The organism is Ideonella aquatica, from assembly GCF_018069755.1.
GTDB classification, from domain to species: domain Bacteria; phylum Pseudomonadota; class Gammaproteobacteria; order Burkholderiales; family Burkholderiaceae_C; genus Ideonella; species Ideonella aquatica.
Map to the genome: position 1 here is coordinate 278566 of NZ_JAGQDE010000001.1, position 56356 is coordinate 334921.

Genomic DNA, 56356 nt, shown 5'->3' on the forward strand with positions numbered 1-56356 from the left:
GCCGATCAGCGCCGCGATGGCAAACGCATAGGCCACCGAGAAACCCACGTAGCCCATGTAGAGCATCGGCGGGTGGAACACCATGCCCGGGTCCTGCAGCAGCGGGTTCAGGTCGCGGCCATCGGGCGCCGCCGGGATCAGGCGATCAAAGGGGTTGGAGGTGAACAGCGTGAAGGCCAGAAAGCCCACGCCGATCCAGCCCATCACCGCCAGCACCCGCGCCACCACCGGCTCGGGCAGCGCGCGCGAAAAGGCGGCCACCGCCAGTGACCACACCGACAGCATGCCCACCCACAGCAGCAGCGAGCCCTCGTGGCCGCCCCAGACGCCGGCCAGCCGGTAGGCCAGCGGCAGGGCCGAGTTGGAGTTGGTGGCCACGTACAGCACCGAGAAGTCGTGCCGCACGAACGACGCCGCCAGACAGCCCAGCGCGATGAACACCAGCAGCGCCTGCCAGGCCGCCAGTGGACGGCCCAGGGCCATCCAGTCGGCGCGGCCGCGCTGCGCGCCCATCAGCGGCATCACGCCTTGCAGCAGGGCCACGCCCAGCGCCAGGATCAGGGCCAGGTGGCCGAGTTCAGGGATCACTTCGCGCCTCCTTGGGGCACCACCAGCGTCTCGCTGGGGGGCGGCGCTTGGCCGGCCTTCTTCAGGGCTTCAGCCGCCTCGGGCGGCATGTAGTTCTCATCGTGCTTGGCCAGCACTTCCTTGGCCATGAAGCCGCCGTCCGGGCCCAGCGTGCCCTGCGCGACCACACCCTTGCCCTCCTTGAAGAGGTCGGGCAGCGTGCCGTCGAAGCGCACCGGCACCTCGCGCACCGTGTCGGTGACGACGAACTGGGCGGTGATGCCCTCGCGGCTGACGCTGCCGGTCTTGACCAGGCCGCCCAGGCGGAAAGTGCGCTCCTTCGGGGCCTCGCCGGCGGCGATCTGGCTGGGGGTGTAGAAAAACACCATGTTGCTGCGGAAGGCATTGAGCACCAGCGCGGCAATGCCCGCCAGTGCCAGCAGCACCACGCCAATGATCGTGAATCGCTTCTGGCGCGGCGTCATGCGTCGGCCCCTTCGCGCGCGGCGGCCCGGGCGCGCGCCAGGCGGCGCCGCGAGGTGATCGCATCCACCGCCATCACCAGCACGGTGAAGGCATAGGCGCCCCAGACAAAGCGGCCATGACCGCCCATCGCCAGGAAGGCGTCCAGTGAGTCCCACTGCATTCTCAGGATTCCTCGGTGTGTCGGTAGCGCTGGGCCACCCAGTCGGATTCGGATTCAAGCTCCAGCACCAGCGCGCGGGCGCGGCTGAAGATCACGGCAAAGGCAAAGGCCCAGAAGGCGATCGTCATCAGGCCCATGGCCTGCAGCATCGTCTGCGCCATCTTGGGGGCCGCCGTCATGCTGATGGAGGCGCCCTGGTGCAGCGTGTTCCACCAGCGTACCGAAAAATAGATGATCGGCACATTAAGAGCCCCTACCAGCGACAGCAGCGCGCCGGCCTGGGCCGAGCGGCGCGGGTCGTCGATGGCCTCGACCAGGGCGATGTAGCCCAGGTAGAGCAGCAGCAGGATCAGCTCCGAGGTCAGCCGCGCATCCCACACCCACCAGGTGCCCCAGGTGGGCTGGCCCCACAGCGCGCCGGTGACCAATGCCACCGCGGTGAACATTGCGCCGGTGGGCGCGATGGCGCGCGCCAGCGTGCTGCCCATGCGGGCGTTCAGGCCCCAGCCCAGCGCGCTCCAGAAGGCAATGGCCAGGTACAGCAGCATGCTCATCCAGGCGGCGGGGACGTGGATGAAGATGATGCGGTAGGCCTCGCCCTGCTGGAAATCGGTGGGGGCGACGAAGAAGCCCATCCACAGCCCGGCCAGGCCGGTGAGCAGGGCCACCGCCCAGCACCAGGGGGTGGCGGCGGCGGCCAGCGCGTCGAAGCGCGACGGGGCGGCAAAGGTGGTCCAGCGCAGGCGAGCGTTCATGGGGTCATTCAACAGCAATGCGCAAGGCAGCGGCGGCGGCCGGCGGCGCCACCAGGGTGGTCAGGATCAGCAGCGCGCCCAGCAGCGACAGCGGCGCCTGCGCCGACTCGCCATGCTGCGCCGCCACCACCGCGCCACTGCCGAAGATCAGCGCCGGCACTGCCAGCGGCAGCACCAGCAGGAAGACCAGCGTGGCGCCGTTGCGCAGGCCCAGCGTCAGCGCGCCGCCCAGCGCGCCCAGCAGGCTCAGCACCGGCGTGCCCAGCAGCAGCGCCAGCGCCAGCATGCCCGAGGTGGCAGCGTCCAGGTTGAACAGCAGCCCGGCCAGCGGCGACAGCAGCACCAGCGGCGCGCCACCCTGCAGCCAGTGCGCCAGCACGCGCACGGCGACCAGGCCGGGCAGCCAGTGGCGGCCGATCAGCATCTGCTCAAGGGTGCCATCCTGCCAGTCGCCGCTGAACAGCGTGCCCACCGACAGCATCATCGCCAGCAGCGCACACACCCACACCACGCCCGGCGCGATGCGCGCCAGCAGCGTGGCATCGGCGCCCACGCCCAGCGGGAACAGCGCCAGCGCGGCGATGAAGAAGGCCAGCGGCAGCAGCCACTGCCCGGGCGAACGGGCGGCCAGCAGCAGGTCGCGGCGCAGCAGATCGATCATGGCGCAGCGACCGCGGACAGGTCCAGGGTGTCCAGACCGGGCAGGTGCACGGCCTGGTGGCTGGTCAGCACCAGCGCACCGCCGGCTGCACGGTGGGCCTGCAGCACCTCGTCAAGCAGGGCGCAGGCCTGGCGGTCCAGCGCGTCATAGGGCTCGTCGAGCAGCCACACCCGCGCCTCGCCCAGCCACAGGCGCGCCAGCGCCAGCTTGCGCCGCTGGCCCTGCGAGAGCTTGCGCACCGGGAAGTCCATGCGCCGGCCCAGGCCGACGCGCTCGAGCACGGCGCGCAGCCGCGTGTCGTCGGGCACCGGCCCATGCAGGCTGCACAGGAAGCGCAGCGCCTCGCCCACGGTCAACTCGTCCTTCAGCGCGTTGGTGTGGCCCAGGTAGGCCACCGGTGCGTGGCGATCGATGCGGCCTGCCGCCGCCGGCGCCAGCCCGGCCAGCAGGCGCAGCAGGCTGGTCTTGCCGCTGCCATTGGCGCCCTGGAGCCACAGCGCCTGGCCGGCGCGCAGCTGCAGGCCCAGGCCGCTGAAGACGCGCCGGCCGCCGCGGCGGCAGCCGAGGTCGGTGGCGGTCAGCAGGTCTGCATCGTCAGAGGTCAAGCCGGTAACCCAGGTAATAGAACACGCGCGTGGAGTTGTCGTTGAGCGTCGGGCTGGTGGTCTTGCTGGATTCGGCGCTGACCTCGCCCTCGATGACCCATTTCTCGCCGCCGCGCCAGGCCAGGCGCAGGCCCGGGCTCCAGCGCAGGGTCTTCACGCTGCCGGTGCCATTGTCACCGTAGACGCGCAGCGACGGTTCCAGCTGCAGCCTGGCCGTGGGCGCCGACATGTTGTTGTAGCTGAGTTGCCAGCCGTTGTGGCCCGGCTGCTTGAACAGCGTCAGGCTGGCCACGTGGGTGTCGCGCTCGGAGTAGAGGTTGGTGCCGATCAGCTGCAGGCTGCCGGACCAGATGTTGCCCGAGGCCGGGCTGCCGGGGTAGTTGATCGAGGGCACCGGCGCGATCGCGCCGACGCTGGTCAGGCGGATGTCGGCGCCCACCTGCCACTGCGGCGTGACCGGGTGCGTGACGCCGACCAGCCCCTGTTTGGAGTAGGCGGTGGTGGCCGCCACCGACTGGCGCAGATCGCTCAGGCTGCGGTAGGCCAGCAGGTCGGACAGACGGCGCGGCAGAGCCCGGTTCGGATCGGCGAAGAACAGCGCATTGCCCAGCATCAGCAGCGGCACGGCGCGGTAGTCGGCCAGCACGTTCACTGTGGTGCCGCCCGACAGCGTGGTCGTGCCCTGCAGCGAGGCCACGTTGGTGCCGCGCAGCGTCAGGTCGTACTCGTACTGGCTGAAGACCGAGGTCGAGCCTTCGAACCAGCGCATGTCCAGGCCCAGGGCCTGGCGATCGACCTGGCCGTCGATCTGCTGCTGCATCAGGTAGAGGCTGGCGCCCAGGTTCTCGGTCAGCGCCTCGGCGTCCAGCGAGAGACCGCCGAAGTAGCGACGGGTGTCGAGCAGCTCATCGGTGGGCTGGCCGGCCACCGCGCCGATCTTCCACTTGGGCTTGAAGGTCCAGCTGCCCTGGACACCGTCGAAGCGGCCCAGGACGCCGCCGCCCAGGCCGCTCTGCCGGCCCACGCGGGCCTGCAGGCCGGGGCCGGTCTCCTTCCAGTCGACATAGGCCGCGGTCAGGCGATTGCGCGAGGGCCGGCCAAGCATCATCTCGTAGGTATGGTTGTCGCGAAAAGCGGCGCGCAGGTCGCGTTCGGTGTCGCGCTGGCGCCAGTTCAGGTCGATCGAGGACGAGAGCTGCTTCTGGTCGGTGCCCGACAGCGTGGTGTCCGAGATGATCTTGGGCAACTGGCCCTCAAGCGGTGTGTCCTTCAGCACCGTCTGGGTTTGCGAGGCGCCGCCGTAGAAGTACTGCGACCACGAGCCGGTCAGCTGGCTGGTGGCGGCGCGGCGCGCGGCGTCGGTCGGCTCGGCCTGCGCCACGGTGGGGGCCGGCGCACTGCCGCCGCCCAGCTCGGCCAACAGGCTGCGCATGCGCGGCGCACCGTTGCCCGACGGGTAGAGCTGCAGGTACAGGTCGGCCTCGCGCTGCGCGCCAGCGCGGTCGCCCTTGGCCAGGCGGGCCGCGGCGATGGCCTCCTGGGCCTCCGGCGTGCGGGCGTTGGGCGGCAGGTTCAGGGCCTCGTTGAGCTGCTCGATCGCCAGGTCGGGCTCGCCGCGGGTGAGCGATTCCCGCGCCAGCCCGATCAGCTGGCCGGCCCGGGCGGTGACCTCGGCGTCGCTGGGCGTGCCGATCACCGGTGCCGGCTCGATCAGCGCCGACGGGGCGCTGCTGAGCGCTTCGCCCTGGCCTTCAAGCACCACATCGATCGAGCGGTTGTCGCGGCCGGCGCGGGCGCGCATGCGCACGCCCTTGTCGATGCGCACCACCAGCTTGCGGTTGGTCAGCTCGCGTGCCGTGCCGTCCTCGGTGACCACGACGCGCGGCAGCGCGGCGGTCTGCAGTTGGCGTCGCTCGCCGTCGATGAAGTTGGGTTGCTCGCGGCTGGTCACCACGTCGTAGTAGACCTGGAGGAGGTCGTCGGCGCCTGAGGCCACGCTGCGGCGCAGCTGCACCTGCACGGTCATGCGGATCGTCATCACCGCGTCCTTGCCTTCGCGGCGCAGCGCCAGGTCGTCGATGACCTGGGCCTGCACCGCGGACGCGGACAGGGCGATCGCGGCCGCCAGGGCCAGCGGATGGGAGCGCAGACGGGTGGGTTGGTGGTGGGTCATGGTCGGGCCTCCTCAGTCCCATTCGGTGTAGGTGCTGCCCTTGCCGCCCAGGGGCTTGTGGCAACCGGATTCGGAGCAGTCGAGCGGGGTCTTGCCCTTGGCCTCGTGGGTCAGCGACTTGCGCTCCATATTGCCCAGGTAGCTGGTGCCGCTGGCATGGCAGGCCTTGCACCAGCCGGCGCCGCCGCCCAGGCTGCCGTTGTGGTTCATGCGCATCGTTCCCCAGCTGCTGGTGCTGCTGTGGCAGGCCTTGCAGTCCATCGCTGCACCGTTGAGCAGCTGGGTCTCGGGGATGTGGTTGGTCGGCTTGGCCTGCAGGCCCTGGCTGACGTAGTTGCTGATGTGGCAGCCCTTGCAGGTCTGGCTGGCCACGGCCGAGTGGTTCATCGTCACCGAGGTGGCGAAACTGACCTGCGAGCGGTGGCAGGCATCGCACTTGGCGGTGGGCACGGTCACGGGGATATGCGTGGCCGGCTTGCCGCGGGCCGTGGTGCCGTTGTGGCAGTTGTCGCAGGTGCCCGAGCCGATCTGGTCATTGGCCGAGTGCCGGTACTGCACGTTGTTCCAGCTGGCGGTGGAGCGGTGGCAGTCCTCGCACACCGTCACACCGTTGTGGACCGGCGTGGCCGGCTTGCCCACCGCGCCCAGGTAGCTGCCGGTGTGGCAGACCGCGCACTGGGTGCTGAGGCTGTAGTACGCATGGATGCGACCAGGGTTCCAGCTGGCGTAGCCGCTCTTGTGGCAGGCGTCGCAGTTGGCCGAGGCCATCACGGCAATCTGCTGGTAGGGCACGTGGTTGGCCGGCTTGCCGTCGGCCGGCGGGTAGCGGCCGGTGTGGCAGCTTGCGCATTGCGCGGTGACCACCACCTGCGTGTGGTTCCATTTGCTGGGTTTGAAGGCCGTGACCGTGTGGCAGGCCCAGCAGTTGGTGTTTCCGACCGGGATATGGTTGGCGCCCTTGCCGGTGGCCTGGCTGCCATTGTGGCAGCCCGCGCAATTGGTGTTGGCGCCAAAGCTGCCGTGGTCAGGCTTGCCGGTGGTGGCCCAGCTGCCGGTGTTGTGGCAATCCTCGCAGCGCGTCACGCCGTTGTGCACCGGGGTGGCCGGCTTGCCCACCGCGCCCAGGTAGCTGCCGGTGTGGCAGGTCGAGCACAGCGTGCTGACGCTGAAGTACAGGTGGAAGCGACCGGGGTTCCAACTGGCGTAGCCCGCCTTGTGGCAGGCATCGCAGTTGGCGCTGGCCGAGGGCGGAACCAGTTGGTAGGGCACATGGTTGCTCGGCTTGCCTTCTGCGGGCGGATAGCCGCCGGTGTGGCAACTGGCGCACTGGGCAGTGACCACCACCTGGCTGTGGTTCCACTTGCTGGGCTTGAAGGCGGTGACCGTGTGGCAGGCGTAGCAGTTGGTCAGGCCCACCGGGATGTGCCGGGCCGGCTTGCCCGTGGCCTGGCTGCCGTTGTGGCAGCTGGCGCAATTGGTGTTGCTGCCGTAGCTGCCGTGGTCCGGCTTGCCGTTGCTGTCCCAGCTGCTGGTCTTGTGGCAGCCCTCGCACTGGGTCACGCCGACGTGGACGGGTGTGGCCGGCTTGCCTGCGGCGCCCAGGTAGCTGCCGGTGTGGCAGGTGGCGCACTGGCTGCTGACGTTGTAGTAGGCGTGGAACCTGCCCGGGTCCCAGCTGCCGTAGCCGGCCTTGTGGCAGGCGTCGCAATTGGCGCTGGCCGAGACGCTGACCTGCTGGTAGGGCACGTGGTTGCCGGGCTTGCCGTCGGCCGGCGGGTAGCGGCCGCTGTGGCAGCTGGCGCACTGCGCGGTCACCACGGTCTGGGTGTGGTTCCATTTGCTGGGCCGCCAGCTGCTGACGCCGTGGCAACTGAAGCAGTTGGACGCGCCCACCGGGATGTGGCTGGCGCCCTTGTCACTGGCGGTGCTGCCGTTGTGGCAGCTGGCGCAGTTGGTGCTGGCGCCGAAGCTGCCGTGGTCGGGCTTGCCGCTGCTGGCCCAACTGCTGGTGCTGTGGCAGCCCTCGCAGTTGCTGACGCCGTTGTGCACCGGCGTGGCGGGCTTGCCCACCGCCCCCATGTAGCTGCCGGTGTGACAGCTGCTGCACTGACTGCTGACGTTGTAGTAGGCGTGGAACTTGCCCGGGTCCCAGCTGCCGTAGCCGGCCTTGTGGCAGGCATCGCAATTGGCACTGGCCGAGACGCTGACCTTCTGGTAGGGCACGTGGTTGCCGGGCTTGCCGTCGGCCGGCGGGTAGCGGCCGCTGTGGCAGCTGGCGCACTGCGCGGTCACCACGGTCTGGGTGTGGTTCCACTTGCTGGGCTTCCAGGTGCCGGTGGTGTGGCAGCTGAAGCAATTGGTGCTGCCCACCGGGATGTGGCTGGCGCCCTTGTCACTGGCGGTGCTGCCGTTGTGGCAACTGGCGCAGTTGGTGCTGGCGCCGAAGCCCGAATGGTCGACCTTGGACACCGACCAGTTGCCGCTCGTGTGGCAGGCTTCGCAGGGCGCGGTGGTGGCGATGTGGTTGCCGGGCTTGCCCGACGCCGAGCCATAGCTGCCGCTGTGGCAGGTCGCGCACTGGCCGGTGGGATTGAAGCTGGCGTGAAAGCGCGCCCCGCTCCAGCTGGTGTAGCCGCTCTTGTGGCAGGCATCGCAGTTGGCACTGGCCGAGACGCTGACCTGCTGGTAGGGCAGGTGGTTCGATGGCCGGCCGTCGGCTGGCGGGTAGCTGCCGTTGTGGCAGCTGGCGCACTGTGCGGCGACCGGCTGCTGGGTGTGGTTCCAACGCGAGGGTTTCCAGCTGCCGGTGCCGTGGCAGCTCAGGCAGTTGGTGCTGCCGCTGGGGATGTGGTTGGCGGCCTTGCCGCTGGCCTGGCGCCCGTTGTGGCAGCTGGCGCAGTCGGTGGCCGAGGTGTAGCCGCTGTGGTCGGGCCGCGCGCCCGCCCAGGTGGCGGTGATGTGGCAGCTGTCGCAGCTGGCGGTCGTGGCCAGGTGGCCAGCGTTCTTGCCGGTGGCGGTGACGCCGTTGTGGCAGCTGGCGCAGGTGCCGGCCGCGGTGCCGGCATGGTCGAAGCGGGCGTTGTCGAAGCTGCGCGTGGTGTGGCAGCTGTCGCAGCGCTGCGTGGTCTGCACATGCTGTGTCGACTTGACGATGTTGTTGCGCGACCACTGGCTGCCGCTGGTGTGGCAGGTCGCGCAATCACGCGGCGTGCCCTTGAGCTGGCCATTGAGGTGGCAGGACTCGCAGCGCACATTGGCGTGCGCGCCCTGCAAGGCGAAGCCGGTGTTCAGGTGGTCGAAGTCCTTGCGGACGCTCTGGGCCGCCACGGGCGAGGTGGCGAGCAGCCCGGCCCACAGCAGGAGAAGGCAGAGCAGGCGGTGCAGCAAGGTCATCGAGGCACTCCCGAGGCTGGGCTGGGGGATGGGGGGGTGGGACGGCGCGCCAGCAACTCGCGCCAGCCGCTGGTCTGGTGGCAGGTTTCGCAGCGCAGGCCGAAACCGCCGTCGTGGACGTCGTCGCCGCGGTGGCAGGACTGGCAGCTGTCGCCCAAGGGCGCGGTCTTGCGCCCGGCTGGCGCGGGCGCGCGGTGGCAGGCCTCGCAGGTCAGCGGCTGGTGCTTGCCGGTCAGCGGGTAGCGGGTCTGTCGGCTGTGGTCGAACTGCGCCAGCGTCCAGTGGCGGGCGTTGTGGCAGCTCTCGCAGGCCGAGCCCTGGGCACCCTTGTGGCGGTCATCGGCGCGGTGGCAGCCCAGGCAGTCGCGCGGGGCGTCGCGGTAGCGCAGGGTCTTGTGGCAGGCGCTGCACTCGACCTTCACGTGGGCACCCAGCAGCGGGAAGCGCGACAGTTTGTGGTCGTAGGGCGCATCCTTCCAGCGGCGGTCGTTGTGGCAGCTCTCGCACTTCTGGCCCAGCTGGCTCTCGTGCTTGTCGTCCTTGCGGTGGCAGCCGATGCAGTCGCGCGGCGTGTCGCGGTAGTGCTTCAGATCCTGGTGGCAGTCGCTGCACTTGACCTTGGCGGCGGCGTGGCCGCCACGCAATGCGAAACGGGTGACCTCGTGATCGAAGCGTGGGATCTTCCAGCTGCGCTCGCCGTGGCAGGCGGCACAGGCCTCGCCCACGTTGCCAGCGTGCTTGTCGTCGTTGCGGTGGCAGCCGATGCAGGTGCGCGGCGCGTCGCGGTAGACCGGTGTGCCCTTGGGCCCCGGCTTGTGGCAGGCCTCGCATTTGGCGTCGGCGTGCTTGCCCAGCAGTGGGAAGCGCGCGCGGTCATGGTCGAAGCGGCCGGTCTGCTTCCAGTCGCTCTCCTGGTGGCAGGCCGCGCACTCGGTGCCCAGGCTGCCTTGGTGCTTGTCGTCCTTGCGGTGACAGGCCAGGCAGTCACTGGGGGTCTTGTCGCGGTACAGCGTGCCGGTGTGGCAGCTGTCGCAGCGGACCGCGCGGTGCTTGCCGCGCAGCGGGTAGCGCGTTTCGGTGTCGTGGTTGAAGTCGATGGTCTTCCAGGACTTCTCGCCGTGGCAGGACTCGCACTTCTCGCTGTAGCGGCCCTTGTGCTTGTCGTCGGCCTTGTGACAGCCCACGCAGGTGGTGGGCACGCCGGCGTACTTGACGGTCTTTCCACTGGTGGGGTGGCAGTCGGCGCAGGCCACGTCGGCGTGCTTGCCCTTGAGCGCGAACGAGGTGGTCGCGTGGTCGAAGCGGGCTTCCTTCCAGGTTTTCTCGGTGTGGCAGTCGGCACACTTGGCGCCCAGCGAGCCCTTGTGCACATCGTCCTTGCGGTGGCAGGCATTGCAGTCCTGCGGCGCCTCGGCCCAACGCTTGCCCGGCAGGTGGCACTTGGCGCACTCGACTTTGGCGTGCGCCTGGCGCAGCACCCAGTCGGTTTCGCGGTGGTCGAAGGCCTGGGTGTCAAGCTGCACGATGCGCGCCTCGCGGCCTTTGTGGTCGGTGTGGCAGCTGCGGCAGGCCTGCGGCTTCTGGCGGCCGTGAAAGCCGCTCTTGTGCCGCAGGTCCTGGCCGATCGGCTTGTGGCAGTCGGCGCACAGCCGGTCTTGCGCCGCGCGGTCGAAGCGCACGTGGCAGCTGGCGCAGTCGTCCTGCCACTTGGCGTGCGCCTGGTTGAGCACGCCCGGCGACAGCGCCGATTCCAGCGACTGCGCCGCTGCCGGCGCCAGCAGCGCCAGCCACAGCGTGGCCAGGCTGGCGAGCAGGCGCCACAGCCGCAGGGTGGGACGAGACAGGCATCGCAGCATCCGGCGTCAGTAGGCGTGCACGGCGAGCACGTGCACCAGCGCGCAGATCACCATCAGGTAGACAAAGGGCAGGTGCAGCACATGCCACAGCGAGAACAAGCGCTCCCACGACGCGAAGTGCGCCACCCGCAGCACCGCCGCCAGGTGGCGCGCCGACAGCCCGCGCCACTCCTGGCGCAGCGTGCGCAGGGCGCGGGTGCGGCCCTGCTCGCGCTCGGCCTGGCGGCAGTGGCGGTCGATCTCGCGCCGGGCCGCGCGCAGCACGCTGCGCGAGCGCCACCACAGGCGCAGCATCGGCCAGGGCGAGGCGCCGGTGTGGCGGCGTGGGTTGTCCTCCAGTGCATGCTCGAAGTCCAGCAGGCGCTTGGCGGCCGCGGGCGGGAAGCTGCCGGCGTGTTCCAGCGCCTGGTGGCTGGTCTGTACCGACTGGCGCAGCTCGGCCAGCTCGGTGCGGCGCTGCGTCAGGCCGTGGTGGACCTGCACGTACAGGTAGCGGCCAACGATGCCGCTGCCCGCCACCACCAGCATTGACAGCAGCGCCACGGCGGCGTTGAGCGAGCCGATGCGGAAGTTGCAGTGCACCAGCACCAACCAGGGCCCCGCCAGGCCCAGCAGCATATGGGCGATGAACCAGGCCCGGGTGTTGCCCCAGCCGCGCATCCAGCGCACGCGCTTGCGCATCGGATACAGGAACAGCGCCAGCATCGCCAGCCCGCCGGCCACGCCGATCCAGTAGCCAGCGTCCGAGCCGGCTTCCAGATCGGCCCAGCGGCCGACCTGCCAGGCGCTGACCACGCCCAGGAGCACGCCGCCGACCACGGTCAGGCCGTGGCGCCAGGGCGTGGATTCGGTGCGGCGGAGGGTGGTGGTGTTCACGGTGGCCGGTAACAATGTGCGATCTGCACATTTATTCTAAGGGATTCCGGGCCCCGTGCGGGACCGGTGTGGTGTCCAACCGTGTGCAAGCGCGCAGGCCTGCACATTCGAGCGGTCCCAGCCGGGATGCTGGCGGAGCAGGCTGACGGCCGTCTTAGCGGGTCTTGGCTCCGGCCGCGCCCACCCAGGGCACCGTTGGATACCATTCCGGCATGACCAGCGTCCCGCCCGCCCCGCGCCCGCCCAAGATCCCTGAATCGGTGCTGGTGGTGATCCACACCCCCGATCTGCAAGTGCTGCTGCTGGAGCGCGCCGATGCGCCCGGCTACTGGCAAAGCGTGACCGGCTCGAAGGACAGCGCCGACGAAGCGCTGGCCGAGACCTGCTGCCGCGAGGTCGAGGAGGAGACCGGGCTGCTGGCCGCGCCGGGGCAGTTCCACGACTGGGAGCTGTCCAACGTCTACGAGATTTACCCCCGCTGGCGCCACCGCTATGCGCCGGGCGTGACGCACAACACCGAGCATGTCTTCGGCCTGTGCCTGCCGACGCCGCAACCGGTGCGCCTGGCGCCGCGCGAACACACCGCCCAGGTCTGGCTGCCGTGGCGAGAGGCAGCGGACCGCTGTTTCTCGCCCTCCAACGCCGAGGCCATCCTGCAGTTGCCTGCGCGGACCGGGGGTGGGCGCTGATGCGCGCTTCGGCCTTCGGGCATACCAGCACCCACGGCAGCGGTGTGCTGCGGGTGGCCACCTACAACATCCACAAGGGCGTGCGCGGTCTGGGGCCGCGCAAGCGGCTGGAGATCCATAACCTGGGCCTGGGCATCGAGGCGCTGGATGCCGACGTCGTCTGCCTGCAGGAGGTGCGGCTGTTCCACCACCGCGATGCCCGACGTTTCGACCAGACCTGGCTGGGCTGGCCCGAGGAAGGCCAGGCCGAGTTCCTGGCTCCGGAGGGCTATGCCTCGGCCTACCGCACCAATGCCATCACCCGCGACGGCGAGCATGGCAATGCGCTGCTGTCGCGCTGGCCATTGGGCGAGGTGGGGCACCACGATGTGTCGGACCACCGCTTCGAACAGCGTGGTCTGCTGCATGTACCGGTGCTGTGGCAGCAGCTGCGGGTGCATGTGGTGGTGGCGCATTTCGGCCTGATCCACGCCAGCCGGGTGCGTCAGGTGCACCGCCTGGCCGAGTACCTGGCCGCCGAGGTGCCGCCCGATGAGCCGCTGCTGGTGGCTGGCGACTTCAACGACTGGGGCGAGCGCCTGGACGTGCCGATGCGCGAGCGCTGCGGCCTGCAGCGTGCCCGCGCGCCGGCTGGGGCGATCGATCAGCGCCTGACCTTTCCGTCGCGGGTGCCGGTGTTCGCGCTGGACCGGATCTACCTGCGCGGTCTGCGCTGCCTGAACACCATGGTGCCGCGCGGCACCGCCTGGGCGCGCATGTCCGACCACCTGCCGCTGCTGGCAGACCTGGAGCCCATCTGAGCCGGCCCCCCGCACCGACCGACAGCGCGCAGGGCGCCGCCGCGGGAACCGCCTGGTACTGGCATGCCCAGCCGGTGTTCCTGGGCGGCAACGAGGTGAGGCTGCTGCAGGGCGGCGACGCGCTGTTTCCGGCGATGGAAGCAGCGATCGCGCAGGCCCGCCACGAGGTCTGGTTGGCCACCTACATCTTCCATCACGATCCCCGCGCCGAGCGCATGGCCGCAACGCTGGCTGCCGCCGCGGCGCGCGGCGTGCGGGTGCGGGTGGTGGTGGACGGCTTCGGCTCGCACGCCAGCCTGGCCCGGCTGCAGCAGTGGATGGTGCCGCAGGGCGTGGCGCTGGCGGTGTTCCGGCCGCTGGAGCGCTGGTGGAACTGGCTGCAGCCCGGGCAGTTGCGCCGGCTGCACCAGAAGCTGTGCGTGGTCGACGGCACGGTGGGATTCGTCGGCGGCATCAATGTCATCGACGATCGGGTGGACCTGAACCACGGCCCGCTGGACGCACCTCGGCTGGACTTTGCGGTCGAGGTGCGCGGTCCGGCGGTGCTGCCGATCGAGCAGACCTCGCGCGCGGTCTGGACCCGTGCCGCCTTCGGTCGCGACTGGCAGGCCGAGATGCTGGCGCTGGCGCGCAGCGCGGCGCCGATGAGCGGGGTGCGGCGTCTGCTGCGCTCGGTGCGCCTGATGCCGCCGCTGCCGGCGCTGCCGCAGCGGCCCGATCCGGTGCAGGTGGCGCTGGTGGTGCGCGACAACCTGCGCCAGCGCCGCGCGATCGAGCGTGCCTACATCGAGGCCATCGACGGCGCGCGTTGGCGTGTCGACCTGATCTCGCCGTACTTCTACCCGGGTCAGGGCTTCCGGCGCGCGCTGCGCCGCGCGGCCAGACGGGGCGTGCAGGTGCGTCTGCTGCTGCAGGGCCGTCCCGACTACCGGCTGGCCGCCACCGCTGCCCGCGTGCTGTACGACGAGCTGCTGGCCCAGGGCGTGCAGATCTTCGAGTACACGCCCGCCTTCTTGCACGCCAAGGTCTGCATCGTCGATGACGACTGGGCCACGGTGGGCAGCTCCAACATCGATCCGCTCTCGCTGCTGCTCAACCTGGAGGCCAATCTGCTGGTGCGCGACACCGCGTTCGCCGCCACCACGGCCGCCGCCTTCGAGCAGGCGGTGGCGATGTCGCAGCAGGTGACCGACGCGCCGCTGGGCCGTGGCGCATTTGCCGCGCTGCGTCGTGGGCTGATCGCCTCGCTGGCGCACTGGTACCTGCGCATGGCGGGCCTGAGCGGGCGGTACTAGGCACGTCGAACCTTGCCTTGGATCAAGCCGGCCAGTCCCAACGCCGATGGTCCCCCCCCAGTACAGAAGGGGGTATGGTGTCGAAACGCACATGCACAACAGAAAAAGCAAGACAGCCAGGCACGCTGGTGCGATGATAAGTACTGTGTAATATGCACATTCAGGAGACTCCCATGCGATTGCGCTTCACCCTTGGCCTGCTGGGCGGGCTGGCCGCCTTGGCCATCTCGGCCCACGCGGCACCGCCCGCTGGCCGCCTGCTGGCATCCAACTGCTTCCAGTGCCACGGCACCGACGGCAAGGGCCCAGGCTTCGACCGACTGGCCGGCAAGAACGCCAACGAGATCTACGAGGAGATGAAGGAATTCCAGGCAGGCAAGGAAGGCAACGGCATCATGGCCAAGCACGCCTGGATTTACACCGACGAGCAGCTGCACGCCCTGGCAGGCTGGTTCTCCCAACAAAACCTGACCAGCAGGAGCGCCCGATGAGCAAGCCTGTGTTGAACCGCCGCCAACTGCTGTTGGCAGCCACCGCCGCTGGCCTGATGCCGGCCTTCCCGGCCTACACACGTGAGAAGGCACGCGTCATCGTGATCGGTGGCGGCATGGCGGGCGCCACGCTGGCGAAGTACTTGCGCAAGTGGGGCCCGAACCTGCAGGTCACCCTGATCGACCGCAACGCCCGCTACACCAGTTGCATCATGAGCAGCCTGGTGCTGAGCGGCCAGCGCGATCTGGCCAGCCTGCAGTACGACTACACGGCCTTGGTCCAGAAGTACGGCGTCAAGATCCGTACCGACGAGGTCGTGGCCGTCGACCCGGTGGCTCGCTCAGTCACCCTGGGCTCAGGCAAGGTGCTGCGCGCCGAGCGCATCGTGCTGGCCCCCGGGATCGAGTTCGACCCCGTGCCCGGGCTGACCGACCCGGACGCCATGCCGCACGCCTGGAAGGCGGGCCCGCAGACCACGCTGCTGCGCCAGCAATTGCTGGCCATGCAGCCTGGCGGCACCGTGGTGCTGACGATTCCCAAGGTGCCCTACCGCTGCCCGCCGGGCCCCTACGAGCGCGCCTGTCTGCTGGCTGATTGGCTGGCCAAGAAGAAGCCGGGGTCGAAGCTGCTGGTGCTCGACGCCAACGCCGACTTCGTCACCGAGAAGGACAACTTCTCCAGCGCGTTCTTTGACCTGCACGGCGACGTCATCGAATACCGCACCAGCACCGAGGTGCTGTCGGCCGACGCTGCGACCATGACCTTGCAAACCAGCACCGGCGCGGTGCAGGGCCAGGTGATCAACCTGATCCCGCGCCAGCGCTGCGGCAGCATCGTGGCGTCGGCCGGTCTGGCCAATGCCACCGAGGGGCGCTTTGCCGGTGTCAACGTGCTGAACTACGAAAGCACCGCGGCCGCCGGTATCCATGTGATCGGCGACAGCAGCGCCACCACCCAGCCCAAGGCCGGCCACATCGCCAACCAGGAGGCGAAGGTCTGCGCCGATGCGATCGTGCGGGCCTTCGCGGGCGAACAGCCGGATCCGGCGCCGGTGACCAATTCGGCCTGCTTCTCCACGATCACGATGACCAAAGCCTCGTGGCTGCATGCCGGCTTCCAGTACAACCCGGCCACCGGACAGATGGCGGGTGTGCCCACTGCCAGCGGTGCGTCGATTGGCTGGAACGCAGACAACTTCGAGCAGATGAACGACTGGTTCCGTGCGCTGATGGCCGACACCTTCGCCTGAACGGACGCGCAGCTGTCAGGCGCCGCCCCACAGGCGGTGCATGACGGCTGCGAAGTCCAGCCGGGCGGCGTCGCGACCAGGCTGCACATGGGCGCGCCGCACCCAGTGGCCGGCTACCATCACGTCGTGCCAGGGGCGGGCCGGTGCCGAGAAGACCAGCGCGTCCAGCCGGTGTGAACCGGGGATGCCGGCCAGTGCCGGATCGCTGTCGTCCAGCACCAGCAGGTCGGCGCGGGCGCCGGGCTGCAGGCCCCAGCTCGGCTGGCCCGCGGCGGCGGCGCCGGCCTGGCGGGCGGTCTCGAACAGACGCGCCGCGGTGGCGGCTTGACCCGTGGCTGGCGCCGCGGCCAGGTTGCGCTGGCGCCTCGCCAGGCGCTGTCCCCATTCCAGCCAGCGCAGCTCCTCGCGCCAGTCACGCGTGACCTGGCTGTCCGAGCCCACCGACACGGGCACACCGGCGTCCAGCCAGCCGGGTACATCGGTCAGCCCGTCGCCCAGGTCGGCCTCGGTGCCGGGGCAGATCACCACGCCGGCGCCGCTGCGCGCGACGCCCTCGATCTCGGCTGGCGTGGCGTGGGTGGCGTGCACCAGTTGCCAGCGCGCATCGAGCAGCCCTTCGTGCAGCAGCCACTCGATTGGCCGCCGGCCGGTGGTGGCGAGGCAGTCGTCCACTTCGCCGGTCTGCTCGGCCACATGGAGGTGGATGGCGCCGGACCAGCCCTGGGCCCGTCTGGCCAAACGGTGGATGGAGGTGGGCGCGGCGCCGCGCAGCGAGTGGATCGCCAGGCCGGCATCGAAACACGCATCGGCCTGTTCGCGCAGCCGCTGGCTGGCGGCCCAGACCTCGTCAGCGCCCAGCCGAAAGCGCGCCTGGTCCGGCCGCAGCGCCGGCTGCTCAAAGCCGGCGCGCTCGTAGAGCACCGGCAGCAGGGTCAGCCCGATGCCGCTGGCGCGGGCCGCATCGCGCAGTGCCCAGGCCATGGCCAGCGGGTCGGCGTACGGCTGGCCGTCGGCTTGGTGCTGCAGGTAGTGGAACTCGCAGACCTGGGTGTAGCCGCCCTCGATCAGCTCGTGGAACAGGTGGGTGGCGATGTCTCGAACCTCGTCCACGCTGACCTGGCCGGCCACGCGGTACATGCGCTCGCGCCAGCTCCAGAAGTCGTCGCTGTCCCGCTCGCGCCGCTCCGACAGCCCGGCAAAGGCGCGCTGGAACGCGTGGCTGTGCGCATCCACCAGACCCGGCAGCACCGGGCCAGCCAGGCGCTGGGCGTCGGGCGGGCAGGGCAGACCGGCGGTGATGCGCGCCCAGCGGCCGGCGCCGTCGACCTCCAGCAGCACCTGGTCCTGCCAGCGGCCGTCGACCCAGGCCTGCGGCGCCCACAGCAGGCGGTTCATCGCGCCGCCCCGTGCGCCAGCATCGTGCGCAGCAGGCCGTCCAGCACCGGCTGCAGGCGCGCCACGCGGGACGCATCCAGCCGCGGCTCGCCCTGTGTGGGCATGGCCTCGTCCATCGCGCACTGCCAGCCCATCTCCAGCTGCACGGCCTGCACGCCCTGGGCCGGCTGGCCGTAATGGCGGGTGATGTACCCGCCCTTGAAGCGGCCATCGACCACCCAGCTGAAGCGGTCCTGGGTGGCCAACACGCCGCGCAGCGCGTCGCGCAGCGCGGGGGTGGCGGCCTGGCCGTTGGCGGTGCCCAGGTTCAGGTCGGGCAGACGGCCGTCGAACAGCCAGGGCAGTTCGGGGCGGATGCTGTGGCCGTCGAACAGCAGCGCGTGGCCGTGCTCGGCGCGCAGGCGCTCCAGCTCGCTGGCCAGCGAGTCGTGGTAGGGCTGCCAGTAGCGCTCGCGGCGGCGGTGGATCTCGGCGGCGTCGGGGGCCTGGCCGTCGCGGTAGATCGGCAGGCCCTCGAAGTTGCGCGTGGGGCACAGCTCGGTGTTGTTCGCCCCCGGGTACATCGGCGCGTCGGTGGGCGGCCGGTTCAGGTCGATCAGGTAGCGCGAATGGCGCGGCACGATCAGGCTGGCGCCCAGGTCGCGGGCGAAGGCGTAGAGCTCGTCCAGGCACCAGTCGGTGTCCTCGACGCGCAGCGCGCGCTCGGTGTAGCGCGGCTGCTGGTCCAGCGGCAGCGCGGTGCCGGCATGCGGCACGCTGACCAGCAGCGGCCGGTGGCCGCGGTGCAGGGTGAAGACGGGATGGGTCATGCGGTCTCCTGGCCGGCCACCCAGGTGCGGCAGGCGGGGTGCTGGCCGAAGGCGTAGGCCAGGGCGCGCGGGTGGTCGATGTCGAAGTGGGCCAGGTCGGCGCGCTGGCCCGGCCGCAGGGTGCCGCGGTCGGCCAGGCCCAGCGCGCGGGCGCCTTCGCGGGTGATGCCGGCCACGGCCTCCTCGGGCGTCAGGCGCAGCAGCGTGCAGGCCAGATGGATCATGAGCAGCGGCGACAGCGTGGGCGAACTGCCGGGGTTGTGGTCGGTGGCCACGGCGATCGGTACGCCGGCGGCGCGCAGCCGCGCGATCGGCGGCAGCCGGGTCTCGCGCAGGAAGTGGAAGGCGCCGGGCAGCAGCACGGCCACGGTGCCGGCGGCAGCCATGGCCACGATGCCCTCGTCGCTGAGCCATTCCAGGTGGTCGGCGCTGAGTGCGGCATGGCGCGCGGCCAGCGCGGCGCCGCCGCTGTCGCTGAGCTGCTCGGCATGCAGCTTGACCGGCAGGCCCAGGCTGCGCGCCGCACTGAACACCCGCTCGACCTGGGCCGGGCAGAAGGCGATGCGCTCGCAGAAGGCATCGACCGCGTCCACCAGACCCTCGGCATGCCAGCGTGGCAGCCACTGGCAGACCGCGTCGATGTAGTCGTCGGCGCGGCCCTCGTACTCGGGCGGCAGCGCATGGGCCGGCAGTGCGGTGGTACGCACCGTCAGCCCGGTGGCCGTGCCCACCGCGCGGGCGACGCGCAGGCAGCGGGCTTCGTCGTGCTCGCTCAGACCGTAGCCTGACTTGATTTCCAGCGTGGTCACGCCCTCGGTCATCAGCGCGCGGGCGCGGCGGATGGCGCCCGCCAGCAGCGTGTCGTCGCTGGCGGCGCGGGTGGCGGCCACGGTAGAACGGATGCCGCCGCCTTCGCGGGCGATCTGCTCGTAGCTGACGCCCTGCAACCGGCGCTCGAACTCGGCGGCGCGGTCGCCGCCGTAGACCAGGTGGGTGTGGGCATCGACCAGGCCGGGCAACAGCACGCCGCCGCCGAGCTCGATCACCACGTCAGCGGCCTGGTCCGGGGGCGACGCGCTGGCCGGTCCGACCCAGGTGATCCGGTCGCCATCGGCCAGCAGCGCACCATCGGGGATCCAACCCCAGGGCGAGCCGCCGTCCATCGTGGCGATGGCCGTCCCGCGCCACAGCCGCCTCATCGGGCCGCTCCTCGCGGCAGGGCCAGCCAGTAGGCCGCCGCGCTGGCGCCGGCCAGCTGCCAGGCGTGAGGGTCGTCCTCGCTCCACAGCAAGGTGCCGGCAGGTACCTCCAATGGGGCTTCGCCGGGGCGCCGCAGCCAGGCCGGGCCGTGGCTGTACAGGCCGCGCCAGCGCGGACCCGGCGGCAGACCCAGCGCCAGTGCCCAGGCGATGCAGCCGGGGCCGTCGGCGTGGCGCACCATCAGGTTCAGGTCGCGGGTGGGGCCATCCAGCGGTTCGCAGTGCGGCGCCTCGGCGCCATCAAAGGCCAGCGGCGGGCTGTCGGTGCTGAGGGTCTGGCGGTGCGCGCCGAAATGCAGGCGCACGCCGGCGCCTTCCAGCACCGCAAAACCGCGCCAGTGGCCGGGCCAGGGCGAGAAGGGCCCGGGCGAGTGCACCTCGGCCACGCTGACGCGCAGCGTCCAATCGTCCGGCGTGGGCCAGGTCAGCAGCGTGCGGGTGCTGCCGCCGCCATTGCGCCACGGTTCAGGCGCCGTCTGATCCAGGGGGATGCGGTGGATCGTCATGGCTGGAAGTCCCCCTGCAACTGGTAGCGCGTGCCCGGGTGCACCAGCCGCGCCAGCGTGATCGGGCCCTGGCGGCTGAAGGTGCGGCGCACGATCACCAGGCAGGGGTCGGTGCGGGCGATGCCCAGCCACTGCGCCTCTGGCGCGGTGGGCAGCGCGGCCTCGACCTGGTACTGCGCGCGCCACAGCGCGGTGGCGCCGAACAGGTAGTGGGTGGGGGTGATGCGCGTGAAGTCCTGCGCCAGGTACTGCGGCGCCTCGGCCGGGTTGACGTAGCGGTCCTCGCACTGCAGCGCCACGCCGTTCTCGCGGTGGACGATCACGGTGTGGAAGACCAGCGCACCCTCGGCCACGCCCAACTGCGCGGCCAGCGCCTGCGGCGCCGCCTCCTCGCGCTGCAGCATCACCTGGGCCGCATGGTGGTGGCCGCGCTCGGCGATTTCCTCGTGCAGGTCGCGCAGCATCAGCGTGGACGAGACCTTGTGCAGCGCCGCCGCGAAAGTGCCCACACCCTGCACGCGGTCGACCAGGCCCTCGGCCTGCAGCTCCTTGAGCGCGCGGTTGACGGTCATGCGGCTGACGTGGAACTGCGCGACCAGCTCGGCCTCGGAGGGCATCTGTGCACCCGGTGGCCAGTCACCGGCGGCCAGCCGGTCCTTCAGGTGCTGCTTGACCTGTGCATAGGGCGCTTGCGGGGATCTGGGGGACACCATGGTGGTGGATCGTACTTGCATAAACATGTCTAGACAAGTAGAGTCCACGCCCATCGCACGGCGACCTGACCGCCGCGCACCCTGCCGGAGACCGCCATGACCAACCTGTCGCACCCCCATGCCACCCCGCGCGTCGTCAAGGCGCCCACCGGGTCCAGGCTGCATTGCAAGAGCTGGCTCACCGAGGCCGCCTACCGCATGCTGCAGAACAACCTGGACCCGGCCGTGGCCGAAAACCCCGATGCGCTGGTGGTCTATGGCGGCATCGGCAAGGCCGCCCGCGACTGGGACTGCTTCGAGCAGATCCTGGCCTCGCTGCGCACGCTCAACGACGACGAGACGCTGCTGGTCCAGAGCGGCAAGCCGGTGGGCGTGTTCCGCACCCACCCGGATGCGCCGCGGGTGCTGATCGCCAACTCCAACCTGGTGCCCAAGTGGGCCACCTGGGAGCACTTCCATGAGCTCGACCGCAAGGGCCTGATGATGTATGGCCAGATGACGGCCGGCAGCTGGATCTACATTGGCAGCCAGGGCATCGTGCAGGGCACCTATGAGACCTTTGTCGAGGCCGCGCGTCAGCACTTCGGCGGGGTGGCCACGGGCAAGTGGATCCTCACCGCCGGCCTGGGCGGCATGGGCGGTGCCCAACCGCTGGCGGCCACCTTCGCGGGCTTCTGCTCGCTGAACATCGAGTGCCAGCAAAGCCGCATCGACTTCCGCCTGCGCAGCCGCTATGTGGACGAACAGGCCGCCGATCTGGATGATGCGCTGGCCCGCATCGCCCGCTACACCGCCGCCGGCCAGGCCGTCAGCATCGCGTTGCTGGGCAATGCGGCCGAGCTGTTGCCGGAACTGGTGAAGCGCGGCGTACGGCCCGACCTGGTCACCGACCAGACCAGCGCCCACGACCTGGTCAATGGCTACCTGCCGGCTGGCTGGACGGTGGCGCAGTGGCGCGCCGCGCAGGCCGACGACACCCAGCACGCTGCGCTGCGCGCCGCCGCGGCCCAGGGCTGCGCGGTGCACGTGCAGGCGATGCTGGACTTTCAGGCCATGGGCATTCCCACGGTGGACTATGGCAACAACATCCGCCAGGTCGCCTTCGACCAGGGTGTCCAGAACGCCTTCGACTTCCCCGGCTTCGTGCCCGCCTACATCCGCCCGCTGTTCTGCCGCGGCAAGGGGCCGTTCCGCTGGGTGGCGCTGTCCGGCGATCCGGAAGACATCCGCAAGACCGACGCCAAGATGAAGGCGCTCTTTCCCGAGGACGCCCATCTGCACCGCTGGCTGGACATGGCCGGGGAGCGCATCGCCTTCCAGGGCCTGCCGGCGCGCATCTGCTGGATCGGCCTGGGCGAGCGCCACCGCGCCGGTCTGGCCTTCAACGAGATGGTGAAGAACGGCGAGCTCAAAGGCCCGATCGTCATCGGCCGCGACCACCTGGACAGCGGCAGCGTGGCCAGCCCCAACCGCGAGACCGAGGCCATGATGGACGGCTCCGACGCGGTGAGCGACTGGCCGCTGCTCAATGCGCTGCTCAACACCGCCGGCGGCGCCACCTGGGTCAGCCTGCACCACGGCGGCGGCGTGGGCATGGGCTACTCGCAGCACGCGGGCGTGGTGATCGTCTGCGACGGCACCGAGGCCGCCGCCAGGCGCATTGAGCGCGTGCTGTGGAACGATCCCGCCACCGGCGTGATGCGCCACGCCGACGCCGGCTACGAGATCGCCCGCCAGTGCGCGCGCGAACACGCGCTGAACCTGCCGATGCAGCCGACAGCCTGAGGCGAGCGTGTCAGTCCAGCTTGGTCCCCGAGGCCTTGACGGCCGCCGCCCAGCGCGGCATTTCCGCGGCCAGGAAGCCGCGGAAGGCCTCATGGTCCAGGAAGGCCGGATCAGCGCCCTGGCTGACCATGCGGGTGCGGATGTCGGGCGTTTCCAGCACCGCCTTGAACGCGCCCGAGAGCTTCTCCAGCACCGGCCTGGGCGTGCCGGCCGGGGCCAACACGCCATAGAAGCCCACCACATCGAAGCCCTTCAGGCCCGACTCGATCAGCGTGGGCGTGTCGGGCAGCGCGGCGCTGCGCTCGCGGCTGGTCACGGCCAACGCCCGCAGCTTGCCGGCCTTCACGTACTGCGCCGCTTGCGGCACCGACTCGGCCATCAGCTGCACCTGGCCGGCCATCAGGTCGGTGAAGGCCGGCGCGCTGCCGCGGTAGGGGATGTGGACGATGAAGGTGCCGGTGGCCTGCTTGAACATCTCGGGCACCAGGTGGCTGATGCCGCCGTTGCCGGCCGAGCCGTAGTTCAGCTGGCCGGGCTTGCTCTTGGCCAGCTTGACCAGCTCGGCCACGCTGTTGGCGGGCACCGACGGGTTGACCACCAGTGCCAGCGGCTGCTGCGCGGTGCGCGCCACCGGCGCGAAGTCCTTCAGCGTCTGGTAGCTCAGCTTGGTGTAGACCGCTGGATTGATCACCATCGTGCCGGTATTGGCCATCAGCAGCGTGTGACCGTCGGCCTCGCTCTTGGCAACGAACTCGGCGCCCACCGTGCCGCCCGCGCCCGCCTTGTAGTCGATCACCACCGGCTGTCCCAGGCGTTTGCCCAGTTCATCGGCCAGCAGCCGCGCGTGGGCATCCAGCGGTCCGCCGGCGGGGAAGCCGACGATGATCTTCACCGGCTTGGTCGGAAAGGCCTGCGCCATCGCGACCCATGGCAGGGCGCCCAGCGCCAGCGTGGCCAGCGCGCGAAGAGGTGCTCGTCGGTTCATCCGTGTTCCCTGGCCGCTTGCGGCCGACAAAACCGCGATGTTGGCGCCTGAGCGCGCCGCCATCCCTCCGTATTCCCCCTGTCGATGGAATCCCCATGAGCCTTGAGCTGACCCTGGTCCCCGGCGCGCTGACGCTGGAGCAACTCACCGCCATCCACGCCGCGCCACTGCGCCTCGTGCTGGACGACGCCGCCCGCCCGGCGATCCGCGCCAGCGCCGCCGTGGTGCAGGCCGCGGCGGCCGGCGACGCGCCGGTCTACGGTGTCAACACCGGCTTCGGCAAGCTGGCCAGCACGCGCATCAGCGCCTCGGACCTGGCGCTGCTGCAGCTCAACCTGATCCGCAGCCACAGCGTGGGCGTGGGCGAGCCGCTGGCCGCGCCGGTGGTGCGCCTGATGCTGGCGATGAAGGCGGCCAGCCTGGCACGCGCCCACTCCGGCGTGCGTGAACTGGTGATCGACACGCTGCTGGCGGTGCACAACGCCGGCCTGGTGCCCTGGGTACCGGCGCAGGGCTCGGTGGGGGCCTCGGGCGATCTGGCGCCGTTGTCGCACATGACGCTGGCGCTGCTGGGCGAGGGCCACTTCAATGTGGACGGCGCCAAGGTGCCGGCGGCCGGCCTGCTGGCCCAGCACGGCATTGCGCCGCTGGCGCTGCAGGCCAAGGAAGGCCTGGCGCTGATCAACGGCACGCAAACCTCCGCGGCCCTGGCGCTGCACGGTGTGCTGGCCTTCGAGCCGGTGCTGGAAAGCGCGCTGGTGATCGGGGCCCTGACCGTGGACGCCGCCCGCGGCAGCGACGGCCCCTTCGATCCGCGCATTCACGCGCTGCGCGGCCAGCCCGGCCAGATCGACGTGGCCCAGTACTACCGAGCGCTGCTGGCCGGCAGCGCAATCCGCCAGTCGCACACCGACGGCGACGACCGTGTGCAGGACCCGTACTGCCTGCGCTGCCAGCCCCAGGTGGTGGGCGCCTGCCTGGACCAGTTGCGCCACGCCGCGCTGGTGCTGGTGCGGGAGGCCAACGCCGTCACCGACAACCCGCTGGTGTTCTTCGAGGATGGCAGCGATGATCGGGCGCCGGGCCGCCCCAAGCCCGATCGCGCCCCCTCGGGGGGCGGCGACCGAAGGGAGACTGGGGGCACGTTGATCTCCGGCGGCAACTTTCATGCGGAGCCGGTGGCGCTGGCGGCCGATGCCTGCGCGGTGGCCATCGCCGAGGTGGGCGCGATCGCCGAGCGGCGCATCGCGATGCTGATCGACGCCGGTGTGTCGCGTCTGCCGCCCTTCCTGACCAGCAACGCCGGCCTGAACAGCGGCTTCATGATCGCCCATGTCACCGCCGCGGCGCTGGCCAGCGAGAACAAGTCGCTGGCCCATCCGGCCAGTGTCGACAGCCTGCCCACCAGCGCCAACCAGGAGGACCACGTCAGCATGGCCACCTTTGCCGCGCGCCGGCTGCAGCCGATGATCGACAACGTGGCCCGCATCCTGGCGATCGAGTGGCTGGCCTCGGCCCAGGGCATCGAGTTCCTGCGCCCGCTGACCAGCTCGGCCGTGCTGGAGCAGGCCCACGCGCTGCTGCGCGCCGAGGTGCCGGCCATGCCGGTGGACCGCTACCTGGCGCCTGACATCGACGCCGCTACCGCGCTGGTGCGCCGGGGCGTGCTGAGCGAGCTGTTCAAGGCCATGCCGGGCCTGCCGGCGCTGTGGGTGCCGGCCTGATCAGGCGGGGTCAGTGATCGTGCCCGCAGCCCGGGCCGTGGACATGGCCGTGTCCGTGCTCATGTGAGTGCCCATGGCCATGGTCGTGGCTGTGGTCATGTCCGCAGCCGGGGCCATGCACATGCGGCGCCACTGCCACCTTGACCGGAATCGCCACCGGGTCCGGCGCCTCGCCGGCCGCCGGCTGCACCGTGATGAGTGAGCCATCGCTGGCCAGCAGCACATCGCCGGTGCGCATGCCGGTGGGCAGGCTCACCGCCAGGGTGCGTCCCTGGCTGTCGGTGCCTTCGAATAGACCGCTGCGGCGCTGTGCCTGCGGCACCGCCACCGTGGCAGCGCGCTTGAGCAGCACGGTGGCCAGGCCCTGGCCCTGGGGGACGAGTTTCGAGATGGTCAGCATGGCGGCGGCGGATCCAGGCGGGAAAACCCACATCCTAACCCCGCTGGCATGCGAGTTGCGTGCGCGTTCCCATGACCAAGGCCCGGTTTCAACGCGGTTACAGCCATGTGGAGCGGGCGCGGGCACGGTGCAGAATCGGTGACGGACGATGGCTGCCCGGCCAGGCTGTCCGAGAAGACCGAGGAGACACCGATGAGCAGCGCCCCGTCCACGCCCGATCCCCGCAGCCTGGCCCGCCGCACCCTGGCTCTGGTGCTGGCCGGTGGCCGCGGCTCGCGCCTGAAGGACCTGACCGACCGCCGCGCCAAGCCGGCGGTGCACTTCGGCGGCAAGTTCCGCATCATCGACTTCGCGCTGTCCAACTGCGTCAACTCGGGCCTGCGCCGCATTGGCGTGATCACCCAGTACAAGTCGCACTCGCTGCTGCGCCACCTGCAACGCGGCTGGAGCTTCATGCGCAACGAGATGAACGAGTTCGTCGACCTGCTGCCGGCCCAGCAACGCCGCAATGAGGAAGACTGGTACCGCGGCACGGCCGATGCGATCTGGCAGAACCTGGACATCATCCGCAACTCCACGCCGCCCGACTACATCGTCGTCCTGGCCGGCGACCACATCTACAAGATGGACTACTCGGTGATGCTGGCCGACCACGTGGCCGGCGGCCGCGGCGTGACCGTGGGCTGCATCGAGGTGCCGCGCGAAGAGGCCACCGGCTTCGGCGTGATGGCGATCGACGACAGCCGCCGCATCACCGCCTTCATCGAGAAGCCAGCCGATCCGCCCGCCATGCCGGGCAACCCGGCAATGTCGCTGGCCAGCATGGGCATCTACATCTTCAGTGCCGATTACCTGTACCGGCTGCTGGATGAAGACGCTGCCAACCCCGACTCCAGCCACGATTTCGGCAAGGACCTGATCCCCAAGGCGGTGGCCGAGAACCAGGCCCTGGCGCACCCCTTCGGCCTGTCGGCGATCGCCAACCCGCCGTACTCGCGGCCGTACTGGCGCGACGTGGGCACGGTGGACGCCTACTGGGCGGCCAACCTGGACCTGGCCTCGGTCACGCCCGAGCTGAACATGTACGACCGCGACTGGCCGATCTGGACCTACCAGGAACAACTGCCGCCGGCCAAGTTCGTCCACGACGAGGCCGACACCGGCCGCATCGGCCAGGCGATCAACTCGCTGGTGTCGGGCGGCTGCATCGTCTCGGGCGCCACGGTCAAGGACTCGGTGCTGTTCTCCAACGTGCTGGTGCGCAGCTTCTGCCGGCTGGAGAAGTGCGTGGTGCTGCCCGACGTGCACATCTCGCGCGGTTGCCGGCTGCGCAATGTGGTGATCGACCGCCGCTGCCGCCTGCCCGAGGGCCTGGTGATCGGCGAGGACCCGGTGCTGGACGCCCAGCGCTTTCATCGCAGCGAGGGCGGCGTGGTGCTGGTCACCCGCGACCGTCTGGCCCAGCTCTGATGGCGGCCGCACCCCGCATCCTGCAGGTCTGCGCCGAGATCTTCCCGCTGCTGAAGACCGGCGGGTTGGCCGACGTGGCCGGCGCGTTGCCGGGCGCCCTGGTGGCCGAAGGCGCCGACCCGCGGGTGCTGCTGCCGGGCTTTGCGCCCATCCTGGCGGGCCTGCAGGACGCCCAGGAGGTGGGCTGGCTGCCCGCGCGCGGTCAGGTGCCTGCCGCGCGCCTGCTGACCGGCCTGCTGCCGGCCTGCGGCGGCGTTCGGGCCTATGTGATCGACGCCCCCGACCTGTACCAGCGCGAGGGCGGCCCCTACGCCGACGCCCGCCAGCAGCCCTGGAGCGACAACCCCCTGCGCTTTGCCCGGCTGGGCTGGGCCGCGGCCGAGCTGGCCGCCGGTGTCGACCCCTTCTGGTCGCCCGAGGTCGTGCATGCCCACGACTGGCACGCCGGCCTGGCGCCGGCCTGCATGCGGGCGCTGGGCGTGCGTGCCGGCTCGCTCTACACCATCCACAACCTGGCCTACCAGGGCGACTTCGACGCCGGCGTCTTCCCCAGCCTGGGCCTGCCGGCGGTGCAGTTCCAGCCCGACGGGCTCGAGTTCTGGGGCCGCGTCAACTTCATGAAGGCCGGCCTGTACTACGCCGACCGCCTGAGCACCGTCAGCCCCAGCTACGCCCGCGAGATCCAGCAGCCCGAGCAGGGCATGGGCCTGGACGGCCTGCTGCGCGCGCGCGCCGAGGTGCTGCACGGCGTGCTCAACGGTGTCGATCCGGCGGTCTGGAACCCGGCCACCGATGTGCTGATTCCCGCGCGCTATGACGGCGCCAAACTGGCCGGCAAGGCGCGCTGCAAGACCGCGCTGCAGCAGCAGCTGGGCCTGACCGAGGACGCCGCCGCGCCGCTGTTCTGCGTGGTCAGCCGCCTGACCGAGCAAAAGGGTCTGCACCTGATGCTGCAGGCGCTGCCGGCGCTGCTGGCGCGTGGCGCGCAGTTCGCGCTGCTGGGCAGTGGTGACGGCTGGATGGAGCAGGCCTTCCGCGAATTGGCCTCGGCCCACCCGGCCAGCGCCGCGGTGCGCATCGGCTACGACGAGCCCTTTGCCCACCGCCTGATTGCCGGGGCCGATGCGATCGTCGTGCCCTCGCGCTTCGAGCCCTGCGGCCTGACCCAGCTCTACGGCCTGGCCTACGGCACGCTGCCGGTGGTGCGCCGGGTCGGCGGCCTGGCCGACACCGTGACCAACTGCGCGCTGGAAAACCTGGCCGACGGCAGCGCCACTGGCATCGTCTTCGACGCCTTTGACGCCGGCGCGCTGGACGCCGCCTTGCGCCGCGCCCAGGCCCTGCACCAGCGCAAAACCGACTGGAAGGCGGTGCAGCGCACCGCCATGGCCTGCCGCCACGACTGGCAGCCGGCCGCCCGCGACTACCTCCACCTGTACCACCTGATCACCGACGCCCGCCGCTGACCATGGACCTCAACCAGTTCGAAACCCAGTACGACCACCTGGCCGCTGATGTGCCCGCGCTCAAGCGCGCGATCGCCAACAAGCTGATGTACCAGGTGGGCAAGGACCCGATCTCGGCCCGTCCCGAAGACTGGTTGCAGGCGGCTGCCTACGCGGTGCGCGACCACCTGGTCGAGCGCTGGATGAGCACCACGCGCGCGCAGTACGCGCAGGACGTCAAGCGCGTCTACTACCTGTCGATGGAATTCCTGATGGGCCGCGCCTTTGGCAACGCGCTGCTGGCCACCGACCTGCTCAAGCCACTGAAACAGGCGCTGTCCGAGCTGGAGGTGGACGTCGACGCCCTCTTCGAGCTGGAGCCCGACGCTGCGCTGGGCAATGGCGGCCTGGGCCGGCTGGCGGCCTGCTTCCTGGACTCGATGGCCACGCTGGGGGTGCCCGGCTTCGGCTACGGCATCCGCTACGACTACGGCATGTTCCGCCAACTGATCCAGGACGGCCGCCAGGTGGAGTCGCCCGACTACTGGCTGAAGAACGGCAACCCCTGGGAGTTCCCGCGGCCCGAGGTGACCTTCCGCGTGCGCTTTGGCGGCCGGCTGGAAGAGCAGGGCAGCGGCGCCGCCACGGTGGTGCGCTGGGTCGACACCGAGGACGTGCTGGCCATGGCCTATGACACCATCGTGCCCGGCTACGGCACGCTGGCCACCAACACGCTCCGCCTGTGGAGCGCCAAGGCCACCGAGGAGATGAACCTCAAGGCCTTCAACCAGGGCAACTATTTCGGCGCGGTGGAGGGCAAGAACCACAGCGAGAACGTCTCGCGCGTGCTGTACCCGGATGACTCCACACTGAGCGGCCGCGAGCTGCGCCTGCGCCAGGAGTACTTCTTCGTCAGCGCCAGCGTGCAGGACCTGGTGCGGCGCTACCTGCGCACCCATGCCAGCTTCGAGCGCCTGGCCGACAAGGTCAGCATCCACCTCAACGACACCCACCCGGTGCTGGCCATCCCCGAGCTGATGCGCGTGCTGCTGGACGAGCACCGCCTGCCCTGGGTCCAGGCCTGGGCGCTGTGCCAGAAGGTCTTCAGCTACACCAACCACACGCTGATGCACGAGGCGCTGGAGACCTGGCCGATCGACATGTTCGGCCGCGTGCTGCCGCGCCACCTGCGCATCATCTTCGACATCAACGCGCACTTCCTGGGCGAGCTCACCCGCACCCACGGCCACGATGTGGAGCTGATGCGCCGCCTGTCGCTGATCGACGAATCCGGCGAGCGCCGCGTGCGCATGGCCTACCTGGCGGTGGTGGCCAGCCACTCGGTCAATGGCGTCTCGGCCCTGCACTCCGACCTGATGCAGCAAAGCATCTTTGCCGACTTCGCGCGCCTGTGGCCCGAGCGCTTCAACAACAAGACCAACGGCGTCACGCCGCGGCGCTGGCTGGCGCATGCCAACCCCGGCCTGGCCACGCTGCTGGACAGCCGCATCGGCCACGGCTGGCGGCGCCACCTGGATGAGCTGTCGGGCCTGAAGGGCGCACTCGAACTGCCTGGCTTCCTGGGCGCCTTCCGCCGCGTCAAGCGGCAGAACAAGGAGCGCCTGGCGGCGCTGGTGGCGCGCCAGCTGGGCGTGGCGCTGAACCCCGACGCGCTGTTCGATGTGCAGGTCAAGCGCATCCACGAGTACAAGCGCCAGCTGCTCAATGTGCTGCATGTCATCACCCGCTACCAGCGCATCCTGGCCCACCCGGATGGCAACTGGGTGCCGCGCGTGGTGGTCTTCGCGGGCAAGGCCGCCTCGGCCTATGTGATGGCCAAAAACGTGATCCGCCTGATCAACGATGTCGCCCGAGTCGTCAACGCCGACCCGCGCGTGGGCGACAAGCTCAAGGTGGTCTTCATCCCCAACTACAGCGTCAGCCTGGCCGAGGTCATCATCCCCGCGGCCGACCTGTCCGAGCAGATCAGCACCGCCGGCACCGAGGCCAGCGGCACCGGCAACATGAAGTTCGCGCTCAACGGGGCGCTGACGATTGGCACGCTGGACGGCGCCAACGTGGAGATGCGCGAGCACGTCGGGCCCGACAACATCTTCATCTTCGGCCACACCACGCCCGAAGTGGCCGAGCTCAAGGCGCGCGGCTACCACCCGCGCGAATGGGTGGAAAAGGATGGTGAGCTGGGTGCGGCGCTGGAAGCCATCCGCAGCGGCGTCTTCAGTCCTGGCGAGCCTGACCGCTACCAGGCGGTGTACGACACGCTGGTGAACTGGGGCGACCACTACCTGCTGCTGGCCGACTACCGCAGCTATGTGGACACCCAGGACCAGGTGGATGCGCTCTACCGCAGCGCCGACGAATGGACCCGCAAGGCGGTGCTGAACGTGGCCGGCATGGGCTTCTTCAGCGCCGATCGCACGATTGGCGAGTACGCGCAGGACATCTGGCGCAGCGCGCCGGTGCAGCTGCCGCCGCTGCGGCGCGGGGGGACCGCGTAAAATCGTGCGATCCTCTCCTCGCCCCCGAAGGCACCTCCCTTGGACCTGAAGCTCCCGATCCGCATCATCGATGAACTCGACGACGACATCGTCGAATCCACCGGCATCCTCGACCTCGCCAGCGGCGAGATCTTTGACGTCAAGCTCTCTGACGCCAACGACCCGCCCTACGACGGCTTTCCCGCCGAGGACGAGAGCTACGACTTCACCAGCGGCGTGCTGAGCAACGGCAAGAAGGAAGTGGAGTTCCGCGTCGAGGTGGACGTGGTGGGCCGGCGCTACTCGGTCACGCCCAGCGAGCTGCTGGAGCTCAAGGGCCGCGCTGCCAAGCTGTTCTCCGCGCCTCCCGGCACCTCCACGCGCTGAGCGCCACCTGCCTGCACCGGCCGCCTGACAGCGGCCTCGTCCCCTCATGTTCAAGAACCTGATCGTCTACCGCCTGGCGCCCGAGTGGCAGCCCGACGTGGCCGCTGCCGAGGCCGCGTTGCAGGCCGCGCGCTTCACGCCCTGCGGCCTGACGCAGCCGGTGTCGGCCGGCTTCGTCGAGCCGCGCGGCCACGACCACGGCCCGCTGCTCGAGCTGGTGGGTGGCCAGTGGCTGCTGAAGCTGCAGACCGAGTCGCGCCTGCTGCCCTCGGCCGTGGTCAAGCGCCGGGTGGACGAACTGGCCCAGCAGATCGAGCAGCAGACCGGCCGCCAGCCCGGCAAGCGCGAGAAGCGCGAGCTCAAGGACCAGGCCACGCTGGAGCTGCTGCCCCAGGCCTTCACCCGCCAGGGCGCCACCCGCATCTGGATCGACCCCACCGCCCGCGCGCTGATGGTGGACGCCAGCAGCGCCAAGCGTGCCGAGGACGTGGTGACGCTGCTGACCAAGGCGCTGCCCGGTTTCGGCGTGCGCGCGCTGCAGACCACGCTGTCGCCCGCCGCCGCGATGGCCGCCTGGCTGCTCGACGGCGAGGCCCCGGCCCCGTTCCACCTGGAGCGCGAGTGCGAACTGAAGGCGCCTGACGAAGTGCGCGCCACCGTGCGCTACACCCGCCACCACCTCGACATTGACGAGGTGCGCGAGCACATCAAGGCCGGCAAGCAGGCCACCAAGCTGGCCCTGGGCTGGCGCGGCCGCGTGGCCTTCATCCTGACGGACACGCTGCAGGTCAAGCGCATTGCCTTCGATGATGTGGTGTTCGAGTCCACCAAGGGCTCGCAGACGGCGCCCGAGGAAGCCTTCGACGCCGACGCCGCCATCGCCACCGGCGAACTGGCGCCGCTGGTGGCCGAGCTGATCGAGGCGCTGGATGGCGAGCTCGATGAGAGTGCGGGCCCGGCGGTGCCGGCGTCGTCGCCTGCGACGGTGCAAACCCTGGCCACGGCTGGCGACGACAGCGCGCCTTGGGACTGAGGACCGCCATGGGCGGCCACCCCGATGGACATCGGCCATCCGGGCAAGAAATGTCATAACATGCAGACATTCAGCGGGGACTGCTCCCGCCGGAGTGCCGCATGCCCACCATCACGACCATTCCCGCGCGCGAGTTCGCACGCAATCTGGCCGGCGCCAAGCGCGCGGCACAGGATGGGCCAGTGCTCATCACCGACCGCGGCGAGCCGACCTACGCCCTCCTGCGCATCGAAGACTATTACCGCCTGACAGGGCGGCAAGCCGCCACCCGCAGCCTGCTGGTCGCGATGGAGGGCCTGCCGGGCACCGAGGGCATCGATTTCGAAGCGCCTCGGCAAGCCGGCACGGCCAGGGTGATCGACCTGGATTGAGCCGTGATCCTGCTCGACACCAACGTCATCTCCGAACTGCGACCTGGCAAGCGCGAGCCGTCGGCCCAGGTGCGCGCCTGGGCCGACCAGCAGCCCGTGGACACGCTGTACCTCAGCGCACTGACCGTTCTGGAACTGCGCCTGGGCATGGAGCGCAAGGCGCGTGTCGATGCCGAACAGGGGCGACGCTTGCGCCTGTGGATCGAGGCTGTCGAGGCTGAGTTCGACGATCGCATCCTGCCGTTTCGTGCCCGCACGGCGCGGCACTGTGCGCCGCTGCATGTGCCGGATCCGCGCAACCTGGCTGATTCGATGATCGCTGCCACCGCGGTGGAGCACGGCCTGGTGCTGGCCACGCGCAACGTGCGCGACTTTCAGGGCTTCGGTCTGCGCCTGGTGAACCCCTGGGACGATCCTGCCTGACGTCGCCTGGCCGGGGCGGTGCCGATCAACCCAGCACCACCTGCACCGAGCCACCACCGCCTGTGGCCGCCTCCCAGTCCGGGCGAGCGATGACTGCAGCGCCTGAGCGGTAAGCATGGCGGCGACGGGTGAAGCCGATCGGCCGCCCCTCCACGCTCACACCGTGGACCCCAGCCCCGGCAGCCCCCACCCGGTAGCGCACGGTCAGCGTTTGTGGACCCAGGACCAGCGTCACCTCCAACCCATCCATCGCCGCCGGCATCACCGGGTCGATCACCACCGCATCGTGCTCCAGGCGGATGCCCAGGAACTGGCGGATCACCAGTGACAGCGCGATGCCCGCGCCGCTGGAGTAGACGCGCCAGCCGCCCTCCAGCGGCACCTCGCCGCGGGCGATGCGCTCGTAGTGGTCCTGGGCTTGGTAGCGATCGCTGAACAGCGCGTCGCTGCTGCTGTAGTAGCAGTTGGCCTGGCGCGGGGCGGCGCTGGCCAGGCGCTGCTGCAGGGCCACGGGGGTGGCCAGGCCCAGGGCCTCGGCGAAGGCCTCGGCCTCGCCCAGGTGGGCCAGGGCCTCGGCCCAGCGCAGGTGGGCGTGGGTGTACATCAGGCCGATCTCGCGGCCGAAGTAGCTGCTGCTCTCGGCCCGCTGGAACAGCGTCTGTGGGCCGCCACGGTAGGGCAGCGGGGCGTCGAACAGGCGGGCGCCGTCGGGGCCCATCAGATGCTGGCGGATCAGCGCCACATGGTGGCGCGCCTCCTCGGGCGTCAGCAGGTCGTTGAGGATGGCGTGCATCATCGGCAGCAGGCTGTGGCGCACGCCGGTGCGCGCATCGCGCGGGTGCAGCAGCCACTCGGGCGGCTGGCCGGGCGGGCGCAGCAGGTAGCCGGCGATCTGGCCGTCGGCGATCAGCTGCTGGCGGAACTGTTCGCGCACCGCCTGGGCGCGCTCGGCCAGCGCCGCGGCCTCGGGACGGTCGGCCTGCCGCAGCGCGCGCGACAGCGTGGTGAGCACCTGGTGGTGGAGGGTGACGGTCCAGCTGCTGCACAGGTGCTCGCGCAGCGCGGGGTCGGCGGGCTGCAGTGCGTCGTTCCAGTCACCATGGCCGTAGGCCGCCAGCAGCGTGCCGGGCAGTACGCGGGCTTCGGTGATGGCCAGTGCGCGCTGGACGTGCTGCCACAGCGTTTCCGTAATACCGTCCTGGTGGTAGGGCAGCGGCTCGTCCAGCAGGGCGTGGTCGCCGCTGGCGATCAGGTACTGGCCCAGCGCCAGCAGCGGCCAGTAGACGATGTCGCCGTGCGAGTCGCCGGCGCGGATCTCCCGTTCGCGCGCGAAGAACATGAACCACTGCGGCCAGTCGCCGCTGCGGTCCTGGGCGCTGAAGACCTGGCGCAGCAGATCACGCACCGGCGCCGTGCGCTGCAGCGCCAGCAGCAGCTCGACCGGCCCCTGGCAGACATCGCGCGTGCCCCAGCCGCCGCCGCTGAACTGCTCCAGCCCACGCGGTGCCAGGAAGTGCACCAGCGCGTTGTGCTGGAACCAGGGCAGGATGGTGGCCAGCCGCTGGGGCAGGTCCTGGCCGGGCGGCGCGCTCACGTCGGCCAGTGGGCTGGGGGGCAGTGCGGCGGCAGCCGGGGGCGCCACCTCGACCAGTCCCCCGTGCAGGGTGCAGCCACCGGCCCTGGCGGGCGCGCAGCGCAGCGCCAGCCAGGGCGTGCCCTGCGGGCGGCCGCTGTTGAACAGCAGGCGGTCGTCATCGATGGCTTCGAGCACCGCGCCGGGCGTGGCGCGCAGCGTGAAGCGGCCCTGCGGGAAGCGCTCGCCCAAGGGTGTGCCCGGGCGTGTGAACACATGCAGAGCGTTGCCGTCACGGGCCCAGCGCGGTGTGGTGGCGTCGACACAGTCGTCGCCGTCGATCGCCACCTGCAGTGCCAGCAGCACGCGCAGCGGCGCGCCCTCGGCCACGCGCCAGTCCAGCGTCAGCGCATGCGGGCGGTGCTGCAGGCCGGCGCGCACCTCGATCAGTCCGCCGTCATGCCGGTACCACCACTGCGCGCTGTCGGGCGTCATCGCAAAGGCGCTGGGCTGGTCCAGCAGGCGCCAGCCGCCAGCGGTCTCGACGAACAGGCGCAGGCCCTGGCTGCGGAACTGGCCCAGGTAGCCGCGTACCGTGCCCAGCCAGCGGTTGATGCCCACATGGCCCTGGGTGACCATCGAGTGGAACACGCCGCCCATCCAGCAGGTGCTGGTCAGTGCGGACTCATCGGGTTCGAGCGCGTCGCCACTGCGCAGCAGGTGGCCGTGCGGACGCAGCACCTGGCGCGCCTTGGCGGGGGTCACCAGGTGCTGCGGCCCGACGAATGCGGAGAGCAAACGGCCCTCGGCGTCGCGCTCCTCATGCCGCCGCTCGCCAGGCACCCAGGCCTGCAGCGTGGCGTCGTCGGGCGACTGGCAGGCCAGCGCGGGGGCGCTGCTGAAGAGGCTGCGCGGCGCGGCGGCGGTCGCCGGCCAGGCCGGTGGCGCCGGCGGACAGTGGGCTTCGGCCATCGCCGTCACGGTCTCCACCCAGGCCAGGTCGGCCGGGCCACTCGCTGCCGGGTGATCGGCCAGCAGCAGGGCGAAGAACCCCAGTTGCGCCCGCGCACCTGGCGGCAGCGTCAGCGCCTCGTCCTGCAGCGCCAGCAGCGCGTGTTCATGCTGCAGGCGCTGCGCCGGCAGGCCTTGCCGCAGCGCCATGGCGTCGTCGTCTGCGTCGCCGTGGGCGCCGCGGCCCCACCACTGCAGGCCGTCAGTGGCCCAGGCCACGCTGCGCCGCAGCGAGCCCAGCAGCAGCCAGGGGTGGCGGCCCTCCACCGCCAGGTTCTGCCGCGTGGCCAGCACGGTGCCGTGGCGCGAGTGCTGCAGCGGCTGGTGGTCCAGATAGTGGCTGACGTAGTACTCGTTGGTACGCACCGCGCCCCAGGGGGCCAGGCCGGGGTCCAGTGCATGCAGCGCATCGAGCTGCAGTGTCTGAGGACCGTCGTTGTGCAGCTCCACATGCCAGAACCAGGCGGTGTCGCTGGCCGAGGGCACCAGGTGCACGCGCCAGTCCAGGCCGTCCTGGCGGCCCTGGGCATGCAGACCCAGCGCATCGACATGCACGCTGGAGACGCTGTGCGGGCCGAGCAGCGGGATCACGTCCGGTGTCTCGCCGCCCAGGCGGCGCAACCACAGGCCGTGGGGGCTGGCGTCGTGGACGCTGGCGGCGTGCTGGTTGACCGACAGACCCAGGGCCTGCAGGCGGCGCAGGCTGCCATGGGCGGTGAACAGGAAGTCCAGCCCGGCCGGGCTGGTGACGCGCAGATCTGTGCAGAGAGGAGCGCTCATCAGGGGTCAGCGGCGGCGCTGGGCCAGCAGCCAGCTCAGCAGTTCGGGGGTGTCGTAGGCGCGGGTCCAGCTGTCGTGGCCCACGCCGGGGTACTCGGTGAAGCGTGGCTGGGCTCCGGCGGCCCGCAGCGCGGCGATCAGCGCGCGGTGCGGGCCGATCGGCACCGCGTCATCGGCGTCGCCGTGGAAGGCCCAGACCGGCAGGGTCTTCAGCGTGTCGACGCGGTCCTCGTCGCCGTAGCCGCAGATGGGCGCGATCGCGGCCAGGTCCTGCGGGTACTCGGCCGCCCAGGCCCAGGTGCCAAAGCCGCCCATCGACAGACCGGTGCAGACCACGCGGTCTGGGTCGGCGGGCAGCGTGGGCAGCAGGTGCTGCAGCAGCGCGTGCAGCAGGTGGGCGTTCCAGGCGGTGCCGGCCTCCGCCTGCGGGCCGACGACGATGAAGGGGAAATCGTCCTGCCGCTCCAGCGTCTTCAGCGGCCCGTGGACGCGCACCGCCTGCAGGTCCTTGCCGCGCTCGCCCGAGCCGTGCAGGAAGAACATCACCGGCCAGCGGCGGCCGGGCTCGGTGGCCACGGCGCGCGGCAGGTACAGCCAGTAGCGCAGGCGTGCGCGAACCAATACCTGGACGTCGGCGGACTGGGCGTGCAGACCCGGGGTGGGGGTGCTCAAGGTGGTGCAGGCCGCCAGCGGCGGCAGGGTGAGGCCCGCCAGGCCGGCGTGCAGCCACTGGCGTCGGGTGAGGGTCATGGGGTGGGCTCCAGCGTGATCGTCAGCGGCGGCGCGGGCAGCGACAGCTCGCGCGCCTGCCAGGGCAGCACCCGGCCCTGGGCATCGCGGGCGATGGGCAAGGGTGCGCCCTCAGGCCAGCGCAGGTGCAGGCCGCCGGCAGGAGGCCGAGCCAGCGCGTCGACCGACAGCGTCCAGCCGCGGCCCTGCGGCGTCAGCGACCAGGCCAGCGGCCCGAAGGCCGTGCGCAGGCCGCGCACCGCCCAGGGCTCGCCCAGCCAGGCGGTGCGCAGGCCCGCGCCGATCACCAGGCTGTGGTCGCGCTCGCGCTCATAGGCCAGCGCATCGAGCGCGCTGCGCAGATAGTCGGAGCTGACCCAGGCGTGCGGCATGTCACCCAGGAAATGCACCGCGCGCGGGTCGCGCATCACCACCTCGGCCCACTGGTTCCAGCCGGCGGGGCGCTGGTCGGCGAAGAAGAAGTCCAGCATCTGCCAGGCGCGCTCACCCTGGCCCAGGCGCAGCAGCGCACCGACGCTGCGCAGCTCGTAGGGTGTGTAGTCTTTCCAGTCGCGCCGGCCCAGGCGGCGCGCCTCGGCCTCCTGCCAGTAGCGCTCGAAGGTGGCCTGCAGCCAGTCGGGCGGCAGCAGGTCGTCGGCCTGGGCGGGGCTCAGCGCGACGGTGGTGGAGGTGGCGTCGAAGTCGCCCAACTCCGCGGCGCCGGGGATGTAGGCAATGCCTTTGGCCTGCATGGCCCGGGCGATCGACAGGCGCAGTTCGCTGGCGAACTCGTCGCGCCAGGCGGCCCAGCGGGTGGCGCTGGCTTCGTCGCCCACCGCGCGGGCCAGCCGCGGCGCGTCGCGGTAGCCGCGCAGTGCCCAGAAGTTGTCCCAGTACGAGTGCATGGGCTTCTCGGAGTAGCCCTCGTGGCTGATCGAGGCCGGCATCAGGCCGAAGAAGGCCTCGCGGCCGGGGGCGCGGTTGGCCTCGCTGCGCTCGCTCTGGCGCAGCGACTCCATGTAGGCCACCACGCGCTGCACCCGCGGCCAGTGGCGCTGCAGGAAGGCGCGGTCGCCGGTGTGTTGCCACACCAGCATCACCGCATGCAGGTACTGGCCGTGGCTGTCGTTCTCGGGCACCGGGTCGGCGCCGCGGCGGTCGATGCAGCAGGGCACCTTGCCATTGGCAAAGAGGCGCTCGCCGAACCAGTCGACGAAGTCGCGCGAGGCGCCCACCTCGCCCGCCCGCAGCAGGCCTTCGACCATCATCGCGCCGTCGCGGATCCAGCTGCGCGCATAGCTGCGTGTGCCGGGCTGCAGCGCGGGGCCGTCGCGGCTGATCAGGATCTGCGCGATGGCGCTGCGCAGGCTGTTGGCCACCCGCTGCGCGGGCGCGGGCAACTGCAGCGCCACGGCGCCCAGGCGCTGGTGCCAGGTGGTGGCGATGCGCTCGAAGCGCGCGTCCAGGCTGGAGATGGCCTCGACGGGCGCGTGCGCGCTGCCCAGCGGCACGGCCAGCGCGATCGTGCGGGCCTGGCCCGGCGCCAGGTCCAGCGCGTAGCGCAGCGCACCGGAGGCGCTGGCCTGCGGGTCGTTCACGTCGGCGGCGCGGCTCGGCGTGTCGCCCTCGGCCAGACCGGCGTCAAAGGGGCGCAGTTCCACCGCATCTGGCGCTTGCAGCGCGCGTACACGCGGCTGGCCGTCCACCCACCACTGCGCGTCGCGCCAGGCCAGGCGGCGCAGCGGCACGGCGCCGCCAGGGGTGTTGAGGAACTGCTGCGGCGGATTGACCTGCCAGGGGCGCAGGCCCAGCAGCAGATGGCCTGTCAGCGGCGCGTCGGGCGGCGCCTGCACGCGGTAGCGCAGCCACATCACCGGCGCCTGTGCCGGTCCGTCGGCGGCGGCGTCGATGGTGAGCTGCGCGCGCGGGTGCTGCCAATGCACCGCGGGCATCGGCAGGAAGCCGTCGCGCAGCGTGTGTGTGGCCTGCACCGAGGCCCAGTCGATGCGCGTGCCATCAGCCAGGCGCAGTGCGGGCACGAGGCTGACGTCGCCGGCGCCGATCTCCGCCGCACCGTCCTCGTCCAGCAGACCGGAGCGCGCACCGCCGCCATCGACGCCCACCACGGTCCAGTAGCTCTGCTCGTTCAGGAACGCGCGGGGCAGCGTGCCGCGCGGCAGCGCCAGCGCGCGGGTCTTGAGGACCGCGTTGGTGTCGGGCCAGGCGCCGGGCTCGATGCGCTGCAGCTCGGCCAGCGCGTCGCCGCCCTGGCGCTGCACCAGGCGCAGGTGGCGCGCGCGCTCGTCGGGCAGGTGCAGGGTGTCGATCGGGCCCTGGGCGCCGTCGACGCGGCGCAGCAGCCGCCAGTGACGGCCGTCGTCGGAGGCCTCCAGGCGCAGCGTGCGCGGCTGCGTGCCGCCACGCCACCAGTGCAGTGCCACGCCATCGAGTTCGCGCACGGCGCCGTAGTCCACCTGCAGCCGGGCGCGGCCGGGGCCGGGCGACCAGGCGGTGGCGGCGTCGCCGTCCAGGGGCGCAGCGGCCTCGGCCCTGTCCCGGTCGGCCCGGGCGGTGGGCGTGGGCCAGGTGGCGGGGGGTGGGTCCTGCGCGGTCAGGCTCAGCTGCTGCAGGCAGACCTCGCCGTGGCCGCCGTCGCGGCCGGCGGCCACGGCCAGCTCCAGCTGGGCGGTGCGACGCAGCGCCTTGTCGGCCGTGGGGCCCCAGGCGAATGACACGGCACGGCCAGGGATGCGCCATTCGACGGGCTGCTGCGGCGGCGGCGTGTTGGCACGGCGGTGCCACCAGACGTTCTCGCCGCGCTCATCGACGAACTTCAGCTGGATGTCGTTGGCACCACCGCGGCCGTGCAGGCGCAGCGCCAGTGCGGGGTGGGCCGGCCAGTCGATCGGCAGGGCGCGTCGGGCCACCGCGTAGCCGGAGACGCCGTTGAAATCGTAGGCCAGGCACAGGCCGCCACGGGCGTCGCGGCGCAGCGCGGCGCGCACCTGGTCCGAGGCCTCGGCGCGCCAGGCGCTGGTGTCACGGAAGTCGTCCAGCACGCGGGTGGTCGCGGCCTGCGCGGCGCTGGCCGCGAGCAGCAGGATCAGCGCTACCCACCTCATTGCTTGACCCCGCCCATCAGCAGCCCCTGCAGGTAGAAGCGCTGCAGCGCCAGGAACAGGCCCAGCACCGGCAGCACGGTCAGCACCGCGCCGGCCATCATCAGCTCGGTGTCCTGCACGTGCTCGCGCGACAGGCCGGCCAGCGCCACCGGCAGCGTCTGCAGCTCGCGGTCGGTCAGCACGATCAGCGGCCACATGAAGTCGTTCCAGGCGCCCAGGAAGCTCAGCAGGGCCAGCGTCACCACCACTGGCGCCAGCAGCGGCAGCACCACCGAGCGGAAGATGCGCCACTCGCCGGCGCCGTCCAGGCGCGCGGCCTCGATCAGCTCGTCGGGGATGCCCAGCGCGTACTGGCGCACCAGGAAGATGCCGAACACGCTGGCCAGCCAGGGCACCAGCGCGCCGGCCAGGGTGTTGACCAGGCCCAGGTTCTTCAGCATCAGAAAGAGCGGCAGCATCGCCACCTGCGCCGGGATCACCAGCGCGCCCAGCAGCGCGCGGAACAGCGTGTCGCGGCCGCGGAAGCGCAGCTTGGCAAAGGCATAGCCGGCGCTCAGGTTGAACAGCAGCGACAGCGCGGTGGCGCCCAGCGCCAGCAGCAGGCTGTTGATGAAGGGCCGGCCGATGCCGTCGCCGCTGAACAGCGCGCGGTAGTGCTGCAGCGTGGGCTGCGCGGGCCACAGCGGTGGGGGGAGGGTACTGGCCTCCCCCGGCACCATCAGCGAGGCCGCCACCATCCAGGCCAGCGGCGCCAGCGTCAGCGCGGCGATGCACATCAGCGCCGCGTGCAGCAACAACGAGACGGCTCGGCGGTTCATGCCGCGCCCTCCTGCCGCCGTGCCACCCACAGTTGCAACCGCGTCAGCGCGAACATCAGCAGGAACAGCACAAAGGCCACGGCCGAGGCCGCGCCCAGGCTCCACCACTTGAAGCCCTCCTCGTACATGAAGTACAGCACAGTGACGGTGCGCTGCGCCGGCCCGCCCTGCGTCATCACGTAGGGCTCGGCAAAGAGCTGGAAGTGGCCGGCCATGGTGAGGATGCTGACCATCAGCAGCATCGGCGCCAGCTGCGGCAGCGTGATGTGGCGCAGCTGCTGCCAACGGGTGGCGCCTTCCAGCTGCGCGGCCTCGTACAGCTCCTTCGGGATGGCCTGCAGGCCGGCCAGCAGGATCACCATGTTGTAGCCGTAGTTCTTCCAGACCGACATCAGCATGATCGCCGGCATGGCGGTGGCGGGGTTGCCCAGCCAGTCGATGGCATCCACGCCCAGCCAGGCCAGGCCGTGGTTGATCAGACCGTAGCGGGTGTGCAGCAGGTACTTCCAGACCACCGCCACCGCCACCAGCGTGGTCACCACCGGTGCGAACAGCGCGGTGCGGAAAAAGGCCCGTGCCTTCACCAGCGGCGAGTTCAGCAGCAGCGCCGCGCCGAGTGATGCGCCGATCGACAGCGGCACACCCACCACCACAAAGAACAAGGTGTTGCCCAGCGCCTGCCAGAACAGCGGCGTGGTGAGCAGCCGGCTGTAGTTGTCCAGGCCGGCGAAACGCAGGTTGTCCAGCGAGGCCAGTGCGTAGATGTCGAAGTCGGTGAAGCTCAGGGCCAGCGCGGCCAGCACCGGCAACGCGAAGAACACCGCGATCGCCATCACCGCGGGGGCGACGAACAGCCAGCCGGCCCAGTCCAAGGGCTTGAGCCTCATGCGCGGCCCCCGCGGCGCGCCAGCATCCAGCGGCGCTTCTCCAGCAGGCGGTCGGCGCGCTCGTCCAGCACCGCCAGCGCGGTCTCGGGCGCCATCGTGCCGCGCACCACATGCTCCAGCACCAGCTTGATCTCGGTGGCAATGCGCTCCCACTCGGGCACCTGCGGCACCGGGCGCACATGCTCCAGTTGTGCGCGAAAGGCCTGTGTGGGAGCGTCGGTGGCCAGTGTGCCGCCGGCCCAGGCGCTGCGCCGCGGTGGCAGGTTGCCGGTCATCGCATGGAAACGCTGCTGCACCTCGGGCCGTGCCAGGTAGCGCATCACGGCGAAGGCCTCGGGCTTGTGCGCCGAGCGGCGGAACATCGCCAGGCTGGCGCCGCCGGCGATCGATGCGCCGGGGCCGCGTGTGCCCTCGGGGCCAGGCAGTGGCGCGGTGGCCCAGCTGCGCTGCAGTGCGGGCGGCAGGCGTCGGCGGAACTCGCCGATCTGCCAGGGGCCGCTGATGTAGAAGCTGAAGTAGCCGCGGCCGAACTCGTTCCAGAGGTTGGCGATCTCCTGGTTGCTGGCCGGCGGCGCCAGCTGCTCGCGGTACATCGACACAAAGAAGTCCCAGGCGCGGCGAAAACCCGCGCTGCGGAAATGCCCACGCGTGGCGTTCTCGCTCAGCAGCGGCTCGTCTTGCTGCAGGCCCAGGGCCACGATCGGGTCGTACTCGTTGAGCGGCAGCAGCACCGCGTAGTTGGCGGGGCCCACGCGCTGGCGGATGGCGCGCAGCATGCGCTGCCACTCGGCCCAGTCGGCGGGCGGGTGGTCAAAGCCGGCCTGGGCCAGCAGGTCGCGGCGGTAGAACAGCAGCCGGGTGTCGACATACCAGGGCAGGCCGTAGAGCGTGCCGTCGATCAGGTTGGTGCGCCAGATGCCGTCGAAGTGGTCGGCGGGGTCGATCTCGGGCGCCTGCGCCAGCCACGGCGCCAAGGGTTCCAGCGCGCCCAGCGCGGCGAACTCGGGCAGCCAGGTGTTGCCCAGCTGGGCCAGATCGGGCGTCGCGTCGCCGGCAAAGGCGGTGAGCAGCTTCTCGTGCGCGGCACTCCAGGGCAGTTGCTCGATGCGCAGGCGGATCCCGGGGTGCTCGGTGCGGAAGTCCTGCAGCAACTCGGCCACCACCTCGCCCTCGCGGCCCATGGCCCAGAAGCGCAGCGTGCCGTCGCCCGGGCGCGCGCAGCCCGCCAGCGGCGTGGCCGCCAGCAGCAGGTGGCGCCGCCGCAGGCTCATCCCAGCCAGCCGCCGGTGAAGCCGGCGCGCCGCAGGCCGCGGCGCAGCGTGGGCTCGCCGCGCATCACGCGCCACAGGCCGCCATGGCGGTGGTTGGCGGCGGCCAGCGCGATCGAGCCCTGGTCGATGCCGATGTGGTCCGTGCCTGTCCAGCCAAAGCCGGGCACGGTGCGACCATCGGACAGCTGGGCGCCCTCAGCCCGGAAGCTGGTGTTGAAGCTGTCGACAAAGCCGTGGTGGTTGTAGATCACGCGGCCGAAGCGCTGCCGCAGCGCGCGCAGCAGCGGCAGCACCACCTCCGGCGCGAAGGGCAGGCTGGACAGGCCGGCGGCCGGCGCCAGCGTGCCGTCGTCGAAGGTGCCGACCAGGGCGGCGCCGCGGGCGCGGTAGTCGTGGAACTGACGTGTGCGGCCGCGGTGGTCGGGGCCCTGGATCATGCCGGGACCGTCGCAGGCGGTCAGGCCCCAGATGTCGGCGCCGTAGTCGTTCCAGTCCTGCGGGTTGGCCACGGCATAGGCGCGCTGCGCCAACGTGGCGCGGCGGCTGTTCTCGAAGTAGTCCAGGCCCTTGTCGCGCATGAAGCGGTCCTGCAGGCCGCGGAAGTCGATGAAGCAGTGGCTGAACTGGTGCCAGAACAGCGGCGCGCCGCCCAGGTGGGTCTGGCCCATGAAGGTGCCCCAGCCGCGGGTGTAGGTGCGGCAGTAGTCGTCCCAGGACGAGGCCGCGGCGGGGTGGGTGGGCGATCCCAGCGCCAGCAGGTACATCATCGTCGCTTCGTCGTAGCCGAGGTAGTCGATGAAGTCGGCGAAGCCGCGCTCGGGGTTCCAGCCCATGCAGATCAGGCCGCCGCGCTGCTGCATCCAGGGCCAGTCGATGCGCTCGTGGATCGCCTGCACGCGCTGGCGCAGTTCGCGTTCGTCGGCGTGGTCGCCGTCGAAGAAGGCCTGCGCCGTCAGCAGACCGGTCAGCAGCCAGGCGGTGTCGATGCTGGAGAGCTCGACACCCGGCGCGAAACGGGTGCCGCGCTCGATGTCGATGAAATGGTAGAAGAAGCCGCGGTGGCCCGCCACGCCGCTGGCCTGCGGGCCCTGCGGCGCCTGAGCCAGGAAGCGCGCGGCCGTCAGGCAGCGGGCCAGCGCTTGTTCGCGCGGGCGCAGGCCAGATTGCACCGCCGCCACGAAGACCGCCAGGGCAAAGCCGGTGGCCGCGGTGCTGGCCATGCGCGGGTTGCCCGGAGAGCGGTCGGGCGCCAGGCCGCTGACCGGGTGGGTGGTGTCCCAGAAGTAGCCGATCGTGCGGGCCAGCAGGTCGTCGAGCAACACGTCGTTGCTGGCGGGCAGGTCGGTCTCGCCAAAGGGGGACGCGGCCTGAACCGATAGCGGCAGCAGGCCGGCCGGCGCCAGGGCCAGCAGGTGGCGGCGGGTCAGGGAAGGAGAGGCGGGCATCGTCACAGGGCCAGGGTCGGGATGAGCGCGAGCGCCACGCGGATCGGCCCGACCCGCGCAGTGTCTCGCACGACAAGGGGGCCGGCACACGGCCGGCCCCGGCGATCGGTCAGAACTTGTAGCCGATCGCCAGCCGCACGGTGCGTGGATCGCCACGCACCGCGTTCGGCTTACCCAGGTTCAGGTTGTCGCCGCCCACGGCGTTCTTCTGGCCGCCCGGGGCGACCGGACCGCCGCCCCAGTCGTCGAAGCCGCCGTAGTTGACGACATTGAACAGGTTCAGCACGTCCAGCCGCAGCGTGGCCTGGCCCATGCCCAGCGAGAAGTCCTTGGCCAGGCCCACGTCGATCTGGCGGAAACTGGGCGACTCGCCCTCCACCGAGACGCACTTGTCCCAGCCGTTGGCACAGCTGGTGATGCGCCGCGGCTTGCCGCTGCCCCAGGTCATCTTGCCCGACAGCGTGATGCCCCAGGGCAGCAGCTGGTCGGTCAGGCCGGCCAGCACCAGGCGGTGCTGGTCGACCAGCGTGGAGGGGTTCCAGCCGCGCACGCCGCTGCGGCCATAGGTCCAGTCAAAGATGTCGTTGTTCCACTCGCGGCTGGTGGTCTCGGCGTCGCTGTAGGTGTAGGCCATGTTGGCTGCCCAGCCCGAGCTGCGCGTGTAGGGCTTCTCGGCCTTCAGCAGCAGCGCGGTGGTGCGGGTCTCGCCGACGAAGTCGCCCAGGATCAGCGTGCCGAATCCGTTCGGGCCGCCCCACAGCGGATCGATCGGGCTTTGGGTGCCGTAGCCGCCGTTGGGGTCGCGGTTGCCGCCGAACCAGATGAACTGGTTCTTGGCGTCGATGCGGCTCAGTGTCACCTCGGTGTTCCAGTCGGCCACGGCCTGGCGCAGGCCCAGGCTGAACTGGTCGGCGTAGGGCATCTTGAACTCGTTGCGGATCAGCCAGATTTCGCCGCCCGCCTGCTTGTTCTTCTGCAGCTCGTCCAACGCATGGTTGGCCATCGTGCGGTCATAGCTGCGGCCCCAGCCGCCGAAGAGCACCGTGGCCTTGTCGCCAAAGACGTCGTACGAGGCGCCCAGGCGCGGCGCGATGGCCCCCTTGAAGGTCTTGCGCGAGCTGCCGGTGGAGATGTAGTCGGCGATGTTGATGCCGCCCTTGGCCAACGACTGCGCGTAGGTCTGCCCCGGGGGCGCTGTGATGCCACCGATGGTGCGGCCATCCAGCGCGTACAGCGCCGTCACGCGGTCAGCCGGCGTCACGTAGCTGTTGTTGAGCATGTTGCTCTCATAGTCCCAGCGCAGGCCCAGGTTCAGCTCCAGCTGCTTCGTGACGGTGATGTCGTCCTGCAGGTACAGGCCCATCTGGCGGTTGCTGAAGGACACGTCGGCGCCGGGGATCGCGGCGCGGATGTGGCACTGGTCGCTGTCCAGGCCACTGGCCGAGACGTTGGTGCCGGTGCAGCTGCTGCCGTTGTAGTAGGGCAGGCCGGTCGTGGTGTTGACCACCGTCTCGACCGTGTCCACGCTGAAGGCCGTGCCCGACAGGCTGTACTTCATGTTCTTCAGCTTGACGCCGCCCTTGACGACATGGCCGCTGAGGCCGGTCCAGGTCAGGTCCTCGCTGACGAACAGACCCTTCTGGCCGCGATCCTGCGCATCGGGCGAGCCGCCGACGAAGGCGATGTCGCTGGTGTTGTTGATGCGGTCGGTGGGCGAATACTTGTACTTGATGAAGGGCGAGGTGGCGTTGGAATGCGGGTTCCAGTTGTAGTCCTCGTAGCCCACACGGGCCTCGCTGAGCCAGTCACCGCGCGCCCACTCGTGCTTGAGGTCGACGTTGGTCGAGTCGTTACTGCGATCCTTCATGTTGTCCGGGGCGCTCAGGCGCTTGTCCTCGGGCAGCAGGTCGGACTCGCGGCGCAGCTTCATGCTCAGCGTCAGCTTGTTCTCGTCATCGACCTGGGCGTCGATCTTGCCGAACAGCAGGTGCTCGCGGAAGCGGTTGACCTGGCTGCCCTGGGCGGCCTTGAGCGCCGAGATCACCCCCGCGTCCGGGTACTTGTCGAGGTTCTGCGGCACGAACTGGCGCGAGTCGTCGATGGTCTTGCCGTCGTAGGCGACAAAGAAATGCACCTGGTCACGCTTGATCGGTCCGCCCAGGCTGAAGCCATACTCGGACTTCGACGAGGCCGGCAGCGGCACGCCGGCCGCTTCATTGGCCTGCTCGAAGGGGGTCATGGCGCGCATCGACGTGCCGGTGCGGTCGATGTAGACCTCGCCATGCAGGTCGTTGGTGCCCGACTTGGTGATGGCGGTGACGGCCGCGCTGCTGACCTGATCGAACTCGGCCTTGTAGTTCTGCGTGAGGACCTTGTACTCGGCGATCGCCGACTGCGGGAAGGGGTTGCCGCGCGAGCTGTCCTGGCCGGTCAGGCCGCCGCGCAGGATGTTGTTCTTCTGACCCACGCCGTCGATGAAGACGTTGACGTGGTCAAAGTTCTGCGAGCCGGCCTGGATGCTGGTGTTGCCGTTGCCGTCGGAGTTGAAGGCCACGCCCGGCGCCAGATCGGCCGAGCTAAGAAAGTTGCGCGTGGTCTGCGGCAGGGCCTCGATCATGCGGCGCGACACCAGGGTGCCGACCTGCGAGTCCTTCACCGCCTGGCGGTTGGCACTGCCGACAATGGTGACCTGCTGACCCGCGCCGACGGCGCTCAGGTCCAGCGAGGCGGTCTCGCCCACTTGCAGTGTGACCTCGTTGCCACCCTGACCGCCGACCTGGATCTCGTAGCGGCCCGGAGCCAGGCCGCTGAGCACATAGCTGCCGTCGGCGCGCGTGGTGGTGCGGTAGGTGTTGCCGTTGTCCTTGCTGAGCGCCACCACCGGCACACCGGCCTGGGCGGCGCTGGCACCCGTGTTGACCTGGCCCTTGAGGGTCGAGGTACTCAGCTGCGCCTGGGCGGCACCAGCCAGCGCCAGCACGACGGCGGCCGCCAATGCGTGTCTGTGGAAACCTTTTCTCGGCTGATTCATCGGGATGTCTCCGGGTGTTGTGGTGGTGAGTGGGACGGGAGAGAAGGCGTCAGTGCGGCCCGGACGGGCCGACCGACGGGGCGCCTGTGCGGCGCCCGGCGACGGGAGAGGGGGTGTGGCAGCTCTGGCGAACCACCAGCTCGGCGCGCAGCGTCTGGCGCGGTGGCACCGGCTTGTCGGGCGACTCGATGGCCGCGGCCAGCGCCTCCAGCGCCAGCGTGCCCAGCTCGACGATGGGCACGCGCACGGTGGTCAGCGCGGGTTGCACGTAGCGGGCGATCGGCACGTCGTCAAAGCCGGCGAGCGCGATGTCCTGCGGCACCTTCAGCCCGGCCTCGCGCAGCGCCCCCAGGCAGCCCAGAGCCATCATGTCGTTGGCGGCAAACACGGCCGAAGGGCGCGCCGACAGCGCGGCCAGCAAGTGGCCGGCGCGGCGACCGGCTTCTTCGGTGAAGTCACCGGGCAGCACCTGCTCGGCCGCGCCGGGCAGTTCCTTGGCCAGGGCTTCGCGGTAGCCGGCCAGGCGCTCGGCGGCCTCGTGGTTGTGCTCGGGGCCGGCGATGAAGGCGATGTGGCGGTGGCCGGCCGCGGCCAGGTGGCGCACCATCGCGCGGGCGCCGCCGCGGTTGTCCACCTCATAGGCGGCCAGCTTCTGCTCGCCGGCGCGGGTGTTGATCAGCACCGCTGGGAGACCGGGCGCCAGACTGGCCTCCAGCAGCCGGCCATCGCCCTGCGGCGACATCAGCAGCAGGCCGTCCACCCGGCCATGCATGGCGCGCAGCGCGGCAGCGGCCTCCTGCATGTCGCCGTGCGAGCTCGACAGCAGCAGGTGCAGGCCGCGCGCGCGGGCGGCCAGGTCGATGCCGCGGATCAGCTCGGAGAAATACTCGCCGTGCAGGTCGGGCAGCAGCGCGCCGATCGTGTGGGTGCGGCGGGTGATCAGGCTGCGTGCGGCGCTGGAGGGCGTGAAGCGCAGCTCGGCGGCCACCTTGTGGATGCGCGCGCGGGTTTCGGGCGTGACGCTGGGATGGCCGTTGAGCGCGCGTGAGACCGTGGCCACCGAGACCTGGGCTTCGCGGGCGACATCCTTGATGGTCACGGCCATGGCGGGCTCCTCACAAGGCGTTGGCGGCGATCACCGCGGCATAGGCCAGCGCGCTGGCCTTGCGGGTGCGGCGCTGGGTGGCGTAGTCCACATGCAGCAGGCCGAAGCGCTTGCTGTAGCCGTGCGCCCACTCCAGGTTGTCGAGCAGCGACCAGGCGTAGTAGCCGCGCACATCGACACCGGCGCTGATGGCCGCATGGACCGCGGTCAGGTGCTTGTGCAGGGTCTGGGTGCGCAGCGGGTCGGGCAACGGGTCAACCTCGGCGCTGGGGGGATCGAAGAAGGCCGAGCCGTTCTCGGTGATGTAGATCGGCAGCTGGCCGTAGCGGTTCTTCACCCAGGTCAGCGTGTCGGTCAGACCGCGCGGGTAGACCTCCCAGGCGGTTTCGGTGTGCAGGGCGCCGCGCTGCGGCACCGCGCTGGCGCGTTGCGGCCAGGCCGATTCATCGGCGCGCACCACGCTGCGGGTGTAGTAGTTGACGCCCAGCCAGTCGATCGGCTCGCGGATCAGCGCCATCTGATCGGCCGGGCGCGGTGCGGGCCAGGCCTCGCCGAAGACCTCGGCCAGTTCCTCGGCGTGGGTGCCGCGGAAGACCGGGTCCAGGTACTGGCGGTTCATGTAAGCCTCGGCACGCAGCGTGGCGGCCAGGTCGGCCGGGCTGTGGCTGGCCGGGTACTTGGGCTCGAGGTTGACCACCAGGCCGATCTGGCCGCGGGCGCCGCTGGCGCGGAAAGCCTGTACACCGCGGCCATGGGCCAGCAACAGGTGGTGCGCCGCGATCGCGGCCTCAAAGGCGCTGCGGTGGCCTGGCGCCAGCACGCCGTGCATATAGCCCCCGTCGGCGACCACCCAGGGCTCGTTGAGCGTGCTCCACATCGGCACCCGGTCGCCCAGGGTGCGGAACATCAGCGTGGCGTAGTCGGCAAACCAGTCGGCGATGTCGGGGTTCAGCCAGCCGCCGCGGTCGTCCAGCGCAGCCGGAAGGTCCCAGTGGTAGAGCGTGATGTTGGGCGCGATGCCGGCGGCCAGCAGTGCATCGACCACGCGGCTGTAGTGGTCCAGGCCGGCCTGGTTGATGCGGCCGCGGCCTTCCGGCAGCACGCGCGACCAGGCGATGCTGAAGCGGTAGGACTGCAGGCCCAGCGAGCGCATCAGCGCAATGTCCTCGGGGTAGCGGCGGTAGTGGTCGCAGGCGATGTCGCCGGTGTCGCCATCGCGCACGCGGCCAGGCGTGTGGCTGAAACGGTGCCAGATGCTGGGTCCCGCACCGTCAGCCAACGGCGAGCCCTCGACCTGGTAGGCGGCGGTGGCCGCGCCCCAGACAAAGCCAGGCGGAAAGCGGAGCGGGTCAGAGTGCGCTGTCACGGTGCACGATGGGCGGCGATGGGGGTGGTGTAAACGTTTCCATGGATGGTAGCGACCGTGCTTGGTGCGTCTGCCGGGGTTTTCCCGGGCTGTGGCGTGGTGACCGCGTGGCCGCGTCACGGCGCGCACCGCGGCGGGGCGAAAGACCGGCGCGCGGCTGGCGCAGTTCTTGATAACCCAGGCGCATGTCCGACCTGTCACGCCAGCCCACGCCCCGCGCCATGGACGCCTTTGGCCATGCGCTGATGGTGCTGCAGGCGCGCAGTGGCCGGCGCCTGTGGCAAAGCCCGCTGGCGCGCCGCCTGTTGGGCGACTACTTTGCCGGCCTGCCCGAGGTGGCGGTGCCGGCCGAGGTGGCCGCGTGGGCCACGCGCGAAGCGCTGCGCCAGTCGATCGGTGCCGAGCCGCGCCCGCTGACCGTGCTGCGCGGCACCCGCCGCCTGCACTTCATGCTGCACCTGGAGGCCGAGAGTCCCGACCAATGGTTGCTGGTGCTGCGCGACGAGGCCGACGACGCGCGCCTGTCGTCATTGCTGGTGGCCTTTGCGCCGATCGACGTGCGTTCGGCCGAGTTGCTGCTGTGGCTGGCCGATGGCGAGCCGTCGCCGGCGATTGCGGAGCGCCTGGGTTTGAACAGCACCGAGTGGACCCAGGCGCTGCTGCGCCTGTGCGCCTACCTGGGCGTGGACCAACCCGGCGAGGCCGCGCGACTGGCGCGCGAGGCTCTGGCCGGACCGGTCACTGCCGCTGACCGCTGAACTGGCCGCCCTGCGGTCGGCCGGCGTAGTTCCACTGGCCGGTGACCGTGCCGCGGCCCGGGCTGAACACGCCGCTGAACACCGCTGAGCCCGCCTGGCCGCTGGTGCTCATCGTGGCACGACCGCTGCCGTCCACGCGGCCGCTGACGCTGAAGGCGCCGGTGGTGCTGGATTGACCGCTGCCGCTGATCTGCCCACCGGGCGACACCTGGACCAGGAAAGTGCCGCTTTCAGCGCCGCCGAAGCTGCCGCTGTAGGTGCCCGCAAACGCAGCGGTGCCGACGTTGCCGCCGCCGGAAGTCAACGGCAATGGGGCCGGGGCGGGGGCAGGCACGGCCGCAGCGCCGCTGCCCGGCCCCACCAGCGTGCGCTGCACCCAGCCGCTGAAGTTGGCCGAATCCACGTAGATGAAGCCGTTCTTCGCCTCGCCGCTGGCGATCAGCTCGTCGGCTTTGGTCAGCGTGGCCACCACCTTGCCGTCGCGCGAGGGTTGGTCAAAGACCTTGACGTTGGCGATCTTGGCCACCAGCAGCTGACCGGCGGCCTGCGGCGACTCGGCGCGCGTGCTGGCCGCCGCATTGGCGTCACCCGCGGCGCTGGAGGTGCGGATCAGCTGCGGGTTGTCGCGGATCTGGCGCACGATGCGGTTGTAGTTGTCCAGGAAGCCGGCGGCCACCATCTTGCCCTCAGGTGTGCTGGTGTAGCCGCCCACGGCCACCGCGCCTGCCCAGCCACCCAGGCCGAAATCGGTGCGCGTGGCCTTGCCTTCGGCCGAGGCCACCTGGATGCTGGAGCGCACATCCGCCAGCAGCAGGCTGGTCATGGCCTCCTTGAACTTCAGACCGCCGGCCAGCGCCCCCAGCGTGCCGCCCAGCTGGCCGAGCAGCGCACCGCCGATGCCGCCAGTGGTGGACGAGCCGATCTGCACGGCCGGGGTCATGACGAAATCGGCGGCCTGCATCTGGCCCTTGCCGACATTGGACTCGGCGCGCAGGTCACCCCCCGCGGCCAGCGCGCGTTCCTGCTGCAGGTTCTGCATTGCGACGCCGCGCTCGACCACATCAAAGCAGCCCGACTGCTGCACCATGCCGCGCAGCAGCGCCGCGGGCGAGCCCAGGCCATACGGGCTGAGGTAACCCCAACCCTGCTGCGGCTCGGCCACCGCCAGCACGCCCAGCTTGCGAGAGCACTGCTCCACCTGGGGCGTGTCCTGGGCCTGGGCCAGACCGGCCAGCAGCAGCGTGCCGACGGCCAGCAGGCGGGGCAAGGCGGGAATCCATCGTGTCATTCGGGTCCTCCATGGCGGCCCGTGGCGTGGGCCTGTGCCCTGCATTCTGCCGCCGTGCGCAAGGCTGAATGGGGCGGAGGGGTCCCCCAAGAGGGGGGCTTGCGGACCGCCGATCAGCCTGCCAGCAGGCCCTTGCGCTCGATGAACTCGATCACCGTGCCCAGGCCTTCGTGCGATTTGAGGTTGGTCATCACCCACGGCCGGGCGGGGCGCATGCGGGCGGTGTCGGCGCGCATCACCTCCAGGTCGGCGCCCACATACGGCGCCAGGTCGGTCTTGTTGATCACCAGCAGGTCGCTCTTGGTGATGCCGGGGCCGCCCTTGCGCGGAATCTTCTCGCCGCCGGCCACGTCGATCACGTAGATCGTCAGGTCGCTCAGCTCGGGGCTGAAGGTGGCGGCCAGGTTGTCGCCGCCGGACTCGATGAAGACGATGTCGGCATCGGGGAACTTGCCCAGCATGCGGTCCACCGCTTCCAGGTTGATCGAGGCATCCTCGCGGATCGCGGTGTGCGGGCAGCCGCCGGTCTCGACGCCGACGATGCGCTCGGGCGCCAGTGCGCCGGCCACGGTCAGCAGCCGCTGGTCTTCCTTGGTGTAGATGTCGTTGGTGACCACCACCAGGTCCCAGCGCTCGCGCATGGTCTTGCACAGCATCTCGACCAGCGTGGTCTTGCCCGACCCGACCGGCCCGCCCACGCCCACGCGCAGCGGCGGGAGCTTCTTGGTGCGGCCAGGGATGGTGTGCAGCGGGGTGGTCATGGTGAGACGTCCTTCAGGAGCGGAACAGGCGCGAGTACTGCGACTCGTGCTGTGCGGAAAGAATGGCCAGCATCGGCGACATCGCCTGGCGGCCGCTGTCGGGCAGGGCCAGGGCCTGATCGACCGCGTCGGGCAAGGCATCGGCCAGCGCGCCCAGCAAACGCTGGCCGGCGCCCTGGCCCAGCGGCACCGCCTTCAGCGCGGCCTGCACCAGGTTCTCGGTCCAGCCAAAGCCGAAGGCGAGCAGCGCCTCGCGTTCCGGCGCGGCAGCCTTGTGCGCCGCCAGCGCAAAGGCGATCGGCCAACTGGGCGAGGGTTTCAGCGCGGCCAGCAGCGCCACCTGCGCATCGCCCGGGTACTGGGCCTTGAGCCACTCGGTGAGCGAGTAGCCCATCTGCTCGCCCATGCGGCGGAACTCGTGCGACTCGCGGGTCAGGCGCACCCAGTCGGCCAGCTCATGGATGCGGGTGTGGTCACCGCGCCGCCAGGCGCGCAAGGCCTGCGCCAGCACCGGCAGCTCGCTGCGCGCCATCACCAGCTGCAACTGGTCCAGCAGCCAGGCGCGGCAGCCGGTCTCGTCGCGCACCCAGCCCGACTCGACCGCGGCTTCCAGCCCCTCGCTGTAGCTGAAGCCGCCCACCGGCAGCGCAGGCGAGGCCAGCCACATCAGGCGCAGCAGCGTGGGCGCCGGCAGCGGTGCGGCAGGGCGGCGGACGCGAGGCATCAGTGGCTGTGGGGGTGGCCGTGACCGCCATGGGTGTGGCTGTGGCCGTCGTGGTCATGGCCATGGTCGCCGTAAGCGCCGCCCTCGGGCTCGAAGGGCGCCTCGCAGTACGCCACCGACAGACCCAGGCCACCCAGCATCTCGGCCAGCACGGGGTCGGGCTCGAAGAGCAAGGCGTCGGGGGTGAGTGCCAGCGGCACATGGCGGTTGCCCAGGTGGTAGGCGGCGCGCAGCAGGTCAAACGGTGTGCCGCCTTCACGCACCTGCACGCGCATCACCGGCTGCGGCGCGGCCTCGATGCGCAGCAGCACGCCATCCTCGGCCACCAGCACATCGCCGCCGCGCAGCACCTGGCCGCGCGGCAGCACCACCAGCACGCGCTCGCCCTGTGCGGTGTGCGCGTCGAAGCGGCTTTTCTGGCGGGTGTCCCAGTCCAGCGCCAGCACGCCGGCACGGGCCAGCACGGGCGCGGCCAGACGGGTGCCGCGCGGCAGGCGGCGGCTGTAGAGCCGGGCGTCGGGGCTCACAGGTGGCGCTGCATGTAGCGGCTGAACGGGTCCAGCGTGTAGTCGTCGAAGGGCCCGCAGTCCACAAAGCCGGCCGACAGGTACAGGCCATGCGCGGGCTCGAAGTACGGGCCGGTGCCAGTCTCCAGCAGCAGTTGCTGCAGGCCCAGGCTGCGGCCGAAGGCGATCAGGTGCTGCAGCATCTGCCGACCCAGGCCGTGGCCGCGCAGATCGGCGCGCGAGCGCATGGACTTGAGCTCGCCGCGCGTCATGTCCAGGCGCTTGAGCGCGCCGGTCACCACCAGCTCATCCCCAGCGGGCGTGTCGTACCAGCCGGTGAAGAAGCTGATCTCGGGGCGGCGCAGCTGGGCCATGTCCAGCGCGTGCACGCTCTCGGGCGGCGAGGTGGCGTGCATGTCGGCCAGGTGCTCGTTCATGAAGGCCTCGATGCGCGGGTCGCTGAGGTCGTCCTGGCGGATGCGGAGCAGGGGCATGGGGCGGCTCAGAAGAGGAAGTAGCGCTGCGCCATCGGCAGCTCAGTGGCGGGCTCGCAGCTCAGCAACTGGCCGTCGGCGCGCACGGCATAGGTCTGCGGGTCGATCGCCATGTGGGGCAGGTAGGCGTTGTGGACCATGTCGGTCTTCTTCACCGTGCGGCAGCCGCGCACCGTGGCCAGCGTGCGGCGCAGGCCCAGCGCGGCCGGGCGGCCGGCGGCCATCGCAGCCTGGCTGACGAAGCTCATCGAGCCGCGCGCCAGTGCGCCGCCAAAGGCCCCGAACATCGGCCGCATGTGCACCGGCTGCGGCGTGGGGATGCTGGCATTGGGGTCGCCCATCGCCGCCGCGGCGATGAAGCCGCCCTTGAGGATCAGGCTGGGCTTGACACCGAAGAAGGCCGGGCGCCAGAACACCAGATCGGCCCACTTGCCCACTTCGACCGAGCCCACCTCGTGGGAGATGCCATGCGCCAGCGCCGGGTTGATCGTGTACTTGGCCACGTAGCGCTTGAGGCGGCCGTTGTCGTTGCGCGCGCCATCGGCCAGGCCGGGCTCGGCCAGCGGGCCGCGCTGGAGCTTCATCTTGTGCGCGGTCTGCCAGCAGCGGATGATCACCTCGCCCACCCGGCCCATGGCCTGGCTGTCGGAGCTGAACAGGCTGATCGCGCCCAGGTCGTGCAGGATGTCCTCGGCGGCGATGGTCTCGCGGCGGATGCGACTCTCGGCGAAGGCCAGGTCCTCGGCGATGCTGGCGTCCAGGTGGTGGCACACCATCAGCATGTCCAGGTGCTCGTCGATGGTGTTGACCGTGAACGGGCGCGTCGGGTTGGTGGACGAGGGCAGCACATTGGCCTCGCCCACCACACGCATGATGTCGGGCGCATGGCCGCCGCCGGCCCCCTCGGTGTGGAAGCTGTGGATGGTGCGGCCCTTGAAGGCGGCGATGGTGTCTTCCACGAAGCCGCTCTCGTTGAGCGTGTCGGTGTGGATGGCCACCTGCGTGTCGGTCTCCTCGGCCACGCCCAGGCAGCAGTCGATCGCGGCGGGCGTGGTGCCCCAGTCCTCGTGCAGCTTCAGGCCGATGGCGCCGGCCTCAACCTGTTGGCGCAGCGCCTCGGGTCGGCTGGCGTTGCCCTTGCCCAGGAAGCCCAGGTTCATCGGGAAGGCCTCGGCGGCCAGCAGCATGCGCTCGATGTTCTCGGGGCCGGGCGTGCAGGTGGTGGCGAAGGTGCCAGTGGCCGGGCCGGTGCCGCCGCCGATCATCGTGGTCACACCACTCATCAGCGCTTCTTCGATCTGCTGCGGGCAGATGAAGTGGATGTGGGTGTCAATCCCACCGGCGGTGACGATCATGCCCTCGCCGGCGATGATCTCGGTGCCCGGGCCGATGACGATGTCCACGCCCGGCTGCACATCGGGGTTGCC

48 protein-coding genes (2 of these 48 running past the window's edge) are annotated in these 56356 nt (G+C 70.8%); 15 read left to right on the forward strand and 33 right to left on the reverse strand.

What is annotated here, in order from left to right; genetic code table 11:
• The 10 genes in view from KAK06_RS01290 to KAK06_RS01335 are tightly spaced (at most 12 nt apart) and all read right to left on the reverse strand, a layout consistent with a single transcriptional unit that may run on beyond the window.
• Positions 1-588, reverse strand: partial view of a heme lyase CcmF/NrfE family subunit gene (locus KAK06_RS01290; RefSeq protein ID WP_210799891.1) — the 5' portion only. 1383 nt of this gene lie to the left of the window's left edge; 588 of the gene's 1971 nt are visible here — the first part of the coding sequence; it begins with the start codon at positions 586-588; the stop codon falls past the left edge of the window.
• Positions 585-1052, reverse strand: coding sequence for a cytochrome c maturation protein CcmE (ccmE, locus tag KAK06_RS01295; protein ID WP_210799892.1), 468 nt, complete (start codon positions 1050-1052; stop codon positions 585-587). Before ccmE ends, KAK06_RS01290 begins: the two co-directional genes overlap by 4 nt.
• A complete protein-coding gene (gene ccmD / locus KAK06_RS01300) occupies positions 1049-1213 on the reverse strand; it encodes a heme exporter protein CcmD (protein WP_210799894.1) in 165 nt (54 codons plus the stop codon). Before ccmD ends, ccmE begins: the two co-directional genes overlap by 4 nt.
• Positions 1214-1215: 2 nt before the next feature.
• Complete coding sequence (ccmC, locus tag KAK06_RS01305) at positions 1216-1968, reverse strand: heme ABC transporter permease CcmC (RefSeq protein WP_210799895.1); 753 nt, start codon at positions 1966-1968, stop codon at positions 1216-1218.
• Between the two features lie 4 nt (positions 1969-1972).
• A complete protein-coding gene (gene ccmB, locus KAK06_RS01310) occupies positions 1973-2629 on the reverse strand; it encodes a heme exporter protein CcmB (protein WP_210799896.1) in 657 nt (218 codons plus the stop codon).
• Positions 2626-3234, reverse strand: a complete 609-nt coding sequence (gene ccmA / locus KAK06_RS01315) for a heme ABC exporter ATP-binding protein CcmA (RefSeq protein ID WP_247652573.1) — start codon at positions 3232-3234, stop codon at positions 2626-2628. Before ccmA ends, ccmB begins: the two co-directional genes overlap by 4 nt.
• On the reverse strand, positions 3224-5407 hold the full coding sequence (locus KAK06_RS01320; protein WP_210799897.1) for a tetratricopeptide repeat protein: 2184 nt from the start codon (positions 5405-5407) through the stop codon (positions 3224-3226). The genes ccmA and KAK06_RS01320 overlap by 11 nt, the downstream gene beginning before the upstream one ends.
• A 12-nt stretch (positions 5408-5419) precedes the next feature.
• Positions 5420-8800: a cytochrome c3 family protein gene (locus KAK06_RS01325; protein WP_210799898.1), complete on the reverse strand. Its 3381-nt coding sequence runs from the start codon at positions 8798-8800 to the stop codon at positions 5420-5422.
• Positions 8797-10656, reverse strand: coding sequence for a cytochrome C (locus KAK06_RS01330; RefSeq protein ID WP_210799899.1), 1860 nt, complete (start codon positions 10654-10656; stop codon positions 8797-8799). The genes KAK06_RS01325 and KAK06_RS01330 overlap by 4 nt, the downstream gene beginning before the upstream one ends.
• A 6-nt stretch (positions 10657-10662) precedes the next feature.
• Positions 10663-11532, reverse strand: a complete 870-nt coding sequence (locus tag KAK06_RS01335) for a hypothetical protein (protein ID WP_210799900.1) — start codon at positions 11530-11532, stop codon at positions 10663-10665.
• Between the two features lie 212 nt (positions 11533-11744).
• Between KAK06_RS01335 and nudB the strand changes: the two genes are divergently transcribed.
• The 5 genes from nudB (at position 11745) to KAK06_RS01360 (ending at position 16057) form a co-directional block, all read left to right on the forward strand.
• Complete coding sequence (nudB, locus tag KAK06_RS01340) at positions 11745-12221, forward strand: dihydroneopterin triphosphate diphosphatase (RefSeq protein ID WP_210799901.1); 477 nt, start codon at positions 11745-11747, stop codon at positions 12219-12221.
• The gene (locus KAK06_RS01345) at positions 12221-13021 is read left to right on the forward strand and encodes an endonuclease/exonuclease/phosphatase family protein (RefSeq protein ID WP_210799903.1); all 801 of its coding nucleotides are present in this window, start codon (positions 12221-12223) and stop codon (positions 13019-13021) included. The genes nudB and KAK06_RS01345 overlap by 1 nt, the downstream gene beginning before the upstream one ends.
• Positions 13022-13095: 74 nt before the next feature.
• The gene (gene clsB / locus KAK06_RS01350; protein ID WP_310741010.1) at positions 13096-14316 is read left to right on the forward strand and encodes a cardiolipin synthase ClsB; all 1221 of its coding nucleotides are present in this window, start codon (positions 13096-13098) and stop codon (positions 14314-14316) included.
• 173 nt (positions 14317-14489) lie between these two features.
• Entirely contained in the window at positions 14490-14807 is a 318-nt protein-coding gene (locus KAK06_RS01355; RefSeq protein WP_210799904.1) for a c-type cytochrome, read from the forward strand.
• Complete coding sequence (locus tag KAK06_RS01360; protein WP_210799905.1) at positions 14804-16057, forward strand: FAD-dependent oxidoreductase; 1254 nt, start codon at positions 14804-14806, stop codon at positions 16055-16057. The genes KAK06_RS01355 and KAK06_RS01360 overlap by 4 nt, the downstream gene beginning before the upstream one ends.
• A 15-nt stretch (positions 16058-16072) precedes the next feature.
• Here the strand turns inward: KAK06_RS01360 and hutF are convergent, their stop codons facing one another.
• From hutF to hutC, 5 genes are read right to left on the reverse strand one after another with little or no spacing between them, the layout of a single operon-like run.
• Positions 16073-17452: a formimidoylglutamate deiminase gene (hutF, locus tag KAK06_RS01365; protein WP_210799906.1), complete on the reverse strand. Its 1380-nt coding sequence runs from the start codon at positions 17450-17452 to the stop codon at positions 16073-16075.
• A complete protein-coding gene (gene hutG, locus KAK06_RS01370) occupies positions 17449-18261 on the reverse strand; it encodes an N-formylglutamate deformylase (RefSeq protein ID WP_210799907.1) in 813 nt (270 codons plus the stop codon). Before hutG ends, hutF begins: the two co-directional genes overlap by 4 nt.
• Positions 18258-19460 carry an imidazolonepropionase gene (gene hutI, locus KAK06_RS01375; RefSeq protein WP_210799908.1) on the reverse strand — a complete coding sequence of 401 codons (1203 nt, stop codon included), beginning with the start codon at positions 19458-19460 and terminating at the stop codon, positions 18258-18260. The genes hutG and hutI overlap by 4 nt, the downstream gene beginning before the upstream one ends.
• Positions 19457-20026 (reverse strand): HutD/Ves family protein, encoded by a 570-nt coding sequence (locus KAK06_RS01380; RefSeq protein WP_210799909.1) that lies wholly within the window; start codon positions 20024-20026, stop codon positions 19457-19459. Before KAK06_RS01380 ends, hutI begins: the two co-directional genes overlap by 4 nt.
• Positions 20023-20739, reverse strand: a complete 717-nt coding sequence (gene hutC / locus KAK06_RS01385; protein WP_210799910.1) for a histidine utilization transcriptional repressor HutC — start codon at positions 20737-20739, stop codon at positions 20023-20025. Before hutC ends, KAK06_RS01380 begins: the two co-directional genes overlap by 4 nt.
• 96 nt (positions 20740-20835) lie before the next feature.
• Between hutC and hutU the strand changes: the two genes are divergently transcribed.
• Positions 20836-22524: a urocanate hydratase gene (gene hutU / locus KAK06_RS01390; RefSeq protein ID WP_210799912.1), complete on the forward strand. Its 1689-nt coding sequence runs from the start codon at positions 20836-20838 to the stop codon at positions 22522-22524.
• Positions 22525-22534: 10 nt separating this feature from the next.
• Here hutU and KAK06_RS01395 read toward each other — a convergent pair whose 3' ends face one another.
• A complete protein-coding gene (locus tag KAK06_RS01395) occupies positions 22535-23509 on the reverse strand; it encodes a Bug family tripartite tricarboxylate transporter substrate binding protein (protein WP_210799913.1) in 975 nt (324 codons plus the stop codon).
• Positions 23510-23604: 95 nt separating this feature from the next.
• On the opposite strand from KAK06_RS01395, the gene hutH reads away from it, so the two are divergent.
• Entirely contained in the window at positions 23605-25233 is a 1629-nt protein-coding gene (gene hutH / locus KAK06_RS01400) for a histidine ammonia-lyase (RefSeq protein ID WP_210799915.1), read from the forward strand.
• Positions 25234-25243: 10 nt separating this feature from the next.
• On the opposite strand, the gene KAK06_RS01405 is transcribed toward hutH, so the two are convergent.
• On the reverse strand, positions 25244-25633 hold the full coding sequence (locus tag KAK06_RS01405; RefSeq protein WP_210799917.1) for an urease accessory protein UreE: 390 nt from the start codon (positions 25631-25633) through the stop codon (positions 25244-25246).
• Positions 25634-25825: 192 nt separating this feature from the next.
• Between KAK06_RS01405 and glgC the strand changes: the two genes are divergently transcribed.
• The 7 genes from glgC (at position 25826) to KAK06_RS01440 (ending at position 33260) form a co-directional block, all read left to right on the forward strand.
• Complete coding sequence (glgC, locus tag KAK06_RS01410; RefSeq protein WP_210799919.1) at positions 25826-27103, forward strand: glucose-1-phosphate adenylyltransferase; 1278 nt, start codon at positions 25826-25828, stop codon at positions 27101-27103.
• Positions 27103-28569 carry a glycogen synthase GlgA gene (gene glgA / locus KAK06_RS01415; protein ID WP_210799920.1) on the forward strand — a complete coding sequence of 489 codons (1467 nt, stop codon included), beginning with the start codon at positions 27103-27105 and terminating at the stop codon, positions 28567-28569. Before glgC ends, glgA begins: the two co-directional genes overlap by 1 nt.
• Positions 28570-28571: 2 nt before the next feature.
• Positions 28572-31067 carry a glycogen/starch/alpha-glucan phosphorylase gene (locus KAK06_RS01420; RefSeq protein ID WP_210799922.1) on the forward strand — a complete coding sequence of 832 codons (2496 nt, stop codon included), beginning with the start codon at positions 28572-28574 and terminating at the stop codon, positions 31065-31067.
• Between the two features lie 39 nt (positions 31068-31106).
• Positions 31107-31433 (forward strand): hypothetical protein, encoded by a 327-nt coding sequence (locus KAK06_RS01425; RefSeq protein WP_210799924.1) that lies wholly within the window; start codon positions 31107-31109, stop codon positions 31431-31433.
• A 46-nt stretch (positions 31434-31479) separates the two neighbouring features.
• Positions 31480-32466 (forward strand): recombination-associated protein RdgC, encoded by a 987-nt coding sequence (locus KAK06_RS01430; RefSeq protein WP_210799926.1) that lies wholly within the window; start codon positions 31480-31482, stop codon positions 32464-32466.
• A 101-nt stretch (positions 32467-32567) separates the two neighbouring features.
• Positions 32568-32837 (forward strand): type II toxin-antitoxin system Phd/YefM family antitoxin, encoded by a 270-nt coding sequence (locus tag KAK06_RS01435; RefSeq protein ID WP_210799928.1) that lies wholly within the window; start codon positions 32568-32570, stop codon positions 32835-32837.
• A gap of 3 nt (positions 32838-32840) precedes the next feature.
• A complete protein-coding gene (locus KAK06_RS01440) occupies positions 32841-33260 on the forward strand; it encodes a type II toxin-antitoxin system VapC family toxin (RefSeq protein WP_210799929.1) in 420 nt (139 codons plus the stop codon).
• Between the two features lie 25 nt (positions 33261-33285).
• Here the strand turns inward: KAK06_RS01440 and KAK06_RS01445 are convergent, their stop codons facing one another.
• The 10 genes from KAK06_RS01445 to KAK06_RS01490 form a co-directional block, all read right to left on the reverse strand.
• Complete coding sequence (locus KAK06_RS01445; protein WP_210799930.1) at positions 33286-36624, reverse strand: GH36-type glycosyl hydrolase domain-containing protein; 3339 nt, start codon at positions 36622-36624, stop codon at positions 33286-33288.
• 6 nt (positions 36625-36630) lie between these two features.
• Positions 36631-37374 carry a carboxylesterase family protein gene (locus KAK06_RS01450; RefSeq protein ID WP_210799932.1) on the reverse strand — a complete coding sequence of 248 codons (744 nt, stop codon included), beginning with the start codon at positions 37372-37374 and terminating at the stop codon, positions 36631-36633.
• The gene (locus KAK06_RS01455) at positions 37371-40475 is read right to left on the reverse strand and encodes a discoidin domain-containing protein (RefSeq protein WP_210799933.1); all 3105 of its coding nucleotides are present in this window, start codon (positions 40473-40475) and stop codon (positions 37371-37373) included. The genes KAK06_RS01450 and KAK06_RS01455 overlap by 4 nt, the downstream gene beginning before the upstream one ends.
• Positions 40472-41293, reverse strand: coding sequence for a carbohydrate ABC transporter permease (locus KAK06_RS01460; protein ID WP_210799934.1), 822 nt, complete (start codon positions 41291-41293; stop codon positions 40472-40474). Before KAK06_RS01460 ends, KAK06_RS01455 begins: the two co-directional genes overlap by 4 nt.
• The gene (locus KAK06_RS01465; RefSeq protein WP_210799935.1) at positions 41290-42180 is read right to left on the reverse strand and encodes a carbohydrate ABC transporter permease; all 891 of its coding nucleotides are present in this window, start codon (positions 42178-42180) and stop codon (positions 41290-41292) included. Before KAK06_RS01465 ends, KAK06_RS01460 begins: the two co-directional genes overlap by 4 nt.
• Positions 42177-43451 (reverse strand): sugar ABC transporter substrate-binding protein, encoded by a 1275-nt coding sequence (locus KAK06_RS01470; RefSeq protein WP_210799936.1) that lies wholly within the window; start codon positions 43449-43451, stop codon positions 42177-42179. Before KAK06_RS01470 ends, KAK06_RS01465 begins: the two co-directional genes overlap by 4 nt.
• Positions 43448-44896: a glucoamylase family protein gene (locus KAK06_RS01475; RefSeq protein ID WP_210799937.1), complete on the reverse strand. Its 1449-nt coding sequence runs from the start codon at positions 44894-44896 to the stop codon at positions 43448-43450. Before KAK06_RS01475 ends, KAK06_RS01470 begins: the two co-directional genes overlap by 4 nt.
• Positions 44897-45005: 109 nt before the next feature.
• Positions 45006-47891, reverse strand: a complete 2886-nt coding sequence (locus KAK06_RS01480; RefSeq protein WP_210799938.1) for a TonB-dependent receptor — start codon at positions 47889-47891, stop codon at positions 45006-45008.
• An 85-nt stretch (positions 47892-47976) separates the two neighbouring features.
• Positions 47977-49032: a LacI family DNA-binding transcriptional regulator gene (locus tag KAK06_RS01485; RefSeq protein ID WP_210799940.1), complete on the reverse strand. Its 1056-nt coding sequence runs from the start codon at positions 49030-49032 to the stop codon at positions 47977-47979.
• A 10-nt stretch (positions 49033-49042) separates the two neighbouring features.
• Complete coding sequence (locus tag KAK06_RS01490; RefSeq protein WP_210799941.1) at positions 49043-50398, reverse strand: GH1 family beta-glucosidase; 1356 nt, start codon at positions 50396-50398, stop codon at positions 49043-49045.
• A 185-nt stretch (positions 50399-50583) separates the two neighbouring features.
• Between KAK06_RS01490 and KAK06_RS01495 the strand changes: the two genes are divergently transcribed.
• On the forward strand, positions 50584-51156 hold the full coding sequence (locus KAK06_RS01495) for a hypothetical protein (RefSeq protein WP_210799943.1): 573 nt from the start codon (positions 50584-50586) through the stop codon (positions 51154-51156).
• Here the strand turns inward: KAK06_RS01495 and KAK06_RS01500 are convergent.
• The 6 genes from KAK06_RS01500 to ureC all read right to left on the reverse strand — a co-directional run.
• The gene (locus KAK06_RS01500) at positions 51137-52444 is read right to left on the reverse strand and encodes a CsgG/HfaB family protein (RefSeq protein ID WP_210799944.1); all 1308 of its coding nucleotides are present in this window, start codon (positions 52442-52444) and stop codon (positions 51137-51139) included. The two genes, KAK06_RS01495 and KAK06_RS01500, sit on opposite strands and share 20 nt — an antisense overlap.
• 113 nt (positions 52445-52557) lie before the next feature.
• The gene (gene ureG / locus KAK06_RS01505) at positions 52558-53205 is read right to left on the reverse strand and encodes an urease accessory protein UreG (RefSeq protein ID WP_210799946.1); all 648 of its coding nucleotides are present in this window, start codon (positions 53203-53205) and stop codon (positions 52558-52560) included.
• 13 nt (positions 53206-53218) lie between these two features.
• Positions 53219-53929: an urease accessory protein UreF gene (locus tag KAK06_RS01510; protein ID WP_210799948.1), complete on the reverse strand. Its 711-nt coding sequence runs from the start codon at positions 53927-53929 to the stop codon at positions 53219-53221.
• Positions 53929-54456 carry an urease accessory protein UreE gene (ureE, locus tag KAK06_RS01515; RefSeq protein WP_210799949.1) on the reverse strand — a complete coding sequence of 176 codons (528 nt, stop codon included), beginning with the start codon at positions 54454-54456 and terminating at the stop codon, positions 53929-53931. Before ureE ends, KAK06_RS01510 begins: the two co-directional genes overlap by 1 nt.
• A complete protein-coding gene (locus tag KAK06_RS01520; protein ID WP_210799951.1) occupies positions 54453-54929 on the reverse strand; it encodes a GNAT family N-acetyltransferase in 477 nt (158 codons plus the stop codon). The genes ureE and KAK06_RS01520 overlap by 4 nt, the downstream gene beginning before the upstream one ends.
• An 8-nt stretch (positions 54930-54937) precedes the next feature.
• A protein-coding gene (gene ureC, locus KAK06_RS01525; protein ID WP_210799953.1) for an urease subunit alpha crosses the window boundary here: on the reverse strand, positions 54938-56356 show its 3' portion. The gene runs 321 nt beyond the window's last position; the window shows 1419 of its 1740 coding nt (coding positions 322-1740); the start codon falls outside the window, past its right edge; it ends in the stop codon at positions 54938-54940.

Coding starts and splice junctions, on each gene's coding strand:
- ccmE (WP_210799892.1), bottom strand. CDS start 1,052: ATGACGCCGCGCCAGAAGCGATTCACGATCATTGGCGTGGTGCTGCTG.
- ccmD (WP_210799894.1), bottom strand. CDS start 1,213: ATGCAGTGGGACTCACTGGACGCCTTCCTGGCGATGGGCGGTCATGGC.
- ccmC (WP_210799895.1), bottom strand. CDS start 1,968: ATGAACGCTCGCCTGCGCTGGACCACCTTTGCCGCCCCGTCGCGCTTC.
- ccmB (WP_210799896.1), bottom strand. CDS start 2,629: ATGATCGATCTGCTGCGCCGCGACCTGCTGCTGGCCGCCCGTTCGCCC.
- KAK06_RS01320 (WP_210799897.1), bottom strand. CDS start 5,407: ATGACCCACCACCAACCCACCCGTCTGCGCTCCCATCCGCTGGCCCTG.
- KAK06_RS01325 (WP_210799898.1), bottom strand. CDS start 8,800: ATGACCTTGCTGCACCGCCTGCTCTGCCTTCTCCTGCTGTGGGCCGGG.
- KAK06_RS01330 (WP_210799899.1), bottom strand. CDS start 10,656: ATGCTGCGATGCCTGTCTCGTCCCACCCTGCGGCTGTGGCGCCTGCTC.
- nudB (WP_210799901.1), top strand. CDS start 11,745: ATGACCAGCGTCCCGCCCGCCCCGCGCCCGCCCAAGATCCCTGAATCG.
- KAK06_RS01345 (WP_210799903.1), top strand. CDS start 12,221: ATGCGCGCTTCGGCCTTCGGGCATACCAGCACCCACGGCAGCGGTGTG.
- KAK06_RS01355 (WP_210799904.1), top strand. CDS start 14,490: ATGCGATTGCGCTTCACCCTTGGCCTGCTGGGCGGGCTGGCCGCCTTG.
- KAK06_RS01360 (WP_210799905.1), top strand. CDS start 14,804: ATGAGCAAGCCTGTGTTGAACCGCCGCCAACTGCTGTTGGCAGCCACC.
- hutF (WP_210799906.1), bottom strand. CDS start 17,452: ATGAACCGCCTGCTGTGGGCGCCGCAGGCCTGGGTCGACGGCCGCTGG.
- hutG (WP_210799907.1), bottom strand. CDS start 18,261: ATGACCCATCCCGTCTTCACCCTGCACCGCGGCCACCGGCCGCTGCTG.
- hutI (WP_210799908.1), bottom strand. CDS start 19,460: ATGAGGCGGCTGTGGCGCGGGACGGCCATCGCCACGATGGACGGCGGC.
- KAK06_RS01380 (WP_210799909.1), bottom strand. CDS start 20,026: ATGACGATCCACCGCATCCCCCTGGATCAGACGGCGCCTGAACCGTGG.
- hutC (WP_210799910.1), bottom strand. CDS start 20,739: ATGGTGTCCCCCAGATCCCCGCAAGCGCCCTATGCACAGGTCAAGCAG.
- hutU (WP_210799912.1), top strand. CDS start 20,836: ATGACCAACCTGTCGCACCCCCATGCCACCCCGCGCGTCGTCAAGGCG.
- KAK06_RS01395 (WP_210799913.1), bottom strand. CDS start 23,509: ATGAACCGACGAGCACCTCTTCGCGCGCTGGCCACGCTGGCGCTGGGC.
- hutH (WP_210799915.1), top strand. CDS start 23,605: ATGAGCCTTGAGCTGACCCTGGTCCCCGGCGCGCTGACGCTGGAGCAA.
- KAK06_RS01405 (WP_210799917.1), bottom strand. CDS start 25,633: ATGCTGACCATCTCGAAACTCGTCCCCCAGGGCCAGGGCCTGGCCACC.
- glgC (WP_210799919.1), top strand. CDS start 25,826: ATGAGCAGCGCCCCGTCCACGCCCGATCCCCGCAGCCTGGCCCGCCGC.
- glgA (WP_210799920.1), top strand. CDS start 27,103: ATGGCGGCCGCACCCCGCATCCTGCAGGTCTGCGCCGAGATCTTCCCG.
- KAK06_RS01420 (WP_210799922.1), top strand. CDS start 28,572: ATGGACCTCAACCAGTTCGAAACCCAGTACGACCACCTGGCCGCTGAT.
- KAK06_RS01430 (WP_210799926.1), top strand. CDS start 31,480: ATGTTCAAGAACCTGATCGTCTACCGCCTGGCGCCCGAGTGGCAGCCC.
- KAK06_RS01435 (WP_210799928.1), top strand. CDS start 32,568: ATGCCCACCATCACGACCATTCCCGCGCGCGAGTTCGCACGCAATCTG.
- KAK06_RS01445 (WP_210799930.1), bottom strand. CDS start 36,624: ATGAGCGCTCCTCTCTGCACAGATCTGCGCGTCACCAGCCCGGCCGGG.
- KAK06_RS01450 (WP_210799932.1), bottom strand. CDS start 37,374: ATGACCCTCACCCGACGCCAGTGGCTGCACGCCGGCCTGGCGGGCCTC.
- KAK06_RS01455 (WP_210799933.1), bottom strand. CDS start 40,475: ATGAGGTGGGTAGCGCTGATCCTGCTGCTCGCGGCCAGCGCCGCGCAG.
- KAK06_RS01460 (WP_210799934.1), bottom strand. CDS start 41,293: ATGAACCGCCGAGCCGTCTCGTTGTTGCTGCACGCGGCGCTGATGTGC.
- KAK06_RS01465 (WP_210799935.1), bottom strand. CDS start 42,180: ATGAGGCTCAAGCCCTTGGACTGGGCCGGCTGGCTGTTCGTCGCCCCC.
- KAK06_RS01470 (WP_210799936.1), bottom strand. CDS start 43,451: ATGAGCCTGCGGCGGCGCCACCTGCTGCTGGCGGCCACGCCGCTGGCG.
- KAK06_RS01475 (WP_210799937.1), bottom strand. CDS start 44,896: ATGCCCGCCTCTCCTTCCCTGACCCGCCGCCACCTGCTGGCCCTGGCG.
- KAK06_RS01485 (WP_210799940.1), bottom strand. CDS start 49,032: ATGGCCGTGACCATCAAGGATGTCGCCCGCGAAGCCCAGGTCTCGGTG.
- KAK06_RS01495 (WP_210799943.1), top strand. CDS start 50,584: ATGTCCGACCTGTCACGCCAGCCCACGCCCCGCGCCATGGACGCCTTT.
- KAK06_RS01500 (WP_210799944.1), bottom strand. CDS start 52,444: ATGACACGATGGATTCCCGCCTTGCCCCGCCTGCTGGCCGTCGGCACG.
- ureG (WP_210799946.1), bottom strand. CDS start 53,205: ATGACCACCCCGCTGCACACCATCCCTGGCCGCACCAAGAAGCTCCCG.
- KAK06_RS01510 (WP_210799948.1), bottom strand. CDS start 53,929: ATGCCTCGCGTCCGCCGCCCTGCCGCACCGCTGCCGGCGCCCACGCTG.
- KAK06_RS01520 (WP_210799951.1), bottom strand. CDS start 54,929: ATGCCCCTGCTCCGCATCCGCCAGGACGACCTCAGCGACCCGCGCATC.